64 protein-coding genes, 1 pseudogene and 2 riboswitches (1 of these 67 running past the window's edge) are annotated in these 56,875 nt (G+C 46.0%); of the genes and pseudogenes, 54 read left to right on the top strand and 11 right to left on the bottom strand.

Annotated features, from left to right (window positions below; translation table 11 throughout):
- On the top strand, window positions 1–1,199 hold a 1,199-nt coding region (locus AQR02_RS33620; RefSeq protein WP_245237158.1), incomplete at its 5' end, for an LTA synthase family protein.
- 92 nt (window positions 1,200–1,291) lie between these two features.
- On the opposite strand, the gene AQR02_RS05975 is transcribed toward AQR02_RS33620, so the two are convergent.
- Window positions 1,292–1,759: a MarR family winged helix-turn-helix transcriptional regulator gene (locus AQR02_RS05975; RefSeq protein WP_054939795.1), complete on the bottom strand. Its 468-nt coding sequence runs from the start codon at window positions 1,757–1,759 to the stop codon at window positions 1,292–1,294.
- Between the two features lie 188 nt (window positions 1,760–1,947).
- Here AQR02_RS05975 and AQR02_RS05980 point away from each other — a divergent pair, with 188 nt between their 5' ends.
- From AQR02_RS05980 to AQR02_RS06035, 13 genes are all read left to right on the top strand, one after another.
- On the top strand, window positions 1,948–2,811 hold the full coding sequence (locus AQR02_RS05980) for a hypothetical protein (RefSeq protein WP_054939796.1): 864 nt from the start codon (window positions 1,948–1,950) through the stop codon (window positions 2,809–2,811).
- Window positions 2,812–2,831: 20 nt separating this feature from the next.
- On the top strand, window positions 2,832–3,404 hold the full coding sequence (locus tag AQR02_RS05985) for a hypothetical protein (protein WP_054939797.1): 573 nt from the start codon (window positions 2,832–2,834) through the stop codon (window positions 3,402–3,404).
- A gap of 46 nt (window positions 3,405–3,450) precedes the next feature.
- Window positions 3,451–3,915: a cytochrome b/b6 domain-containing protein gene (locus tag AQR02_RS05990; RefSeq protein WP_054939798.1), complete on the top strand. Its 465-nt coding sequence runs from the start codon at window positions 3,451–3,453 to the stop codon at window positions 3,913–3,915.
- A 31-nt stretch (window positions 3,916–3,946) separates the two neighbouring features.
- Window positions 3,947–4,246 carry a hypothetical protein gene (locus tag AQR02_RS05995; protein ID WP_054939799.1) on the top strand — a complete coding sequence of 100 codons (300 nt, stop codon included), beginning with the start codon at window positions 3,947–3,949 and terminating at the stop codon, window positions 4,244–4,246.
- A 3-nt stretch (window positions 4,247–4,249) separates the two neighbouring features.
- Complete coding sequence (locus AQR02_RS06000) at window positions 4,250–4,630, top strand: hypothetical protein (RefSeq protein ID WP_054939800.1); 381 nt, start codon at window positions 4,250–4,252, stop codon at window positions 4,628–4,630.
- A gap of 23 nt (window positions 4,631–4,653) precedes the next feature.
- Window positions 4,654–5,271 carry a hypothetical protein gene (locus AQR02_RS06005; protein WP_159067699.1) on the top strand — a complete coding sequence of 206 codons (618 nt, stop codon included), beginning with the start codon at window positions 4,654–4,656 and terminating at the stop codon, window positions 5,269–5,271.
- A 74-nt stretch (window positions 5,272–5,345) separates the two neighbouring features.
- Window positions 5,346–5,534: a hypothetical protein gene (locus tag AQR02_RS32295; protein ID WP_148449068.1), complete on the top strand. Its 189-nt coding sequence runs from the start codon at window positions 5,346–5,348 to the stop codon at window positions 5,532–5,534.
- Window positions 5,535–5,694: 160 nt separating this feature from the next.
- Window positions 5,695–6,885 (top strand): cell wall-binding repeat-containing protein, encoded by a 1,191-nt coding sequence (locus AQR02_RS06010; protein ID WP_054939802.1) that lies wholly within the window; start codon window positions 5,695–5,697, stop codon window positions 6,883–6,885.
- 184 nt (window positions 6,886–7,069) lie between these two features.
- Window positions 7,070–7,783 carry a response regulator transcription factor gene (locus AQR02_RS06015; protein WP_054939803.1) on the top strand — a complete coding sequence of 238 codons (714 nt, stop codon included), beginning with the start codon at window positions 7,070–7,072 and terminating at the stop codon, window positions 7,781–7,783.
- Window positions 7,773–9,182, top strand: coding sequence for a sensor histidine kinase (locus AQR02_RS06020; protein WP_054939804.1), 1,410 nt, complete (start codon window positions 7,773–7,775; stop codon window positions 9,180–9,182). Before AQR02_RS06015 ends, AQR02_RS06020 begins: the two co-directional genes overlap by 11 nt.
- On the top strand, window positions 9,163–9,390 hold the full coding sequence (locus AQR02_RS06025; protein WP_159067700.1) for a hypothetical protein: 228 nt from the start codon (window positions 9,163–9,165) through the stop codon (window positions 9,388–9,390). The genes AQR02_RS06020 and AQR02_RS06025 overlap by 20 nt, the downstream gene beginning before the upstream one ends.
- A 164-nt stretch (window positions 9,391–9,554) precedes the next feature.
- On the top strand, window positions 9,555–9,755 hold the full coding sequence (locus AQR02_RS06030) for a DUF2933 domain-containing protein (RefSeq protein ID WP_054939806.1): 201 nt from the start codon (window positions 9,555–9,557) through the stop codon (window positions 9,753–9,755).
- A 267-nt stretch (window positions 9,756–10,022) separates the two neighbouring features.
- Complete coding sequence (locus AQR02_RS06035) at window positions 10,023–10,280, top strand: hypothetical protein (RefSeq protein WP_054939807.1); 258 nt, start codon at window positions 10,023–10,025, stop codon at window positions 10,278–10,280.
- 333 nt (window positions 10,281–10,613) lie between these two features.
- Here the strand turns inward: AQR02_RS06035 and AQR02_RS06040 are convergent, their stop codons facing one another.
- Window positions 10,614–11,108, bottom strand: a complete 495-nt coding sequence (locus AQR02_RS06040) for a DUF6803 family protein (protein WP_054939808.1) — start codon at window positions 11,106–11,108, stop codon at window positions 10,614–10,616.
- A gap of 103 nt (window positions 11,109–11,211) precedes the next feature.
- On the opposite strand from AQR02_RS06040, the gene AQR02_RS06045 reads away from it, so the two are divergent.
- The 7 genes and pseudogenes from AQR02_RS06045 to AQR02_RS35475 form a co-directional block, all read left to right on the top strand.
- On the top strand, window positions 11,212–11,793 hold the full coding sequence (locus tag AQR02_RS06045) for a TVP38/TMEM64 family protein (protein ID WP_054939809.1): 582 nt from the start codon (window positions 11,212–11,214) through the stop codon (window positions 11,791–11,793).
- Window positions 11,794–11,938: 145 nt separating this feature from the next.
- Window positions 11,939–12,071: riboswitch (cyclic di-AMP (ydaO/yuaA leader) on the top strand.
- Window positions 12,072–12,075: 4 nt separating this feature from the next.
- On the top strand, window positions 12,076–12,543 hold the full coding sequence (locus AQR02_RS31065) for a C40 family peptidase (protein ID WP_082451674.1): 468 nt from the start codon (window positions 12,076–12,078) through the stop codon (window positions 12,541–12,543).
- Between the two features lie 163 nt (window positions 12,544–12,706).
- A complete protein-coding gene (locus AQR02_RS06050; protein WP_054939810.1) occupies window positions 12,707–13,561 on the top strand; it encodes an ABC transporter ATP-binding protein in 855 nt (284 codons plus the stop codon).
- Between the two features lie 2 nt (window positions 13,562–13,563).
- A complete protein-coding gene (locus AQR02_RS06055) occupies window positions 13,564–14,268 on the top strand; it encodes a fluoroquinolone export ABC transporter permease subunit (protein WP_082451676.1) in 705 nt (234 codons plus the stop codon).
- Window positions 14,265–14,990 carry a hypothetical protein gene (locus AQR02_RS06060; protein ID WP_054939812.1) on the top strand — a complete coding sequence of 242 codons (726 nt, stop codon included), beginning with the start codon at window positions 14,265–14,267 and terminating at the stop codon, window positions 14,988–14,990. The genes AQR02_RS06055 and AQR02_RS06060 overlap by 4 nt, the downstream gene beginning before the upstream one ends.
- Window positions 14,991–15,039: 49 nt before the next feature.
- On the top strand, window positions 15,040–16,269 hold the full coding sequence (locus tag AQR02_RS06065) for a cation:proton antiporter (protein WP_054939813.1): 1,230 nt from the start codon (window positions 15,040–15,042) through the stop codon (window positions 16,267–16,269).
- A gap of 13 nt (window positions 16,270–16,282) precedes the next feature.
- Window positions 16,283–16,501: pseudogene (locus AQR02_RS35475) on the top strand (hypothetical protein); the annotation flags it as partial.
- Here AQR02_RS35475 and AQR02_RS06070 read toward each other — a convergent pair.
- Complete coding sequence (locus tag AQR02_RS06070) at window positions 16,462–17,610, bottom strand: KamA family radical SAM protein (protein WP_054939814.1); 1,149 nt, start codon at window positions 17,608–17,610, stop codon at window positions 16,462–16,464. The pseudogene AQR02_RS35475 and the gene AQR02_RS06070 overlap by 40 nt on opposite strands.
- A gap of 135 nt (window positions 17,611–17,745) precedes the next feature.
- A riboswitch (cyclic di-AMP (ydaO/yuaA leader) is annotated at window positions 17,746–17,888 on the bottom strand.
- Between the two features lie 442 nt (window positions 17,889–18,330).
- Between AQR02_RS06070 and AQR02_RS06075 the strand changes: the two genes are divergently transcribed.
- From AQR02_RS06075 to AQR02_RS06100, 6 genes are all read left to right on the top strand, one after another.
- Window positions 18,331–19,002, top strand: coding sequence for an HAD family hydrolase (locus tag AQR02_RS06075; RefSeq protein WP_054939815.1), 672 nt, complete (start codon window positions 18,331–18,333; stop codon window positions 19,000–19,002).
- A 42-nt stretch (window positions 19,003–19,044) separates the two neighbouring features.
- Window positions 19,045–20,250, top strand: a complete 1,206-nt coding sequence (locus AQR02_RS06080) for a mannitol-1-phosphate 5-dehydrogenase (protein WP_054939816.1) — start codon at window positions 19,045–19,047, stop codon at window positions 20,248–20,250.
- A gap of 92 nt (window positions 20,251–20,342) precedes the next feature.
- The gene (locus AQR02_RS35705) at window positions 20,343–20,702 is read left to right on the top strand and encodes a four-helix bundle copper-binding protein (protein ID WP_483414281.1); all 360 of its coding nucleotides are present in this window, start codon (window positions 20,343–20,345) and stop codon (window positions 20,700–20,702) included.
- Between the two features lie 234 nt (window positions 20,703–20,936).
- Entirely contained in the window at window positions 20,937–21,710 is a 774-nt protein-coding gene (locus tag AQR02_RS06090; RefSeq protein ID WP_159067702.1) for an alpha/beta fold hydrolase, read from the top strand.
- Between the two features lie 18 nt (window positions 21,711–21,728).
- Window positions 21,729–22,007, top strand: a complete 279-nt coding sequence (locus AQR02_RS06095; protein WP_054939819.1) for a hypothetical protein — start codon at window positions 21,729–21,731, stop codon at window positions 22,005–22,007.
- 147 nt (window positions 22,008–22,154) lie between these two features.
- The gene (locus AQR02_RS06100) at window positions 22,155–23,513 is read left to right on the top strand and encodes a TrkH family potassium uptake protein (protein WP_054939820.1); all 1,359 of its coding nucleotides are present in this window, start codon (window positions 22,155–22,157) and stop codon (window positions 23,511–23,513) included.
- A gap of 64 nt (window positions 23,514–23,577) precedes the next feature.
- Here AQR02_RS06100 and AQR02_RS06105 read toward each other — a convergent pair whose 3' ends face one another.
- Genes AQR02_RS06105 through AQR02_RS06115 form a run of 3 tightly spaced genes read right to left on the bottom strand, consistent with a single transcriptional unit; the run spans window position 23,578 to window position 27,530 of the window.
- Complete coding sequence (locus AQR02_RS06105; RefSeq protein ID WP_054939821.1) at window positions 23,578–24,654, bottom strand: GerAB/ArcD/ProY family transporter; 1,077 nt, start codon at window positions 24,652–24,654, stop codon at window positions 23,578–23,580.
- 35 nt (window positions 24,655–24,689) lie between these two features.
- Window positions 24,690–25,901, bottom strand: coding sequence for a Ger(x)C family spore germination protein (locus AQR02_RS06110; RefSeq protein ID WP_054939822.1), 1,212 nt, complete (start codon window positions 25,899–25,901; stop codon window positions 24,690–24,692).
- Between the two features lie 12 nt (window positions 25,902–25,913).
- A complete protein-coding gene (locus AQR02_RS06115; protein WP_054939823.1) occupies window positions 25,914–27,530 on the bottom strand; it encodes a spore germination protein in 1,617 nt (538 codons plus the stop codon).
- Window positions 27,531–27,854: 324 nt separating this feature from the next.
- On the opposite strand from AQR02_RS06115, the gene AQR02_RS06120 reads away from it, so the two are divergent.
- The 27 genes from AQR02_RS06120 (at window position 27,855) to AQR02_RS06250 (ending at window position 52,443) form a co-directional block, all read left to right on the top strand.
- Window positions 27,855–28,946, top strand: a complete 1,092-nt coding sequence (locus AQR02_RS06120) for a M20/M25/M40 family metallo-hydrolase (protein WP_245237585.1) — start codon at window positions 27,855–27,857, stop codon at window positions 28,944–28,946.
- A gap of 20 nt (window positions 28,947–28,966) precedes the next feature.
- Window positions 28,967–30,514: an FGGY-family carbohydrate kinase gene (locus AQR02_RS06125; RefSeq protein ID WP_054939825.1), complete on the top strand. Its 1,548-nt coding sequence runs from the start codon at window positions 28,967–28,969 to the stop codon at window positions 30,512–30,514.
- A 22-nt stretch (window positions 30,515–30,536) separates the two neighbouring features.
- Window positions 30,537–31,244, top strand: a complete 708-nt coding sequence (deoD, locus tag AQR02_RS06130) for a purine-nucleoside phosphorylase (protein ID WP_054939826.1) — start codon at window positions 30,537–30,539, stop codon at window positions 31,242–31,244.
- 44 nt (window positions 31,245–31,288) lie between these two features.
- Window positions 31,289–32,050 (top strand): DeoR/GlpR family DNA-binding transcription regulator, encoded by a 762-nt coding sequence (locus AQR02_RS06135; protein WP_054939827.1) that lies wholly within the window; start codon window positions 31,289–31,291, stop codon window positions 32,048–32,050.
- A gap of 314 nt (window positions 32,051–32,364) precedes the next feature.
- On the top strand, window positions 32,365–33,174 hold the full coding sequence (locus AQR02_RS06140) for a BtpA/SgcQ family protein (RefSeq protein ID WP_280818598.1): 810 nt from the start codon (window positions 32,365–32,367) through the stop codon (window positions 33,172–33,174).
- A gap of 67 nt (window positions 33,175–33,241) precedes the next feature.
- The gene (locus tag AQR02_RS06145) at window positions 33,242–34,375 is read left to right on the top strand and encodes a BMP family ABC transporter substrate-binding protein (RefSeq protein WP_054939829.1); all 1,134 of its coding nucleotides are present in this window, start codon (window positions 33,242–33,244) and stop codon (window positions 34,373–34,375) included.
- Window positions 34,376–34,482: 107 nt separating this feature from the next.
- Entirely contained in the window at window positions 34,483–36,036 is a 1,554-nt protein-coding gene (locus AQR02_RS06150) for an ABC transporter ATP-binding protein (protein ID WP_054939830.1), read from the top strand.
- 103 nt (window positions 36,037–36,139) lie between these two features.
- Window positions 36,140–37,075, top strand: a complete 936-nt coding sequence (locus tag AQR02_RS06155) for an ABC transporter permease (protein ID WP_245237159.1) — start codon at window positions 36,140–36,142, stop codon at window positions 37,073–37,075.
- Entirely contained in the window at window positions 37,068–37,979 is a 912-nt protein-coding gene (locus AQR02_RS06160) for an ABC transporter permease (RefSeq protein WP_054939832.1), read from the top strand. Before AQR02_RS06155 ends, AQR02_RS06160 begins: the two co-directional genes overlap by 8 nt.
- Before the next feature lie 110 nt (window positions 37,980–38,089).
- Window positions 38,090–38,443: a hypothetical protein gene (locus AQR02_RS06165; RefSeq protein ID WP_054939833.1), complete on the top strand. Its 354-nt coding sequence runs from the start codon at window positions 38,090–38,092 to the stop codon at window positions 38,441–38,443.
- Window positions 38,444–38,618: 175 nt separating this feature from the next.
- Window positions 38,619–39,188: a cysteine hydrolase family protein gene (locus AQR02_RS06170; protein ID WP_054939834.1), complete on the top strand. Its 570-nt coding sequence runs from the start codon at window positions 38,619–38,621 to the stop codon at window positions 39,186–39,188.
- Between the two features lie 22 nt (window positions 39,189–39,210).
- Window positions 39,211–40,890, top strand: a complete 1,680-nt coding sequence (locus AQR02_RS06175; protein ID WP_054939835.1) for an ABC transporter ATP-binding protein — start codon at window positions 39,211–39,213, stop codon at window positions 40,888–40,890.
- Window positions 40,887–41,678 carry an energy-coupling factor transporter transmembrane component T family protein gene (locus AQR02_RS06180; protein ID WP_054939836.1) on the top strand — a complete coding sequence of 264 codons (792 nt, stop codon included), beginning with the start codon at window positions 40,887–40,889 and terminating at the stop codon, window positions 41,676–41,678. The genes AQR02_RS06175 and AQR02_RS06180 overlap by 4 nt, the downstream gene beginning before the upstream one ends.
- Before the next feature lie 14 nt (window positions 41,679–41,692).
- Window positions 41,693–42,484 (top strand): creatininase family protein, encoded by a 792-nt coding sequence (locus tag AQR02_RS06185; RefSeq protein ID WP_054939837.1) that lies wholly within the window; start codon window positions 41,693–41,695, stop codon window positions 42,482–42,484.
- A 19-nt stretch (window positions 42,485–42,503) separates the two neighbouring features.
- Complete coding sequence (locus AQR02_RS06190; protein WP_108721976.1) at window positions 42,504–43,097, top strand: aminotriazole resistance protein; 594 nt, start codon at window positions 42,504–42,506, stop codon at window positions 43,095–43,097.
- A 33-nt stretch (window positions 43,098–43,130) separates the two neighbouring features.
- Window positions 43,131–43,694: a UbiX family flavin prenyltransferase gene (locus AQR02_RS06195; protein ID WP_054939838.1), complete on the top strand. Its 564-nt coding sequence runs from the start codon at window positions 43,131–43,133 to the stop codon at window positions 43,692–43,694.
- Window positions 43,691–45,031 (top strand): UbiD family decarboxylase, encoded by a 1,341-nt coding sequence (locus tag AQR02_RS06200; RefSeq protein WP_245237161.1) that lies wholly within the window; start codon window positions 43,691–43,693, stop codon window positions 45,029–45,031. The genes AQR02_RS06195 and AQR02_RS06200 overlap by 4 nt, the downstream gene beginning before the upstream one ends.
- A gap of 21 nt (window positions 45,032–45,052) precedes the next feature.
- Window positions 45,053–45,319 (top strand): BMC domain-containing protein, encoded by a 267-nt coding sequence (locus AQR02_RS06205; protein ID WP_054939839.1) that lies wholly within the window; start codon window positions 45,053–45,055, stop codon window positions 45,317–45,319.
- A gap of 13 nt (window positions 45,320–45,332) precedes the next feature.
- On the top strand, window positions 45,333–46,247 hold the full coding sequence (locus AQR02_RS06210; protein WP_054939840.1) for a hypothetical protein: 915 nt from the start codon (window positions 45,333–45,335) through the stop codon (window positions 46,245–46,247).
- A 22-nt stretch (window positions 46,248–46,269) separates the two neighbouring features.
- On the top strand, window positions 46,270–46,719 hold the full coding sequence (locus AQR02_RS31070; RefSeq protein ID WP_082451678.1) for a BMC domain-containing protein: 450 nt from the start codon (window positions 46,270–46,272) through the stop codon (window positions 46,717–46,719).
- A gap of 57 nt (window positions 46,720–46,776) precedes the next feature.
- Complete coding sequence (locus AQR02_RS06220; protein WP_054939841.1) at window positions 46,777–47,058, top strand: BMC domain-containing protein; 282 nt, start codon at window positions 46,777–46,779, stop codon at window positions 47,056–47,058.
- An 8-nt stretch (window positions 47,059–47,066) separates the two neighbouring features.
- A complete protein-coding gene (locus tag AQR02_RS06225) occupies window positions 47,067–47,825 on the top strand; it encodes a hypothetical protein (RefSeq protein WP_054939842.1) in 759 nt (252 codons plus the stop codon).
- A gap of 16 nt (window positions 47,826–47,841) precedes the next feature.
- Window positions 47,842–48,111 carry a EutN/CcmL family microcompartment protein gene (locus AQR02_RS06230; RefSeq protein ID WP_054939843.1) on the top strand — a complete coding sequence of 90 codons (270 nt, stop codon included), beginning with the start codon at window positions 47,842–47,844 and terminating at the stop codon, window positions 48,109–48,111.
- Window positions 48,112–48,126: 15 nt separating this feature from the next.
- Window positions 48,127–49,938 carry an adenine deaminase gene (gene ade / locus AQR02_RS06235; RefSeq protein ID WP_054939844.1) on the top strand — a complete coding sequence of 604 codons (1,812 nt, stop codon included), beginning with the start codon at window positions 48,127–48,129 and terminating at the stop codon, window positions 49,936–49,938.
- 12 nt (window positions 49,939–49,950) lie between these two features.
- Window positions 49,951–50,634 (top strand): cyclase family protein, encoded by a 684-nt coding sequence (locus tag AQR02_RS06240; protein ID WP_054939845.1) that lies wholly within the window; start codon window positions 49,951–49,953, stop codon window positions 50,632–50,634.
- A 45-nt stretch (window positions 50,635–50,679) separates the two neighbouring features.
- The gene (locus tag AQR02_RS06245; protein ID WP_245237162.1) at window positions 50,680–51,276 is read left to right on the top strand and encodes a DUF1989 domain-containing protein; all 597 of its coding nucleotides are present in this window, start codon (window positions 50,680–50,682) and stop codon (window positions 51,274–51,276) included.
- 3 nt (window positions 51,277–51,279) lie between these two features.
- Window positions 51,280–52,443, top strand: a complete 1,164-nt coding sequence (locus tag AQR02_RS06250) for a M20 family metallopeptidase (RefSeq protein WP_054939847.1) — start codon at window positions 51,280–51,282, stop codon at window positions 52,441–52,443.
- Between the two features lie 208 nt (window positions 52,444–52,651).
- On the opposite strand, the gene AQR02_RS06255 is transcribed toward AQR02_RS06250, so the two are convergent.
- The 5 genes in view from AQR02_RS06255 to AQR02_RS06275 are tightly spaced (at most 29 nt apart) and all read right to left on the bottom strand, a layout consistent with a single transcriptional unit that may run on beyond the window.
- Window positions 52,652–53,782 (bottom strand): YheC/YheD family endospore coat-associated protein, encoded by a 1,131-nt coding sequence (locus AQR02_RS06255; protein WP_054939848.1) that lies wholly within the window; start codon window positions 53,780–53,782, stop codon window positions 52,652–52,654.
- On the bottom strand, window positions 53,764–54,282 hold the full coding sequence (locus AQR02_RS06260; RefSeq protein ID WP_054939849.1) for a GNAT family N-acetyltransferase: 519 nt from the start codon (window positions 54,280–54,282) through the stop codon (window positions 53,764–53,766). Before AQR02_RS06260 ends, AQR02_RS06255 begins: the two co-directional genes overlap by 19 nt.
- A 25-nt stretch (window positions 54,283–54,307) precedes the next feature.
- Window positions 54,308–55,420, bottom strand: coding sequence for a YheC/YheD family endospore coat-associated protein (locus AQR02_RS06265; RefSeq protein ID WP_054939850.1), 1,113 nt, complete (start codon window positions 55,418–55,420; stop codon window positions 54,308–54,310).
- A complete protein-coding gene (locus AQR02_RS06270; protein ID WP_054939851.1) occupies window positions 55,417–56,790 on the bottom strand; it encodes a YheC/YheD family endospore coat-associated protein in 1,374 nt (457 codons plus the stop codon). The genes AQR02_RS06265 and AQR02_RS06270 overlap by 4 nt, the downstream gene beginning before the upstream one ends.
- Before the next feature lie 29 nt (window positions 56,791–56,819).
- Window positions 56,820–56,875, bottom strand: the 3' portion of a protein-coding gene (locus AQR02_RS06275; RefSeq protein ID WP_054939852.1) for a YheC/YheD family endospore coat-associated protein. The gene runs 1,096 nt beyond the window's last position; only the last 56 of its 1,152 coding nucleotides appear in the window; its start codon lies beyond the right edge, outside the window — the gene reads right to left on this strand; its stop codon occupies window positions 56,820–56,822.

Consider the following 56,875-nt stretch of genomic DNA (forward strand, 5'->3'; position numbering starts at 1 on the left):
AACCGGCTGCGCCGCTTTATTTCGGTGCCGACAAGGGCAAGAATCTGATTGTGGTGCAGATGGAATCCTTCCAGAACTTCCTGATCGGGCTGACCATTGACGGTCAGGAAATTACTCCGAACCTGAACAAGCTGGTCAAGGAAAATACGTACTTCAACAACTTTTATGCCAATGCGGGGCAAGGTACCACCTCGGATGCCGAGTTCGTTGTGAATACATCGTTTTATGTGCCTAAGAATGAACCGGCGACCTCTTCGGCTTATATGAAAAAAGCGGTCCCTAGTCTGCCGAAGCTTTTGAGCGCGAACGGTTATGATACGGCTACGTTCCATACCAACAGTGTGGAGTTCTGGAACCGAAAAAATTTATATAAAGCGATCGGCTTTGATAAGTATTATGACCAGGCATTCTATGGGGATGATGACCATATTGCTTTTGGAGCTTCGGACGAAGTATTGTTCGCGAAGACAGTTCCTCAGCTTGCCAAAATGGATGCCGGGGAGAAGCCGTTTTATGCGATGGTCATTTCGATGAGCGCCCATCATCCTTACCGGATTCCAGCGGAAAAACACAAAATTATGCTTCCTGAAAGTTACGAAGGCACACTGCTTGGTGATTATATCCTTGCCCAGAATTATGCGGATTATGCCATGGGGCAATTTCTGGAGGACCTGAAGACAAGCGGATTATGGGATGACAGTCTTATCGTATTCTACGGTGACCACCAGGGCGTGCCCATGTATACGCTGGGCAGCGGTGAAAAGGATCTGATCAATGAACTGGTCGGCCATGAGTATGGCTACACGGATATGTTCAACATTCCGTTTATCGTCCATTCGCCGGCTGGCGCACTGCCTGCCGTAATGGACCAGACGGGCGGACAGGTAGACATCCTGCCGACCGTTGCCAACCTGCTTGGGGTGCCGGTACAGAATCAGCTGCATTTTGGGGAAGATCTGTTCAACCAGCAGAGTAACCTGCTGCCGGTCAGACATTTCCTGCCAACCGGCTCCTTCATTAACGATAAGAGCATCTACGTAACTGGTGATGCTTATGCAGACGGGACTAACTACAATCTGCTGGATAACTCTAGTCTTCCAGGCGGCTCTACTGAAGCACAGTTTACGGCCGTTCAGCGTCTGCTGAATCTGTCCAACAGCTATCTGCTCCAGCTGCCGGACCGGCCGGATCAGCAATAGAATAGATCAAGAAGCTATGAATTCTTATCTTTGAACAAAAGCACCAAAACCTAGGCTGAAAACCTGGACTTTGGTGCTTTTTTTTATACAGATTATAAGGAATCAGGCTGATCGTTAAGCTGCTCGAAGTAGGCATGAACGCCGTTCAGCAGTTCAATCAGCAGTTCACTTTTATCCTCACCTAAATAATCAATCATCCCTTTGAACGTGTCACGGATCCTTGCGACCGCTTTATCGGCGAACAGTTCGCCCTTCTCCGTCAGCTGGATGACACTGATTCTCCGGTCTTGAGTGTCGCTGGTACGCACTACAAAGCCTTGGCTGAGCAGGCTGTTGACCATTTGCGTAATGGTCGGGGAGGTCACCCGAAGCAGCCTGCTGACCTCCGAGACGGTCAGAGTATCTTTTCCGGTTCTTTTTTTGCTCATACGGATCGTAATCAGTACCCGGATCTCACTAGGCTTCAGACCGAACATTGTCGTTTTTTGCCAATTTAGCCGGGAGAATTGCTGGAAAGCACCCATCAATCCATCCACGTTGTCATACCTGTCTTCGTTCATCTGTACACCCCATAAGCTTATTTAACTATAATTATAGCCCAATGGGGGCATAAAAAGAACTCGGTGCATTACTCATTATCTACTCTATTAGCTCATGGATTCTTCATACTTTCCCCAAATTCCATTGGTATTCTTAATTACATCAAGAACATGTAGTGTAGAGTGCTAATGGAGGGAGGTGTAGAGTTTTGAAAACTTTGCGCAGTATTCTTGGATTCACTTTTATTCTGATTATTCTTTCGGGAGCGGGATACATCGGATGGTTTGTTTCAGAAGAGGGGAATATCTCATGGCCAAGCATTATGAAACCTGAGACTGTGGAGAATGCACATAGTCAGCATGCATCAACAGGAGCTTCTTCAACAAAAAGAGAAGACGTGAATCCTGTCGAAAGCTTGCAGGTAAGAGTCTCCAGTTCTTACAAGTCCATTCAGCAGGTAGCCGAATTAATGACCTCGAGTTCAGTGAATCCTTTACTGACCGAACGTTATCAAAGAGGTTTGTACTCCTTATCGGAGGGCGTGTATCTCATGAATCAACTGGATCAGAATATGAATGAAATGGTCCGGTTAACGGATTCGGGCGATCCAACTTACCAAGTGTATGCTAATCGTCACAATGTGCTGGTCAAAAATCAGATGCTGTTGAACACCGTAGCTCAAAAGCTGAGCGATGCCAAAGAATTGTTCTTATCAAATGTAACGATGAATACAACGGGAGATTCTAGCGCAGCTGAAGATGTACAAGGTGCTAATAAAGCCATCTATCAAATGGCACAAGCGGTAATGGAACTTGAAAGCACCAATCTTTGGCTAGAGGATCAAATCAATCAGACGATGGTGCAAGCTGAGCAAGCCCAGCAAGCTGCTGATGCGATGGCCATGGAGAAGACAGCTGCGGGTGGTTTCTCGATAGACAAGATTCAAATGCCTGCTCTGTTCACTATGATTCCCATACTATTTGCTGTATTGATGCTAATCGGGATTATCGGAGCTACTCGTAGCCTTATGGCTGCCAAACCACAAAAGGTTGATAATGAACAAACGGTTTAATTTTTAAGGAGGGGTAAACAATGATGGATATGAATAATTCAACTACAATGACAGGCGTAAGTAGCTCCGGCAGTATGCAAGGAACCATGGATATGGGAACTAGCTCAGGTGGTGTACTTAGCGGGCTTCTCTCAACAGTAACGGAACTGCTGTTTGTCGTTCTAATTCTCAGCCTGGTGGTTGGCCTCGCAGTTTGGCTTAAAAATACTTATTTTAAAGAATCGTATAACAAGGGCAAGCAAATCATTAGTAACGATCCCATGTTAAAAATGATATTTGTTCTGGCCTCCACTTTGGTAGGCGTAATCGTAATATTGTATCTCCTTGGGATTCTAATGAATGGCGGAGTGAATTCAAATCAGATTGGATTCGTATCGGCCTGGAGCGTTTCCGGGATTTTAACGTTCTTCGTCAAGATCTTAACCATTTTGTTTGTAGGTGCTTTAATCGGGTTCTTGTTCACATATGTGAAACAAAATATGAGCAGCGCAGCAGGCAACGGAGCTCTGTTAACGGCAGTAAATGAAACTAAATCGAGTGAAAATGTGGAACTTAAGAAGTCACCAGAAGGTACCCAAGATAAGCTGGAATAGGCAGATAATAAATTGAAGACAAAAATGGATTGAGGTTGATGCGGTAATGAAGTTTGATTTTATCCTACACTGGCTCTGGGCGCTTGTGTTCTCCATATTGGCGCTAAGCGGAATAGCTATGGCAGGAGCGAAATATGGCTGGGTGATGCAATATGATATAGCCATGGCCGATGTAGTACACCGCATTGCGGCAATTGTATATGTGCTGCTGACACTTATTGTTATTCTCTACGAGATTATTCGAATTCTCAGACGGGATAAGACGATAAAGCCTTGGCTCGTATTCGGCCCATCCGGTTATGGATTATTCACCTTCATTACTACATTGATCTTCATCATAACGGGTGCTTTTATCTGGCTGTTCATGGATAGTAATAAAGCCGGAACTGCTCTTTCCTTATGGATCCATGAAAAGCTGACATATCTGGCAGTCGCCAGTGTGATCTGGCACATCTATATGAAGACTCATGCCTTGAAGTGGCCCAAACAAAAAGCCCGGAAAGCCAAATAATGAATAATTCTGAATGGGGGTGACCTTTGTCATGTGGATGCAAAAAAAATGGTTCAAGTTATTCATTTGGTTAATCACAACCTCCTTTTTCTTTGCTTTTAGCGCAATAGTGATCTCCATGCTTCGGTTTGGTCCTACGGAGAAAGAAGCCATGGATTTTATGGGCGGCATGATGAAGGCCATGGAAACCTCACTGATGGGATTGTCCATGCAAGTCAAGGAAGATCAAAATGTACAGAGGCTGATGTCTGAGAGTGTTCAATTGGCCTTCCCTCTATTAGCTGTCAGTATAGCCGGCGGAGTATATGTACGGTGCAGAAGAAAGGTGTAACTCATGCTCAGCAAACAAAAACGTCCGTTTTGGCAACTGTGTTCAGTATTTGGAGTCATTGTAGGACTGGTGCTGGCACTTTCCTGGGGTAACCGGACAGAAGAAGTGGCACAAATGAACCATTCCATGGCAGACATGATGAAAGACGAACATTTGGAGAATGCAACCGTGAAGGATCTTTTCTCATTTGAGGCCAGTGACAGTGCAGTAGTGGCTGCAGACAACAGTGAGCATACCGGGCATCACATTCAAGAAGGCAAGCTGTACACCACGCATATTGTCACCACGGCACTGCTTGTCCTGACTTTGCCTATGATCCTGGCGGGTGCCGTTTTTCTGGCTATTGTATGGCCGAAGGCGAACTATAGGGGGAAATCAACATGAATGTTCTCGGGTCCTTCGGGAATTTGTATATGGCCGCATTATTGATATTACTTGTAGCCGGTATGTTTTATGCGATCTATTATTTAATCCAAAAAATCTATGCACTTCTAACAGGTAAAGATCAGCCGAAGGGCAGATCAGCAACAAAATCAAAAGCTGGAGGAGATTCAAACATGAAAAATAACGGTTGGCTGAAATTGGCACTTATTTCGTTCGTCGGATTAATTATCTCTGTTGTCCTGTTGAACATTACAAACCCCTCAAATACTGCTGGCAGTGACGAGCATAGTACTCACATAAACGGGACTGCGGCGGTTGGAGGGACGGTACAGGGCACAATAAGCAGTAACGTAACCATGGACCAAATGAACAATATGATGCAGCAAATGAGTCAATTGCAGCAGCAAATGATGCAAATGCAGCAGCAGTTCACCGGTCAGACGGGTACCGGCATGGGCACCTCAGGAAGCATGGGCAGCACTGGAAGTATGGGAAGTATGGGTTCCTCGGGAAGCATGGGTAGCTCAGGAAGCATGGGCAGCTCCGGCGGGATGATGGACATGATGAATATGGGCAACATGAATAATAGCAGTTCGAGCGGCTCTAATAGCAGCAGTGGCGGCGGTATGGGCATGATGTAAGGAAAGAAACCTGAGGCGGCGTTCGGAATTATATCGAGCGCTGCCTTTTTAAATCTTGCAGGGAGGAATGCGGTTTGAGTACTAAACGTCTTATATGGTTGTTTTTCTTTGCTATGATTATCGGGGGGACAGCAGCTGGAATATATATCAGTGATACATCGGCTTCCAGTGCGGGTTCCACAGTGATGGATGGAATGAATATGGAAGGAACTAGTGCGGCCAATGAGCATATGAATCACCGAGCCTCCGATTCAAGCAATTAACCTCAATTACTGAAATCTTGTTCTTATCTGTCTTTGACACATTGATATTGGACAAAATGAAAATATCACTGATAACCATAAATGTCTTCATCGTTTCCACACACTTTTAAGGTAAAGTATGGTTATTAAAAATGAGATATTGCAAATTGGAGGGAAAAGGATGAAAAAGGTATTAATGATTGGTACGATAGCGTTGATATTAAGTGCGGCTTTATCCGGTTGCCAGGCCGGCAATAAAAACTCTGATACTGCAGCCAATGAAACCAAGGGGACTGCGATTACAGAACTATGGGTCGGCACTAAAAATACAACACGGATTAATACGTCTGATCCCGTTCAGGCAGCGGTTTTGGTCTCCCGCACACTGTGGACAGCAAAGACAGATAATAACAGACCCTCCAGTGTGGTGCTGACCGATGTGAGCAACTGGCAGATTGCCGCAGCAAGCACGGATTTGATACATCATCCCAGCAACGGGCCCGTTCTCTTTTTTGACAAAGAGAATGTTCCTTCTGTGACTTTAGAGGAGCTTAAACGGCTTAAACCGCTGGGTGCCGAAGGGAATGATAACATTCAGATTGTTATTGTTGGGCCAGTAGCATCAAGCGTTGAAGAGCAATTGAACTCCTTGGATATGAAGATCGATAAGATAGAAGGGGACGATCCGGCAGCTATAGCGCAGGCCATTGATGCCTATTATGCCAAAGCTGCGGGTGAGCTTCCACAAGCCGTTATTATCGGATCCATGGACAGTCCTGAATATACATTACCTGCTGTAAATTGGATCGCCCACATGCCTGAACCCTTGCTCTATGTGAAGAAGGGCGAGATCCCCGCTGCTACCGCGGAAGCCTTGAATAAGCGCGAAGGAAAGGCGGCCATCTATGTCCTTGGTCCAGATTCGATGATCTCCAGTAAAATTGAAGAGGAATTAAAAGCTTATGGATCAGTAACCCGGATTGCAGGTGACAATCCGTATGAGAATGCGATCGCTTTTGCCCAGTATAAAGATAGGAACAATGATTTTGGCTGGGGAATCACTACGCCTGGACATAACTTTTCATTCCTGACGACAGATTCAACTATGCTTGCAATCGCTGCGGCTCCTTTTAGCCATCTGGGCAAACACGCTCCGTTAATTTTCACGGATAAGGATGGACTGCCGGATTCCGTGATGGAATATATGATGAATGTTCAACCGAAGTTTCAGAAGTCACCTGCAGAAGGTCCCTATAATCATGCCTGGATAACCGGCGGGAACGGTGCAGTTTCTGCTTCTGCCCAGAGTGTAATTGATGATATGCTTGAGATTTCCCCTGCTGCAGGCGGAAATCCGCATGCCGGCCATTAATGGTCATTCGTAGATAGATATCGGGTTCTTGATGTACAATAAACAGGCTGGCACCGGTCAAGCCCCGGTATCCGGCCTGTTTTTGGTATTCACATATTTTCTACACATTCTGTCCGTACAATGAAGATAGGTACCATACTGGGGTAGAAGCTGTTAGTTCATATAGAAATGGAGTAGGTGCATAATGTCTAAACTACAGGTATTAATCGTAGATGATGAGTGGAATATGAGAAATCTGCTTCGCATTTATCTGATGAAAGAAGGATTTCGAATTCAGGAAGCTGCAACAGGTCATGAAGCGCTGTCTATGATTAAGAAACACTCCTTTGATATCATATTGCTGGATGTAATGATGCCTGATATGGATGGCTGGCAAGTCTGTAAGGTTGTTAGAGAAACCGAAACCATACCTATTTTGATGCTGACGGCACGTACGGAAACGAAAGACAAAATCCATGGACTTGGAGTAGGAGCAGATGATTATTTAACAAAGCCCTTTGAACCTGAAGAGTTATTGGCCAGAATCTATTCGTTAATCCGCAGGTCTACGATCACACAGGTTATGCAGCCGCCCCAAAGGGTGCTGGATTTTCCAGAGATGAACATTTATCCGGATGCCCGTGAGGTCCGTATTCAAGAGGGTTCTGTAGATTTTACCCAAAAGGAATTTGATCTTCTTATGATGTTAGCCCAGAGTAAGCAGCGAGCATTCACCCGGGAGGAACTGGTAGAACGGGTATGGGGATATGATTATGAGGGTGAAATCCGGGTGGTGGATACGCATATTAAGAATATTCGTGAGAAACTGCAGCGGGCCGGAATGAGTTATAACCCGATTCAAACCGTATGGGGAGTAGGGTATAAATTTCAAGCGGCAGAGCATCAAGATGAGAAATAACCGGATTGGGATTAAGCTTGGACTTGTAATCATCACTGTACTCCTGATTGTGTTGTTATTCCTGGGTTTTGCCATCGATAAAATGTTCACGAATTTTTATACTGCCGAAATGCGAAAAGAAACTGAAGAGATTGCCTCCCACTTCACCGTTATGGCGAATGCGACAGATGTGACATCCGAGCAGACCATGATGACTTTTGCGGAGTTTTCGAATGTGAGTATCTTTAATATTCTGGACAATGGAACCGTCAATCTGCACTCCGGTGTTCATGATTCGGCCGACCGGTCGTTTATACGAGGTTCGGACCTCGACAAGATTTTTGCCGGTAAAATAGTAAGTTTGCTGTATGAAGACCCGCAAGGGAATCGTTATTTTGTTTCCGGCCAGCCGATCACAAGCGATGGTGTGATTACCTCAGCCCTTTATGTGATGGCCTCAACGGAACAAATGGAGCAGTCCCTGTCCGGCGTAAGGAATTTATTGATCCTTTCCGGAATGGGCGCTTTCCTGCTGGCCCTGGGAATTACGTGGATTATCGCGCAAGTCTTGTCCCGTCCGCTGCTGCAAATGCAAAAAGCAACACGGAAAATCGCTATAGGCGAGCTGGAAACCCGGCTTGAGATCAAAAGCAGGGATGAATTAGGAAGCTTGGCTGAGGCCATCAATGATTTGGCGGCCGATCTTCAGCGATACCGGGATAGCCGACAAGAGCTGTTCTCCAATATATCGCATGATCTGCGGACACCCATTACCTATCTGGAAGGGTACTCTAGAGTGGTTAAAGATCACCTCTATGAGACCGAAGAAGAGAAGGACCGATATCTGGATATCATTTACCAGGAGGCAGTCCGGCTGCAGCATTTGGTCGATGATGTGTTCGATTTGGCCAAAATGGAAGAAGGGAAGATATCCCTTCTAGTAGAAGAGCTCAACCTCTCTGACCTTACTGAACATGCTGTTCAAAAAGTTAAGCTGAAGGCAAATGAAAAAGGTCTAAACCTGTCGTTCGAATCTTCCGGCCCTGTTTCTCTGGTCCGCGGGGATCGTAAACGGATGGAGCAGATCGTCTTGAACTTGCTGGAGAATGCGATCCGCTATACAGAGAAGGGCAGTATCACAGCAGGTCTGCAGTATACCGGCACCACCGTACTCCTAAGCGTTGAAGATACAGGAATAGGGATTCCTGAGGAAGACCTGCCATACATTTTCGAACGGTTCTATAGAGTGGAGAAATCCCGTGCCCGTCAATTCGGGGGAACCGGATTAGGTCTATCCATCGTTAAAAAGCTGGCCGAGCTGCAGGGAGGAAAGATAAAGGTTAACAGTCAGCTAGGTGAAGGAACCCGGTTTGAAGTTCACTTTCCGCTGCAACCAGATCATGGGGGACATAGCATATGAAGAAAATAGAGTGGCTTATAGCCTTTCTCTTTATGGGAATAGGGATGATGTGTATGACCCTTTCAGCCGTTTCTTTTCAAAGCGATTCCCTGCTCCAATTCGGCAATTTCGTCAAAACATTTCTGATATGTGCATTATTCATCGCGATAAGTCTGTTCCTGCTGCTGAGAATATTGAAGTTGAACAAAAGGTCAAAAAAATAAGCTAAAAGAACAAGCTGACTTCGGAAAACCCGTGGCAGCTTGTTTTTTATTGAAAATTTTGAAGTTTATCTAACCAACCTCATACTTACCCCTTCGTTTCAACACAATTTCTACATAGTCATTCCCTACAATGAAAATATAACAAAACATATTTTATGGAGGTAACGATATGGATTGGTCTTGGCTGGTTGCTCTGGTTTGTCCGTTAATGATGATATTTATGATGTTTGGGATGCGCGGTGGACACAACCATGGTTCGAATAAGAAACAGCTGTCCGCCGGTGAGGTAGAGCAAGAATTATTACATTTGAAAGTACAAAATGAATTATTACAAAAGGAAGTACAAGGTCTTAAGGATAAAGTTGTCTAAGGGGGAGAGCGAATTGAGCTGTTGCGGAAATCATAATAATCATGGAAATGTAAAAAAACATAGCCGGTTAATGAAGCTTTGCTGCATCTTACCGATCGTTCTTATGGGTATTATGTTTGTTGTAAATTCATTCAACGGAATATCTGGAAATCTCCTGACCTACAGCCTGCTGCTTCTATGTCCGCTTTCGCACCTCGTATTGATTCCGTTAATGATGCGAAAGAAAAATTAATAATAATCTGTAAACGAATGAGGAGGAGATATGAAATGAGCAAGAAAAAATGGTTAGGTCTTAGTACGGTTATATTAGCGATGGGGATTGGAACAGCAGTATATGCGGCTGGGGATGAAACATCCCAACTGGAGAACATGCTTCCCTTCATGAAGGAGATGCATCCTAATCTATCCGAAGATCAATTATTGAACATGCATCAATCCGGAGATATGAGCAGGATGATGAAGGATGCTGATATGGACAAGATGATGCAGAATACAGATATGAGCAAGATGATGCAATCGATCTAAAAAAGCGCTCCATAAACAAGCCGACTTCCCGATTTGAATCGGTTGTCAGCTTGTTTATTTTTATATCATTCAAAATAGTTCCGCATAAACTCTGTATGGAAACGACCCCCTGGGGGGATGTGCTGGTGACACCAAAAGTCCAATGTAGAGTACAACAACAGGAAAGTGGCTGATTCGGGTCGTAGGTGTATACGTATTGTGGTGTACTCTGGAAAACTTATGCATGTGGCCAGGATCAAGCTTAACAAAACGGATCTGCCTAAGCAGCACATCCAGGTCTGGCCTCAAAAAAGACTTCGAAGAAAATCTCCGAAGTCTTTTTACATCTCTATATTAATGATTCATTCCATTCATTCCGCCCATACTGCTTACAATCTCGGGATTAACCATTCCGAAAATCATTGCGATGTGTGCAACAACCAGGAAGCCGCTGACGAGAACAAAGTGAAGTTTCAGCTTATCTTCTTCCGAACGCTTACGTCCAATAAGCCCTAGGTCCAGCAGAGCAAGAGGAAGCAGGAAGAGTACACCGCTCAAATAAAATCCTACGGCGACTACATCTACCCAGGTGTGCCACTCCCCGTTTACGGTCAGAGGGACAAAAGCGGTTGGGAACAGGTATAGGAAGACTCCTGTAAAGTACAGACCGGCCAAAATGCTGCAGATCCGGTTAAAAGCTCTTAGGCTGCCTTTGACATTTTTGTTGAAAAGAATAAAAAACTCGGTTACTGTAATGGTCTCAGCAAAAATGACCGGGATTGCCATAAAAATGATCAGATTCCATGGCTGGTTGTCCATCAAAAGGGACATGTAATGTGTCATGTTCATTTCTTCAATTCCTCCATCAAATATAATTACTGCAAGAGTTAGTATAAGAGGAAAGTGTGTGGAAAGTATGTAGAAAAGACAGGAGAAGGAGCACTGAAGGATCTTGGAAACTCTAGCTATACAAAGTGAAGTTATTACGCAATGGTTATTAGAATGGGGAGCCTGGTCCATTGCAGTTAGTTTAATTATTAATATTGTCCTTAGTGTGATAGGGTTCATTCCATCAGTAGCTTTGACCACCGTGAATATTGTGGTCTTTGGGCTGGTTCCCGGCTTTCTTATCTCGTTGGCCGGTGAGATTTCCGGAGCAGCCGTGTCTTATTTCCTTTACCGGAAAGGAATCTGGAAGCTGAAAGGGAAAATTCGATCGCAACCCAAAGTTGGATGGATATCCCGGATGAAAACCTTCTCCCCTAAACGTCAGTTTTTCACTGTACTTCTTGCCCGGTTAACTCCGTTTATGCCTTCGTCATTGGTAACCCTAATCTGTGTTATCTCCGAAGTACGGTTTGCAAGTTTCATAATCGCTTCTGCGATAGGTAAAATACCTTCACTGCTGCTTGAGGCCTTAGCCGGGTATGGATACGCAGGACTCGAGGATAATAGTACCAGGTTATTTATTACATTTTTGTTCCTTTTTTTGTTATGCGTTTACGTTTTATTTAACAGAAAGAAAAAGAATTAACGTTATATCGAAGACGAAAAGACAAAAAGGGGCATTATATAACAAAAAGTGTAGGAAATATGTAGATTAACAATAAAAACATTAAATTTTAGAAAGGATTGACAGGCAATTTCTAGTTATATTAAAGTATAATTAGTTACAAAATATTAACCAGTTGCCGAATTTCGTTTGTGAAAACGGGGGAACCATTCCGGGTGAATTATTCTTGCGAGCAAGAGAATATAGGGAACCTTTAACCGAACCCTCAGCTAACTCCGTAGGCATTGAAGGGAGAACAAGGTTCTGAAGAAAGTCATTTTATCCTTACTAGGAGCTGCAGTTATTTTCACTGCCATTACACCAAGTACATTCGCAAGTGATATAAAGCTTGAGAGTGAAGTGAATGAGGTCCTGGGAACACCGTATGTATGGGGTGGAACCACTGCCGCAGGGTTTGATTGTTCTGGATTTATCCTGTACGTCCTAAAAAAGTTTAATGTGGATAATCTTCCGCGCACCTCCCAATCGCAAGCCAAAGTAGGGACAGCGGTTGCTAAAGAAAACTTGCGGTCAGGAGATCTGGTGTTTTTTAATACTTTGGGTACAGGAATTTCTCATGCGGGAATTTACTTAGGCGACGATCAATTCGCCCACTCCTCCAGCAGTAAAGGAGTAAGAATAAGCAAGTTGTCGGAAACATACTACAAAGATCGTTATGTTACCGCTCGCCGTGTAGTCGATCAACAGAGTTATCTGAATATGGTGAATTAGGTGCCGGGAGAATTCTCTTTACAAATGCTTAGGTGAAATCTATAATGGGATTAATTGTATAATGATATATCCGGAGGAGCCTGCCAACAGCGGGCTCTTTTTGTGTTTTTTTAAGAGCTGTTAGAAAGGAATGTCGTCCAAAAATGAATGAGGGGATAAAGTCATGATTGAAGTGAAAGATCTTAATTTTACATACCCTAACGCCAAGGAAGCTGCCCTTCGCGGTCTTGATTTTACTATACCTAAAGGAGAAGTGTTTGGGTTTCTGGGTCCATCTGGGGCCGGCAAAAGCACAACGCAAAAGATACTGATCGGAGTCCTCAAAAATTATCTGGGCAGTGTGAAAGTAATGGGGACAGAAATAAAGCGTACGGGTCCTGAGTATTTCGAGCATATTGGAGTTGCTTTCGAATTTCCGAACTTCTATACCAAGTTTACGGCACTGGAGAACCTGAAGCTCTTTCGTTCACTATACGCAGGAACAACGGAAGATCCATTAAGTCTTCTGAAACTGGTGGATTTAGCCGATGCTGCGAATATGAAGGTTGCGCAGTTGTCTAAGGGAATGAAGATGAGGTTGAACTTCTGCAGGGCGCTTTTGAATCATCCGCAAATTCTTTTCCTCGACGAACCGACTTCGGGGCTGGACCCGGTAAATGCGAAGCGAATGAAAGAATTGATTCTTGAAAAAAAATCCAATGGCACGACCGTTATTATTACCACGCATAACATGCAGGCTGCCGAGGAACTTTGTGACCGGGTTGCTTTTATCATTGACGGTCAGATAAAACTGATCAATTCTCCCCGGGAACTGAAATTAATGAATGGGAATAAACGGGTTTTGCTGGAATACCGCCGTCATAATGAATTACAGCAGGCTGAGTTTTCCCTTGACGGGATTGGAGAGAATCAGCAATTTCTGCAGCTCATCAGGGAACATCCCATTGAAACCATTCATTCGCTTGAATCCTCTTTGGAGCAGATATTCATCAATGTTACCGGGAGGTCACTGGTGTGAGAATGGGGACGGCAGTGGCATTTGATATCCGGTTCCAATGGCGGCATGGATTTTATGGAGTTTACATTATTGTTTGTGCTTTTTATGTGGCACTGCTGCATTTTATTCCTGAGTTGTACCAGGAGAAAACAACGGTTCTGTTAACCTTTAGCGACCCCAGCGCCCTTGGGCTTATTCTGGCCGGAGGAATTGTGTTGCTGGAAAGAGATCAAGGGATTCTTGATCCTTTATTTGTAACTCCTATCCGTATAAGAGAATATTTACTTGCAAAGGTATGTTCATTATCCGTATTATCGTTGCTGGCTGCGTGGGCAGTGCATGGTACAACAAACGGCATGCCGGTATCCCCGGTGGCGTTCTCCCTTGGAGTACTTATGACATCCAGCTTTATGACGCTGCTATCGATTGGTGTCGTAGCCCGCTGTCAGACCATCAATAGCTTTATTCTGCTGTCTCAAGCCTATGCTTTACCGTTTGTGCTGCCGCTGCTTGGTTATTTAAATGTATGGGATTCCCGGATTTATCTGCTGCTACCGAGCGAAGGGACGTTAAGACTGCTGCAAGGAGCCTTTAATTCCGTATCTGCGGGTAATTATGCATATTCCCTATTTATACTGATAATTTGGAACATTGCGGTTTATGTCTGGGCCAAACGCTCTTACGAATATCATGTCTTGATGAATGTTGGCAGGGGGAGAGGGAAATGAATAAGTATCACTATCTTCTGGCCCATGATCTTCGTCATGCGGTACGGGATCCGGTGCTGATGGTTGCTTTATTTGCTCCATTAGCCTTGCTTATCGTTTCCCGCTTTGGTTTTCCGGCTGCAGCAGAGTGGCTTGACAGCAGTTATTCATTTGATTTAACAGCCTATAGCAGCTTTACGGGAATAACCTTAGCTACGACCATCCCCATGCTGATTGGAACGATGACAGGACTGTTAATGCTTGACGAACGGGATGAAGGACTGATCTCCTATTACACTGTTACGCCATTCATGCGCAGAGGCTATATGCTGTACCGATTGAGTCTGCCTATGATGCTTGCGGTATCGCTCTCAGGCATTTACTTGGTATTCTCCGGGCGGTTTGAATATCATTGGGGCAATTTGGCTGTACTCTTGCTGTTGGCTTTGGAAGCACCATGTTTTACTTTATTTCTTGCTGCGTTTGCGGCCAATAAAGTTGAAGGCTTGGCTTTATCTAAGATAAGCGGCTTGTTTATAGCGGGTACGATTGTCGTTTATTTTGTGCCGGGGGTATGGCAGCTCTTAGGGACTTGGCTCCCTTCTTATTGGATTGCCAAGGTATACTTTGATATTGAAGCGGCCAGCCTGATTAAGGCTAGTATTTACTTCGGTATTGGCGTTACCTATCATTTGGCGCTTCTGTTTATGCTGGTTAAAGTCTTTGAGAAGCGGGCAGATTAAACGGCTTGATCCAAAAATGATTTTAAAAATACTGTACATGAGGTGTCGTATGCATCAGTTTAACGATATTTTTATTCAGATCTTAATTTTGCTTGCCATATCTATGGGAGTCATTGCCATTGCCAAAAAACTGAATCAGCCCTATTCCATCGCTCTTGTAGTGGTAGGACTCTTGCTAAGTTTTATTCATGTGCCCATATTGGTGGAAGCTGAAGCTTTTATCACCCAATCGCATGTGTTCCAGGCCATTATCATCTCTTTGTTCCTGCCGATCCTCCTGGGAGATGCCACCTTGAAGCTTCCTTTCTCACACCTGCGGGAACAACAGAAGCCTGTACTGGCTTTGGCATTTGGCGGAACGTTGTTGTCCTTTCTCCTCATTGGTTTGGTTGTTTATTGGGGATTGGGCCTGCCTCTGATTGTTTCCTTTACATTTGCGGCACTGATGAGCGCTACAGATCCCATCAGCGTGATTTCCATTTTTAAATCCCTGGGTGTTCCGAAGAATATCGTAACCATAATTGAAGGCGAGTCTCTTTTTAATGACGGAATTGCTGTTGTCCTGTTTCAGATCTCATCGGTGTACCTGTTATCCTATATGGAAATGGGATGGGCAGGAATCGGCAGCGGAATTCTGTTGTTTTTGAAATTTGCTTTGGGAGGTATCCTGATTGGAGCCATAATGGGCTACTTATTTTCTCAACTCATTCGGCTATACGATGATTTCCCGCTCGAGATAGGATTCTCTATGCTGCTGTTTTTTGGAAGCTATTTTATTGCGGAGCACTTTCATGTATCCGGGGTTATTGCTGTTGCGGTAAGCGGGCTGATCTTCGGGAATTACGGCGCGCGGATTGGAATGTCAGAGACAACCAAGGTTAACATTAATTCGTTTTGGGATGTAATCACCTTAGTGGCGAACTCGCTGATCTTCCTGATGATTGGGCTGGAAATTCGAAATATTGATTTTACGGATAAATGGTTTCTTATAGTGGCTTCGATCATTATCGTACTGGCGGGGCGAACCATTGCCCTTTATACTAGTCTAATGTTTCTGAAGAATTTCCCGGCATCATGGAAGATGGTATTGAATTGGGGAGGGCTGAAGGGAAGTCTCTCTATCGCGCTCGCCTTAAGTCTGCCTGCGTCTTTTGAGGGCAGAGAGGATATTCTGGTCTTAACCTTCAGTATTGTTTTGTTCTCACTGCTTGTTCAAGGTTTATCCATCAAACCGCTGGTTAAAAAACTGAAATTGACTCAGGAAAAGAAGATGTCCTAGAAGTAAGAACTTCAATGATGTCAAAACCGCAACACTTGAACCAAACGGCCAATTAGGATACGAACTGATGCGGCATGCCAAACCGGTTACCATTGGGGAATTGGAACGTATGCTTGGGTTGAAGTCAGAGGATAGCAAAACCACCACGAGAGTGGGATTGACCCCACCCTGCAGTAGTAGTATATTACCATCTCAGTTTCTAACAAGAGTTGTAGTGAAAATAGTTTCCTGATCCTTCCTCAATGGTTTGCTCCAATACAGTTCATTCCCGGGAAGGTCATCGAACCATTCAGCTTGCTCTGGACAAGCCAGGACCATAAACTTGCCATATTCCTGATCTCTCGACTGATGGTATTTGAGATAAGCCTTGCCTTGGTCAATCGCCAGAATTTCAATTTTGCCGGAGGAGTGGCTCATGGACAGACGGACTCGTTTGCCTAGCCCAGAAGTTCTTGCCTTAGCTTCTTCTACAATTTGATAGACACGAGCAAGTGGAAGTACAAATTCGCGGTTGCCTGCAATCGGGCGGTTTATAAAAAAGTAATAAGGTGTAACACCAGCCCAGGAGAGACGGTCTAAGAGTTCCCCCAAAACAACTGGATCATCGTTAATGCCTTTGAGGACCGGTGTCTGGTTAACGACAATCGCGCCAGCATTATGAAGGGCCCGGAAGGCTAGTTTCGCCTCATCTGTAATCTCACGGGGATGATTAATATGTGCCATCACATATATTCGTCTGTCTTCGGTAGAATAGGTCTGGATCAGTTCCAGCAGTTCATTGTCCCCGGAGATGCGCATCGGGTTAAAAACAGGGATCTTAGAGCCTAGCCGGATAATTTTAACATGATCTATGGCCCTTAATCTCTCAATGATTGACCGTAGTTTGGGGGTGGAGAGAATTAAACTATCTCCCCCGGTAAGAAGTACGTTGTTAATCTCCGGATGGCTTGCAATATACTCCAGACCGAGTGAGACATCAGACTGGGCCTCCTTGACATCATTACGGAACAATCTTTTACGGAAGCAATACCTGCAGTAAGCCCCGCAAACTTCGGATACGATAAGGAGTGCTGTGGTTTTGTATTTATGCTGGCATCCTGGCACAACATAGTTTGTATCCTCATCGGAAGCGTCCCACCGGCCATATTCCATAAGTTCACCTTCACCCGGAATTACAAGCTTGCGAATAGGATCTTCCGGATCTTCCCAATCAATCAGTGAAAGATAATAATCATTCACCCGGAATACAAATTTGTCCGTTACTTCTTTGATTTTTTTCTTTTCAGGCCCAGAGAGCATCTCAACCTTGTTAATATCTGTTATGTACCTTACCTTTTGCACATACATCTCTCCTTTGGTCTCATAGTGTGAGAAAAAAGGGAGCCTTGGTGTCAAAAGCCAAACTGCTGCCAGCAGGGTCAAAACAGCACAAAAAGAGACCCTTAGCAAGGGTCTCTGTTATGAAAATAACAAAAAAGCAGACCCATCCACTACTGACGAGGTTAGCTGACGGACTCGGGTAAGATGGTACCCTACACTCTAATTTGAATGATTCGCCCCAATTGACTGGTTCCCCCGCTTTCCAGCTGTAAATTCTGGAAATTAAGCGTAGGTAAAGTATACCCATGATGCTTTGGAAAGTCAAAAAAAATAATACTTGAAATTCTTAAAAGGTTGTCCATGAAGAGCTCTTTGAGAATAAAAAAAATATTTATTGTTGCTCTATCCGGCAGGGGATTGGGGAATTATTCAATACTGAATATTTGCTGTAAAGAGATGGCGGAAACCTTGTTGTCTCAAGGGATTAACGGTTTTTCAAGACAGGATTTGGAACGCTGTTTCAGCTTGCTAAATTTACTTACGACAATTGCCGATTAACCCTGAATGCAAGCGATATCATTTCATGGAATGTTATCTGCCGTGCTTGACGTACTCGGAAAGCCTTTGTTATGGTTTTTATAGACAAAAGCAAACGAAACAGAATTTTTGTAGAACTTCGTCCCTGTTTTGCGTAAGATATCCTAACCAAACCCAACTAAAAACTGAGGGAGATGATTGATTTTGATCAAAGGAATCATTTTTGATTTTGATGGAACGATTATCGACACCGAAACTGCTTGGTACACTGCATTTAGTGAGGCTTACGAAGAACATGGAGTAGAACTGACGCTTGAACAGTATTCCACCTGTATAGGAACCAGTTTGAACACCTTTAATCCTTACGAATATCTTATGACGGATTTGAAGCTTCCAATCGACAAGGAGGATTTCAGAAGAGCCGTTCAGCAGAGGCATAGTAAACTTATGGAGCTCGAGACGATACGTCCGGGAATCCAGCATTATCTGGATTCAGCCAGAGAAGTTGGGCTGCGGATGGGGCTGGCTTCAAGCTCATCCATGGAATGGGTGGAGAAATATCTAGACCAATTGGGAATCCGAGGTTATTTCGAGTGTATACGTACGTCGGACCACGTTGAAAATGTGAAACCGGACCCTGAGCTCTACAACCAGGCTTTAAGTTGTCTGGGAATTCTGCCTGATGAGGCTGTTGCCATTGAAGATTCACCGAACGGTTCAAAGGCAGCCGCGGCCGCGGGGATGAACTGTGTTGTTATCCCTAATGATATTACAAGCTTCCTGGAGTTTGAACCCTCGCATCACATTATAGAAAGCCTAAGTCACCTCGATTTTGATCATGTCATTACCCGGCGTTGTTTCCAGAAAACTAGCTAACGGATAGCTGACATCGAATCTTAATACAAGGGGGACGCCTTATTGAGAGCAGTTCATTTTGGTGCAGGAAATATTGGCAGAGGGTTTATTGGTCCAATGCTGTCGAATTCAGGCTACAAGGTTTGTTTTGTCGGAAGAAATAAGAAAAAAATTACTCAGCTGCAGGAACGGGGCCAATATCCAGTGACCCTGGCCAATGAAGACCGGGACAGATTTATGGTTAATAACATAACAGCAATCCATTTAGGAGATGCTGATGATGTCGCTAAAGCTATAGCGGAGGCTGAAATCGTAACAACGGCAGTGGGTATATCAGCGCTCAAGGATATCGCCAGTGCAATTGCAAAAGGAATAGAACTCAGACTTAGAAGCGATAATCCTAAACCGCTCCATGTGATTGCTTGTGAGAATGGAATTAAGAGCAGTAAGAAATTAAAGGAATCCGTATATCTCCATTTGAAGCAATCCATTAGGGAAATGGCAGATGAGTGTATAGCTTTTCCAAATGTGATGGTGGATCGTATAGTACCTGTCCAGAAAAATAAGGATCCCCTTGAGATCCTTGTGGAGCCTTTCAGAGAATGGATTATTCCCCGCAGTGATATGATAGGCGGTTATAACAAAATACAAGGAGCTCACTATGTTGATTCTTTAGACCCGTACCTTGAGCGAAAGCTATATACGGTAAATACAGGGCACTGCAGCGCAGCTTACTTCGGTTATCTTGAGGGTTATACCAGTATTCAGGAGGCGATGTCCGATCCTGGAATCAGATCGCGTGTGCACGGTGTTCTTAAAGAGACCGGGGCATTGCTTGTACACTTGTACGGATTTGATCCTTCAGTTCATCATAAATATATTGAAAAGATGATGACACGGTTCGAAAACCCCCATTTTAATGATTCCATCACCAGAGTCGCACGTTCCCCTATACGTAAACTTTCTCCAACAGATCGACTGATTCAGCCTGCTATGCTCGCCTCTCAATATGGGTTTGAAGTTACTTATCTTGTTTCTGCTATCGCTTCCGCGCTATTCTTTGATTACCGCAAAGATGAAGAGGCCGTGCAGCTGCAGGAAGCTATTCGGAAATTTGGGCTCAGTGAAGTTATTTCTACCATGTTGATGATTCCGGCAGATCATCCGCTTCATAGTAAAATCATAGGGGAATATCATAAAATTCGGTTAAAAAATCCTCATATGACTGGCAGCAGTTTCGAATCCATGATTCGTAGTCTTCGGCAGTGAGTTCTGATAACAACGATAATATCTCAATGTTCACAAAGAAAGGGGCTTGGTTTCGAATCGATTTGTCCACAGCTGAGGAAGGGTGATGGATGATGTTGAATGTTATTGACGCTTGCCGGAAATGTGCACAAGCCTGTGAAGAATGCTTAGTCTCATGTTTAGATGAACCTGATACAGATATCCAGTCTAGGATGAAAATGATCGAAATTTTGAGCGATTGCGCAGATTTTTGCAATATAGCGGTGCGTTATTTGATTAGAAATAGCAGGTTTTCCACAGTGATTTGCGAACTCTGCGCCGATATAAGTGCGGAATGTGCAACAGCCTGCGAGCAGTTCATGGACAATTCATATCAGGCATGCGCCAAATTCTGCAGAGAATGTGCTGAAATTTGTAATGAAATTAAGGAAATGGCAAACGTGACTTCTGTCTATACTCTGATATTACATTGAACTAAATAACTTTGACACCCTGCCTGTTCGCTTTACTTTCTCCTTCGATGAATTTATAATTGTTCTAACTTAATATGTTGATTAACCGGAGGAGCCTGCCAACAGCGGGCTCTTTTTGTGTGTTTAACTGGGAGAATTTTACTGATACTAAGGGATAGGATAAGAAATTCGCTGAACGAGGGGGCACATGTAATGCCACATATTGAAGTCAATGGAACTACACTGTATTACGAGATGTCCGGCAGCGGTCTCCCCATTGTTTTTATTCATGATCATTCAACCTCCCACCACATGTTTGAACCTCAAGCTGATTATTTCAGCAAGCGGGCTAAAGTGATTGTTTTTGACTTAAGAGGCAATGGGAGATCTGGGAAAATGAACGTAGAAATTAGGCGGATCTTAGACACGCAATGTGAGGATTTGAAGGGGCTATTAAGTGAACTACACGTAGACAGAGCTGTAATCGTAGCTAGTTCCAGTGGTGCTGTGCTTGCCCAGAAATTTGCATATCTGTACCCGGAACGGGTAATAAATATGGTATTGGTAGACAGTTATTTTCACGGTGATCGTACAGCCGGTGGCGGAAGATTGCAGGGGATTTTTGAAATCTGCGCTTTGGCGGCCCACTATCTTCCTGCGGAAATGTTCATCCGGTCTTTGCGTATCACCTATAATAAGTGGCTCTCAGCCTACCATATTCTGAGAAGAGAACTTTTGCAAGAACGGACGACGGAATTGATCAAGCAGCGATTGGCGCTAAGACATACAGACAGCTTTGTGTTTGCGCTGCGGCTGCAAATTCCCGTTCTTTGTGTTTCAGGGAATCATAATGAGTGGGTTCTCGAGCAGGTAAAAAAAACAGCGGCTAAATATCCGTTTGCCCGTTTGGCAATACTTGATGATGCCATGTACCCAAGCCACCTATGCCAGCCGCAGCATTTTAACCGGCTATTGCTTGATTATTTAAAGGACCAGCAGTGTTTTCAGCGTGTGGCATCCGGCAAGTAGGAGGGAGAGGTGTGATACGTGATCATTGCCATACAAGCTTATTATAAAGTTGAAAGAATCGTGTCTGCTGACAATCTGGAGACAATCATCCATCGGCGGGCGCTATGTTTATACCCGACTCGGATCGTTTCGGCTTACCGCGAATTTTTAATCGACGAGATCTTTGATATTTCATTCAGGGATCTTGGACAAGGACATGGTGTGCTTTATTTGCATACGAAACAGGGTGTCTTTCCTTATACGGTAGAAACGGCTGTAGAGTTGTTTATTTCGGAGGTAAAGAGACTGATTCTCTGAAAAGCAACAATTCACTTTACAATTACTTAGGCAAACTCTATAATGGGATTAAATGTATATTGATTTATCCGGAGGAGCCTGCCAACAGCGGGCTTTTTTTGTTTTTTATATTAATAGTAAAAAATGAATGCAACAGGAGCTAATGATATGTTGTTTAAAAAAACCAAGCTGTTCGTCCAAAAACTCAGACTGACTTCTTCGAGGATCATTCTGCTCGGTTTTATTATCCCTATATTTCTCGGGACCGTCTTGTTGTGCCTCCCCATATCATCCTCCAGCGGAATAAGTGTGGGGTGGCTGAACGCATTGTTTACTTCGACATCAGCAGTTTGCGTGACAGGGCTCGTTGTTCTTGATACAGGGACTGATTTTTCACATTTCGGCCAGATTGTGATCTTACTTCTGATTCAAATTGGCGGATTGGGATTTATGACATTTGGGGTGCTAATTGCAGTGGTCATGGGAAAAAAGATTGGACTAAAGGAGCGTCTACTTATCCAGCAATCCGCTAACTCTGTGACCACCCAGGGAGTTGTCCGTTTATCACTGAGCATCTTCCTTATTTCTTTTATCGTTGAGACTCTTGGAGCCATAATATTATCTCTTCGATGGGCAAATGAACTGGGGGTGGAGAGAGCCATATACTATGGGATATTCCATTCGGTCTCTGCCTTTAATAATGCAGGATTTTCGCTTTGGTCTGACAGTTTGAGCCGTTATGTTGGTGATCCGTTAATTAACATCGTCATCTCATGTTTATTTATCATTGGAGGGATCGGGTTCACTGTAATTTTGGATTTGTACCGGAAAAGAAGGTGGAGCGACCTGTCCTTTCACACGAAAATTGTTCTGATTACTTCCGGATTCCTCTGCATGGCCGGGTTTCTGGTTATCTTTGTGATAGAACTTTTTAATACCAAAACATTCGGTACACTCTCATGGGGCGACAGAATCTGGGCGGGATATTTCCAGGGTGTAGTTACACGGACTGCAGGCTTCAACTCTATTGATATTGGTGCGATGATGCCGGCTTCCCAGTTCTTCATGATCTTCCTGATGTTTATAGGAGCTTCTTCCGGATCGACTGGAGGGGGCATAAAAACGACTACTTTTGCGGTACTGATGTTAAGTATTATCGCAACGGTTAAGGGGAAAGCTGACGTACAGCTTCTGAAAAAGCGGATACCTCAAGATATTATTTTCAGGTCGCTGGCGGTGATGACCATTTCGCTATGTGTCGTTCTTGCAGCGGCCTTTCTTTTAACCATTACAGAATATTCTCACCATCAAGACTTTCTTACATTACTCTTTGAAGCAACCTCCGCATTTGGAACAGTAGGGATGTCAATGGGAATAACGCCAGAACTTTCATCAATGGGAAAATGTATTATCATAGTCACGATGTATATCGGAAGACTGGGTCCTTTAACTCTGGCTTTTGCTCTGGCACAAAGAAACGTAAAACAAAAGTACCGCTATCCGGAGGATAAGCTGCTCATTGGTTGATAGTCAGGAAACGCATGCTGTTCCAGCATGAAAAGATTGAGGGGATGAGGTCATGCGGTTGGTTTTATTTTTTGATCTTCATCATTATAAAGAGAATTATAGGCAGCACGACTTGAAAAAAAGGCGAGGACATATTCAAGGTTATATCACGTCCTATGATAATGTGCTGGGTGTAATTGGGAGATAAAAATGAAACTCCATAGATAACAACAGCCATAGGGAAAACCCACTTTTTAAAGGGGATTCCTGTGATTCTTTCGAGCCCGATGACTGCACCCGTAAAAAACGCTGCCATTTTAATGCCTAAACCCAGAAAAAACAGTAAGATAAAAAGCGCATCCGTACGTTCGAACACCTCTGTTAGTCTAATCAATTGCACGGATTCGAGCAACGGAAGTGTACTGAACGCTGCTAATTTATGACCCATGACCAACACGATTAATTGATTCAGGAAGGTCAGTCCTAATGCAGTTAGGATATAAACCGTTATTACGGCTTTACGGAGATTTTTTGCTCTCCGCGCATGCGGATAGAAGACAAGAAATAAAACAACTTGTCCAAAGGGAAAAGATACGATCTCCGGTATAGCGGCTTTAAAGGCGGGCATCCAGCCGTTTTCCAGAATCGGGTAGAAAAACTCCAAGTGAAGGAGACCCGTGGCCGGAAATAAAATACTGATTATAATATATCCAACCACCATGCCAGGGAACAGAATCACACACATCAAGAAGAATACCTTATACCCGTAGCGCACCGTATTCGCCACCACAAGGATAGTAATTAAGGAAACCACCCAGAGTGGCGTCCGGTTTAGCAGGGTCAGTAAAGTAATTTCTCCTAAATCACGCAGATTCCTTGAAGTCTCATAGGCAAAGTAACCCACAAACAGGAAATTCAGAATGGAACCTACATATTTCCCCGTATATCTCCGAAAAAGCTGGAACAAATCCAGATTCGGCTCTTGGCTGTAAATGGACAGTTGAAGAATTAGCAGGATCAGACCGGCAAAGGCGCCTATAAGCATTGCCAGCCAGGCGTCCTGTTTTGCTTCACTGCCCATAAAAAACAGAGTTGTGCTGCCTATCTCGAATAGGGACAAACATATCACCAATTCTGATACACGTATGGTATGCTTCCCCATAATTTCACTCAACCCCTTATAATGGATAACCTTGATTATTCAGACTTCAGTAAATCTACAAAGGAGTTTTGCAGAAGGCCTACCCGTTTTATATTGACATCCACATTAATTTCTAAATTCATATTGGCTAACTCCCCGGGCCAGGAGGTTTTTAATTTTCCCCATTCTTTTGGGTATTTCCTGTGTATTTTGTCAGCGACCCCTAAAAGGTCAATATTCATACGTTGAACAGTGTTCCAGCCCTCTCTCATTTGCGACTCAATAAGCTCTTCCGCTTGGATTTGTAATTTCTCCAGTCCGTATAGGGAGGTTACGTCCTCCTTAGAGATGGTTTCCAGCAGTTCGCCGCTGACTTTAGCATTTACCATTAAAGTGAAATTATTATTTTTATTTCGTACAGGGGTTACCTTGACTTTGGCTTTCTGGATAAAAATTGCAGATTGCCTGGACTGGCTGTCCAGGGTGCTTAATGTTGTAGATTTGATCTGACCGGTTAGCCAAGCAATCCCTAAGCTTTCCTGCTGATGGATTTCGCCTATTTTTTTGGATTTCCGGAACACGGATAAGCCGGATATTTTCAGTTTGCCTTTTGTTGAGATTTGATTGAAAATATCTGTAGAATTCATTTTCACATCATCCTCTCCCTTTATTGCCAATGTCGGAACCCCGGCAGCGGCGCTGTCTGATGTGATTTTTAGTGCCAGCTCATGAATCGTAATGGAAGGGTAAAGGGATGCGAATTGAGTGTTTTTTTGCAAAATTTCAGAAAGTGCCTGTCCGGGTATCTTTTCCGGCGGATTTAGCTTTTTCAAAAAATCTCGTGCTTCCCCGTCGACTATAACCACCCTTACCGTTTCCCGGGCATCCGGATTACGGTAGTACGCATCCAAAATTTCTTCAATCCCCTGTTCAGCAGTTTTTTTTCCAATCAGCACGATATTGTTGTGAGCGAAATAAAGTCTTCTCGGATTCTCCAGATTACTTACAGACACAGCTCCTCTTATGGTTTTACCGTGTGTGCTGAAGGTATGAACCGGAGATTGTGAACCGCCGGCGCCTGAGGCCCCGCTGCTATTAGAGAGTGCCGATGGGTTAATAATTTGGAAGGTAACGGTCCAATCTCCAGTTCCACCGTCAAAACCTGTTGCTGCCGTGATGCCTAATTCATTCAACTCTGCACGGTTTCCGCATCCAGTGCCCAGTAATACAAGAATAGATAGTAGAAGAATACACCTTAAACAACGCATTTGGGTCACCTCTTATTGTTCTGGCTCTTTCATATTGTCCAGTCTATTGCTGGTCCCCTTTGGATACTGGTGAGGGGCTTGTCTAATTCTGTTTTTGCCGGATTTTACATTAGGTCTGGTTTTCATTGCCCACCATGGAGCCCGTAATACCAAATCCTTCATATTGGACTTGTAAAAGGGGCTGTAGGGCATTAAATAATCGATGCCGAAGGACCTAAGTGAGAGCAGATGAGCTAGCATTGGAATCAATCCTGCCAAAATACCGAATAATCCAAGGAACCCCGCCAGAAACATGAGGACAAAGCGGAGAAGCCGAATGGCTGAGGACATACTGAAATAAGGAATTACAAAATTCGAGATAGCCGTAAATGAGACAACGATAACAACCGCGCCGGAGACAAGTCCAGCCTCGACCGCTGCTTGTCCGATAACCAGGGCACCTACAATCGAGATCGCCGGGCCAATAACCCGGGGCATTCTTATTCCGGCTTCACGGATCACTTCAAATGTGATTTCCATGATGAGTGTTTCTACCAGCGCGGGAAAAGGAGTTCCTTCCCTTTGTGCGGTAAGTGAGATCAGGAGCGTAGTGGGAATCATTTCCTGCTGGAATGTAGTCAGGGCAATGTATAAAGAGGGAAGGAGCAAAGAAACGAGGAAAGCCACTAACCGCAGACAACGCAGAAAGGTTGAAATATCGTACCGCTGATAGTAGTCCTCGGGCGTTTGGAAAAAATTAAAAAAGGTAACTGGCGCAATCAGAGCAAAGGGTGTACCATCCACGAGCACTGCAACCTGGCCATCCAAGAGAGACCCGGCGACTGTGTCGGGCCTTTCTGTGTCAATCATCATAGGGAAGGGGGACAAGGGGGAGTCTTGTATAAACTCTTGGATATACCCGCTTTCAAGTATGCTGTCGGTATCAATAGACTGTAATCTTAACGTGATATCCTTCACTACATCAGTGTTAGCAACATCTTCAATATAGGCTAAAACTACTGTGGTATGAGTTAGCTGGCCGATATTATGAGTTTCAAATTTAAGCTTAGGGGATCTGATTTTTCTCCGGACTAATGCAATGTTAGTTGTAATATCTTCGGTGAATCCTTCTTTTGGGCCCCTGACTACCGTTTGGGATGAGGGTTCTTCCACGCTGCGTCTGGCCCCTCCAGAGATCATAACGGCTAGCGAAAACGGACAGTTATTAATAATAATCACTGCGCTGCCGGAAAGGATTGCGGTAAAGAGCTGATCTTCATTATGGATTATTTCCATATGTCCGGAAGGCAGCTTTTCGAGTAAACGGGAAGCCATCTGACTAGGGTTAGTTTGGTTTTGATTGTTGTCAGAATCTTCATGGATCAAACCTTCGATTAAGCTTGTCAATAATTTCTGATCAATTAATCCTGCGAAATAACAGACCGCCATCCCCGAAGGCTCCGCCGGATGCCTGGATAAGGAACGGACGGTAAAGTCAGGACTTTGGCCGAATTGATCCTTAAGTAAGAGAAGGGTATGAGGTAAAGAGGGATTAATAGAATGAGCATCCTGCTGCTTTTTGGATTTTTCGCTGGCCTGACTCTGCTGTTTTTGCTGCGAAAAAATCTTTTTAAACCACCGGCCAAGCATCTTGTAATCCCTCCATTCAAAGATAAATGATATGGCTAATTTGTTCAAAATTATCAAATTTATACCTCAGCACCTCATGCTTCAGCATTGAAGGTTGATTTTAGGCGTCGATGATTTCGCGATCAAGAAAGGTCGATAGTGTCATTTAATATTACATATTCAAGTAGTTTGAAGATTTTACTTGCCAATATTCATAGAATGATGTCATAATATTTTACAAGTTATCACAAAGTGTATATAATAATAAGTAAATTTAATCTAAATGATCATAAAAGAACATTGCATCAGGGTAGAGTTGAAAGGAGTTGCATACGTTTGTTGCAGATGAAGGAGCTCAAATCTACATTAAGAGATTATATGGGAATCATTCGGTTATCGGGTTATGAAAGTCGAATGGCGTATCGGTTCAAGGAAGATCTATCTAAATATACCGAACAGGTTCAGATCGATAAGACGGGGAACGTAATTGCTACATTTCCGGGGAGTGATCCTGAAGCGCCTAATTTGATGGTGTTTGCGCATATGGATGTCATTGGTTTTGTGATCAGCCGAATCGAGCCAGACGGATTCTTAAGAATCGATCGGGTTGGTGGGATTTCTGAGAAAATAGTTCAGGGTATTGCGGTCATGGTCGGCAGTGAATCGGGTGAATATTATCCCGGCCTGATCGGCGCCAAAGCCTATCATATCCAATCGAATGAAGATAAGGCGAAGGTGGACTCCTTCTCCAGTTTGTTTATAGATATTGGTGCTACAAGTCAGCAACAGGTCAATGATCTGGGTATTCATGTAGGTTGTCCTGTGACTTTTGCGCCTCATTATGTGGAACTGCTCGATAACCGGGTGGCTGGTGCCTACATTGATGATGCTGCTGGGCTTACAAATTTGCTGCAAATAGCCTCTTTGCTTGCGGAGCAAACACCGAAATGTACCGTGCATTTAGTGGGGACTGTCATGGAGGAATTCAATGCAAGAGGGGCGATGATGGCCGCGCGTAGTGTGAAGACAGACATGGCGATCTGCCTGCTAGGCCCAGGAGCTGGAGATACGCCGGATCAAAGGGGCGTGAACAATGTAGTACTGGGTGGAGGCCCGGGTGTAACCTTATTTAATTTTCACGGTAAGGGTACATTGAACGGCAATATCGCGCATAAAGGGTTGTTTGAATTGATTAAAAAGTCAGCAGCAGTAAGTGGCATTACGTTACAGCGGAGCGCTGCGCGGGGAGCTCTTAGTGATACGGCTTATTTACAGCTGGAGAATGACGGAATTCCATGTCTGGATATGGGAATGCCGGACCGATACAGCCATTCTCCGATGGAGACTTGTGATCTGAAGGACTTAGAGCAGGTAGGAATTGTTGTAACGAATGCTATTTATGCTATAGATAAAGATTTTGATCTTCATCGCTATTAGAGTGCAGGGTGCTTTTTGACATGAAAAGGGGTGAAGGTATGAAGCGGGATGTGTTAGTCGGGGTCGATGGTGGCACTGGCAGTATACGGGTTGGATTTTACGATTTACAAGGGAATTCACTAGGGTTTGCGGCAACGGATTATGTCACCAAGCATATACATACCGGATGGGCGGAACAATCTCCCGAGGACTGGTGGCAAGCCCTTAAGCAAAGTTTGGCAAAAGGTATGGCGATGACGGGGATTTCCAAAGAGCGTATCCTTGGAATCAGTACGGCTACTACAAGCTGTAGTGTTGTGCTAAGCATGAAGGATGGAACACCGGTAAGAGATTGCTTGATCTGGATGGATGTTCGAGCTTCTCAAGAGGTCCATGAAATCGAGGAACTTACAGGATCGAAACTATCGGCGGAATGGATGCCCGGCAAGCTTTTATGGCTGAAACGGCATGAGAGAGACCACTATGATCGAGCAGAGGTTTTTTGCGAATATCAGGATTGGCTAACTTATCGTTTGACTGGGATTTGGTCGATTAATATAAATAACTCGTGCAACTGGGGTTACAATGCTCGTGATGGAGCTTTTGCTGAAAACTTTTATAAGCAGATTGGAATGCAGGAGGCAGTTTCTAAGTTTCCGCAGGACCATGTATATGCTGTGGGTGATGCTATTGGTCACCTTACACAGGAAGCGGCAGATGAGTTAGGGCTTGGCGTTCACACTCTTGTCGCGCAAGGTGGTATCGATTCCTCTATTGGAATTCTAGGGATGGGTGTCTGCGAGCCGGGAAAAGTCGCGCTAATTACGGGCTCTTCCAATCTAGCTATGGCTTTAACGGAAGAGGCATTGTTCAATGAGGGATTGATTAATTCCGGACCCGATCATTTGATTCCAGGCTATTATACTTCTTACCGGGGGCAAGTATCTTCGGGTTCTATTCTGAGTTGGTTTCGGCGTGAGTTCTGCCGTGATCTGGAACAGGGTGACGAAGGTGTATTTGATTATTTAAACCGGGAAGCAGAACAGATTGAAGTTGGCTCTGAAGGTTTGGTGGTGCTGGATTATTGGCAAGGGAATCGCCATCCACACTTGGATTCCAAGGTTAGAGGCATGTTCTACGGCCTATCTCTTAATCACACAAGAGCACATATGTATAGAGCGCTAATGGAAGGTATTGCTTTTGGCACGGAGAATTTGTTAATGCAATTCAGGGAAAATGGATTTCCAATCCGGGAGATAAACATTGCGGGAGGAACCTCGAATTCGGACTTGTTCATGCAAATCCACGCGGATATTAGCAATGTCGTAGTGAACGTACCACAGGAACGTCAAGCGCCTTGTTTGGGTGCAGCGATCACGGTTGCAGTGGCAGCGAACATCTATTCGAGTCTAGCGGAAGCGACCAAAGCGATGGTGAAGTTTGAAAAGGTGATTACTCCGAATCCGGAAGCGCATCTGAAATACCGGCGGATTTTTGAGCAATACTGCAAAATCTATCCGAACTTTAAAGATTGGATGCATGAAACAACAGATATTTACATTCAGACATTAACCGAAAAGACAGACTAAATTCAATTACGGAGGGATAATTATGAGTACACCAACACCACATATTACAGCTAAGCCAGGGGATATTGCGAAGACCGTCCTGATGCCTGGTGATCCACTGCGCGCCAAATTTATAGCTGAGAAATTTCTGGATAACCCTGTATGTTTTAACGAAGTGAGAAATATGTTAGGTTATACAGGCACCTATAAGGGAAAACCCGTTTCAGTAATGGGGCATGGAATGGGAATGCCTTCTATGGGAATCTATTCTTATGAACTGTTTAACTTCTATGACGTGGATAACATTATCCGGATCGGTTCTTCGGGAGCTATCCAGCCAGATGTGAAGATGAGAGATATCATTATAGGGATGGGTGCGTGCACAGACTCCAATTACGCAAATAGCTTCAACTTGCCGGGAACTTTTGCCCCGATTGCTAGTTATGAGTTACTTAGTAAAGCGGTTGCTGCTGCGGGTGAACTTGGTCTTTCGGTGAGAGTTGGGAACATTATGTCCGGGGATGTCTTTTACTGTGACAACGCCAAGGAGCATGATGAAGGATGGCTCAAGATGGGCGTACTTGCCTCTGAAATGGAGGCTGCTGCGCTCTACATGAATGCGGCGAGAGCGGGCAAACATGCCCTTTGTATGGTGACGATTTCGGATAAGCCGGGAGAAAAGCCAACTACCGCTCAAGAACGCGAACAGACTTTTACGGATATGATAGAAATTTCGCTTGCATTAGTGTAATAATATGGATAAATAAAGGATGCTAGAAAGAAGGTTATAGATCAGTGTTTCAAATTGAGCGTGTAGAGAAGATCCTAGAATATATTAATCTTAAAAGGAAAGCGAACGTCAAGGAGCTGAGCGATCAGTTCGGAGTTTCCAAAGTAACCATTCGTCGGGATCTGGATGAATTAGCTGAGAAAGGTCTCGTTGTCAAAACGCATGGCGGCGTCATGTCGATCATGAAGAAATTTGCGTACGAGATTCCGATTGCAAGCAAATTCGAGGCCAATACAGAAGCCAAAAGAAAGATTGGCAGGCTCGCAGCCGGTCTGATCGAAGATGGGGATATAGTGATTCTGGATGCGGGTTCTACCACCTTGGAGATTGCCAAGAACTTAAAGGGCCAAGACATCACTGTACTGACGAATGATATAAAGATATCGATGGAAGTAGCGCTAAAGCCTAATGTGAAGTTAATGGTCTCAGGAGGTGTGCTAAGTGAATCTGTGTATACTCTTGTAGGGGATCAAACCGTAGATTTCTTCAAAAAAGTACATGTGAACAAGACTTTTCTGGGCTGTGATGCGATAGATCTGGATTTTGGAGTATCTAATCGTACTAAATTGGAGGTGGCTTCCAAGTTATCTATGATTAATGCTGCTGAAGAGGTTATAATGGTTACTGATGCTAGTAAACTTAACACGAAAGTGTTCTGTCACCTCTGCGATGTATCCAGAATTGATAGATTGATCACGAATGAAATCGATGAAACCTTTAAATTAGAGTTGGAAAAACAAGGGGTAGAGGTTATAGTAGCCCAGTAAGAAGATTGGAAAGATATCATAAGTAAAAGCAAATTCACCTCCGTTAACGGTGATTGTTTCCTTTGTTATGGGATCAATTACTATTTTTCGGAGGTTTTTTTCGTTCTTTTAATTGCTTCCTCTTATCTTACATGCAATGAAAGGAAAGTAAAAGTAAATAAAAATAAATAAATTATCATAAAAGCTCTTGACGATGTCAGATGGGAGTCGCTATAATTGCGTTAAATTAGTTGATACATCAATGTGAACTAATATAACATTACGGATCCGGTAATGAGATGAACTCACAAATAACAGCATGATGGAGGAATCGAATGATGAGATGGATTGAAGAAACCTTTGGAACGCATAAGCCTATCATTGCCATGTGTCATTTCCGCGCATTGCCGGGAGATCCTTATTTTGAAAGTAATGGTGGTATGAAACGGGTGGTGGAGCTGGCCAGACAAGACCTAATGGGATTGCAGAACGGTGGCGTGGATGCAGTGATGTTCTCCAATGAATTCAGCTTACCTTATCTGACCAAGGTACGAACCGAAACCACGGCGTCCATGGCGAGAATCATTGGTGAACTGATGCATGAGATAGAAATTCCTTTTGGTGTAAATGTCTTGTGGGACCCTATCGCCTCCATTGATCTGGCAGTGGCTACCGGAGCGAAATTCATCAGAGAAATCATTACTGGGGTATACGCCAGTGATTTCGGATTATGGAATACAAACGTTGGAGAAACGATTCGCCACAAAACAGAGCTTGGTGCTACAGATCTTAAAATGCTGTTCAACATTGTTCCAGAGGCCTCCAAATATTTGGGAGACCGGGATATTATAGATATCGCTAAATCCACCGTATTCAACAACAGACCTGATGCGCTATGTGTTTCCGGTCTGACCGCCGGGGCGGAGACGAGCAGTGAGGTTCTAACCCGGGTGAAGGAGGCTGTTCCCGAAACGGTTGTATTCTGCAATACGGGATGTACGGTGGACAATATCGAACGACAGCTTTCCATCGCCGATGGTGCAGTTGTAGGAACAACCTTCAAGAAGGATGGAAAGTTCGACAATTTGGTTGATGAGCAAAGGGTCACAGTTTTTATGGACAAGGTGAAGAAGTTCAGGGCTTAAGCGAAACCTTGCCAATCACATAGTCGTCATCAAAAACAAAAAATCCAGGTGAAAAAGGGGATTACTTATGAAAAAAATGCTGGCACTGATCACTACGCTTTTACTTGTTGTTCTGACGGCTTGTTCGAACTCCGGAAATTCCGCAAATCAGGAAAATGCACCTGCCGCTAATCAAGAGAATGCCGCCACAAATGCATCAGATAAGCTTAAAGTGGTTCTGCTGATCCCTGGCAACCTCGGAGACAAGTCCTTCCTCGACTCGGCCAACAGAGGCGTGGAGATGGTTCGTGATCAGCTTGGCGCAACCACTAAAGTGATCGAGATGGGCACCGATCAGACAAAGTGGGAGCCAATCTACAGAGATATCGCTGAGCAGGATTGGGATTTGATTATCTCGGGCAACTCGACGGCATCGGAGATCTTCCACACAGTCGCTTCGGAGCACCCGGAGAAGAAATTTATTGATTTTGAGACGGATTTCGAAGATATTCCGGCAAATATGTACGCCATGTTCTACAAAGTTAACGATGCTTCCTTCCTGGCAGGTGCGGCTGCAGCCTTGACTACAACTTCGGGTCTTCCAAACGCCAATCCGGAGAAAATCATCGGCTTCCTTGGCGGTCTGGATGTTCCGGGAATCAACGCCTTTTTGGTAGGTTATATCGAAGGTGCGCAATATGTAGATCCGGACATCAAGGTCATTACATCGTACGCTGGTGATTTCGGGGATCCGGCCAAAGGAAAAGAGCTGGCGCTTGTACAATATAACTCCGGTGCGGATGTAATCTTCGGTGCTGCCGGCGGAACAGGACTTGGAATTTTTGATGCGGCTAAAGAGAAAAAGAAATACGCAATTGGCGTAGACTCCGACCAATCGGAAATGCTCAAGGATACCGATCCGGAGAAAGCGAACCTTATCATTACCTCCTCGATGAAAAATGTCGATCAGTCCATTCTTAGAGCGGTTAAGAAATATAAGGAAGGAACGCTTGAATTCGGCAAACGCGAAACACTCAGCTTCACGGAAGGTGCGGTTGGCATTGCCAAAAACGATGTATACAACAGTGCCTTTACCGATGAAATGAAAGCGAAAATCGATGAAATTGAGCAAAAGCTGATCAGCAAAGAAATCACCGTCAGCGATGCTGTGAGCATGGAAACATCGGAAGTAGAGAAAATTCGGAATGCTGTAAAACCATAAAGTTGTAAAGACATTCTCTAAGATGGAGGAGGGGGTTCCTTGAGGGAATTTCCTCCTTATCCATATCCGGTATCCATCATCATGTAGCAGGGTTAGGGGGAAGGACGATGAAGGACACTTTACTGGAGATGCGTAAGATCATCAAGGTTTATCCCAATGGGGTTGTAGCGAATCAGAATGTGAGTTTCAGCTTATGTGAAGGTGAGATTCATGCGCTTGCCGGGGAGAATGGAGCCGGTAAATCCACACTAATGAAGATTCTGTTTGGGATGGAAGAACCCAGTGAAGGCGAGATGTTCCTAAGAGGACAAAAAATTAAGCTCCGTTCGCCGCAGGATGCGATTGATATGGGCATTGGAATGGTTCATCAGCATTTTATGCTTGTTCCATCTTTTACAGTAGCGGAAAATATGGTGCTTGGTATGGAGCCGAAGAAGGGCATGGCCTTTAATTATAATGAAGCGATTAGGATTACAAAGGAATTCTCTGAGAAATACAATCTGCATGTCGATCCGGAGATGAAGGTTGAGAATCTCTCGGTAGGCATGAAGCAGAAGGTAGAGATCCTAAAGGCGCTGGTTCGTGGGGCCAAGATCCTTATACTCGATGAGCCAACAGCTGTACTCACTCCGCAAGAAACGGCCGAATTATTTGAGGAACTGAAGCTTTTGAAAGATGCGGGACATACCATCGTCTTTATCTCTCACAAGCTAAAAGAAGTGAAGGCCATCTGTGATCGAATTACTATTATGCGCGGTGGAAGAACGGAGGGTGTTTTTGAAGTCGCCGATGTTTCCGAGCAAGAGATATCCCGGCTGATGGTGGGGCGTGATGTAGTTCTGAAGTATGAGAAGGAAGCCCGTACCTACGGAGAAACGATTTTAAATGTTAAGGACTTGTCTTTACTCGGTGAACATGGAAACAAGGTCTTGAAATCTGTGAGTCTTTCTATCCGCCAAGGGGAAATTGTAGGAATTGCTGGCGTCGAGGGCAATGGGCAAGCCGAGTTAGTTCAAGCAATTACTGGTCAGCGCAGCATTTCTTCTGGGACTGTTTTCGTGAATAAGCAGGACATTAGCCTATTGGATATTGCTCAGATTCGAAACCTCGGATTGTCTTATGTTCCTGAGGATCGTATGAGACAGGGGACGGCTAAGGATGTCAGTATCGTTGATAATATGGTCTCGACCAGATTCCGAAAGAAGGAATGGAACACAGGGATCTTTATGAGACGGAAAAAGATGAACGTACTCGCACAAGGTTTGATTGATTCTTTTCAAATCAAAACGTCTGGACCCCAGCAAGAGATAGGCATGTTGTCTGGTGGGAATATGCAGAAGGTTGTAGTAGCAAGAGAAAGCTCGACAGAACCCTTGTTAATGGTAGCGGAACAGCCGACCCGTGGAGTTGATGTAGGAGCTGCTCAACTCATTCACCAGAAGCTGATAGAAATGCGCCAAGAGGATTGTGCGACACTACTCATCTCGGCTGATCTGAATGAAATTTTGGAGCTGAGTGATAGCTTGCTAGTGATGTATGAAGGAGAGGTTGTAGGATATTTCGACAATCCAGCAGCACTTACAGAAGAAGAACTCGGACTGTTTATGCTCGGCATCAAGAAGCAGGATGAGGATGAGATAAGGAGGGCTATTTATTTTTAAACTCAAATATTTCGAGACGATTCGAACTTTAGCTGTCATTGTTATTGCACTCATCCTGTCCCTTCTGATCATATCCTTTGTCAGTGAACAGCCGTGGCATACCATGCTTGTATTTCTGTATGAGCCAATCTCTTCGTTATCACATGCGGGGAACGTGGTGGAAATGGCGATTCCGCTTATGTTTGCAGGGGTTTCGGTAGCTCTATTATTCAAGATGAATATGTTTAATCTCGGAGCAGAAGGGATCTTCTACATCTCCGGATTAGTGGCCGCGGCTGTTGCTATTCCTGTGGGCATGGGATTTCTGCATCCTATTATCGCGATCCTTGCAGGAGGCGTTGTCGGGGCGTTAATTTCGGCCATTCCCGGAATTCTCAAGGCGAAGTGGAACGCCAACGAATTGGTTACCTCCTTAATGTTCAATAGTATTCTACTTGGTGTGGGGCTGTATTTCCTAAATTATAAAATGAGAGATGCGGCTGCTTTTCAGACGGCATCCTTTAAATTTGATCCATCAGCGGTGCTTAGTAAAATCGTTCCGGGAACTCGGATTCATTCAGGATTAATTATCGTATTAGTTTGCATCGTATGTACTCATTATTTCATGTATCGAACCAAATGGGGTTATGAGCTGCGGATGACTGGCTCTAACCGGGAGTTTGCGGAATACTCCGGCATTAAGACGGGCCGAGTGATCGTTTACGTTCATTTATTGGCTGGATTTCTGGCTGGAGTAGGGGGTTCGGTCGAGGTGCTTGGCATGCATACCCGGTTCGATTGGACGTCTCTGCCCGGATATGGAATGGATGGTGCGCTGGTGGCGATGCTTGCCAAGAATAATCCGCTGGCGGTTATCGGATCAGCTTTCTTCTTAGCCTACATACGGGTTGGAGCAGATATGATGTCCAGGTACTCAGATGTTCCTGCAGAAATGATCTCCATTGTTCAAGGTGTGATTCTGTTACTGGTTTCCGCAGAACAGTTCCTTAAATTTTGGAAGAACAGAATGCTGCTGAAGGAGGCGCAGAAGAATGCATAACTTTTTTGCGGTCATCTTCACCACTGAGTTTGCATTTTCTGTCCTGCGGGTTACGACACCGATCCTGTTTGCAGCTCTTGGAGCACTCATTTCTAACCGGGCTGGTATTGTAAATATTGGTCTGGAAGGGATCATGTTAACTTCAGCATTAGTGGGTGTGCTTTTCAGTGCATATACAGGTAGTGCTTGGCTCGGATTGCTTGGAGCGGCCTTTGGTGGGGTGCTGATGGCGGGAGTGCTGGCTTTTTTTACACTGAAATTTAAAACACATATTATACTGGGCGGGATTGCGATAAACGCTTTTGCCTCTGGCGGGACGATATTTGTACTGTACTTGCTGACTGGCGATAAAGGAACATCCTCTTCCGTTGCGAGTAAGGTGCTGCCTAATCTCGAGATTCCACTGATTAAGGACATCCCATGGATTGGGCCTATTGTTTCAGGACATCACGTATTGACTTATTTGTCTATTCTCGCAGTTATTATCGTATATTACATCCTGCAGAAAACACCGTTAGGCCTTCAAATCCGTGCGGTTGGTGAGAATCCCCAAGCGGCTGAATCCGTTGGTGTAAAGGTTGTCAGAACCCAATATATAGCACTATTGCTAAGTGGGTTGTTCGCGAGTCTCGGCGGCGCTTATATGTCTATGGGCTATTTATCTCTCTTCACGAGGGATATGACAGCTGGTAGAGGGTGGATTGCACTTGCAGCAGAATCTATGGGCAGAAGTACTACTGTAGGTACAGCTCTGACCTCTTTTTTATTCGGATTTGCTGAGGCTATGTCTAATGCCCTTCAACTGCTCAAGATTCCAGCGGAGCTCGTATCCACGGTTCCTTATGTAGTGACTGTGCTTGGTCTGATGGTATACTCCATTAACGAATCAAGAAAACGGAAGTGAAACCGAAGGGAAAAGAAAATCATTTGTTTATGTAATAAAAACTAACATAGGTATTTACATCAAAATTAAAATAAGTATAATAAAAATAACTTAAAAGGTGGTGTGCATCTATGGCTATTCCAAAATTGCATGAAAACAGTGAATACAAAAAACTTCTCTCTCGCTTTTATAACGAAGTCAACAAAGAAATCTACGGATTTGGCGTGAACCAGTTGAAAATCAGCATAGAGGATAATGTAATCCTGTTTTTGGTAAAACATCAGCGTGTAATGGCCCTAAAAGCGTTGGAATTACGTCACACACCTACAAAAATGGCCGTTGATCATGCCCTTCACTCGGAATTCAAATTTCGTTTTCTCAAAATAGTGGAAGCTGAAATGAATTTGAAGGTCATTTCCATTTTGCGGGATTATGACCCGTCCACAGAATGGGCATCAACGATAGTTATTGTTGAGTTTGACTAAGGAAAAGTGAACAACGATAGGAGATTCCCTTGATTTATCTTGGGCGATAACCTGTTGAACATATGAAAGACGGTATACTTGGATTCGTTCACGATGAAAGGCAGCCGTTGTTAGAAGAAATTTATTCTAACAATGGCTGCCTTTTTTCTATATACATCATAAGGAGTGGTAGAGAATGTCAAACCTGAAAGACGCCGCAATTGTTGTTATCGATATGCAGTATGATTTTGTCGGGAAAGAAGCGGTCATTCCTTGTAAAGCGGATGAGAGTTTAATAGCATCCAACCAAAAGCTGCTAGCCTATGCCAGGGAATCCGGCGTGCCTGTGATTTACACTCAGGAGATTCACCGTAAAAGTCATGTTGATTTCGGACGGGAGCTGGACCGCAGTGAACCTATCCATTGCGTAGAGGGAACGCCGGGTGTCGAAATCATCGAGGAATTGAAGCCTCATCCTACTGATTATGTCATTCAGAAACGTAGATACAGCGCGTTTTTTCAGACCGATCTGCAAGTTTTACTGAAGGGATTGGGCGTAAAGACGATTATTCTGACCGGGGCTGCGACGGATGTATGTGTACGCGCTACAGCTACAGACGCTCAGCAGCATGATTATTATGTGGTTGTACCTAGAGAATGTGTAGCTGGTACTAGTGCCAAACAACATGAAGCTGCGTTGGAGCATATTGATTATGTGCTCGGCAGGATTGTCAGTGTGGATGAGTTGAAATTTACAGCGCAATAAGATCTCGTTAGGAGTGAATAACATGCTGTTATCCGTAAGGAATCTCTCTTACCGGCATATGCACGGATCTATTCGGGCTGTTGACGATGCCAGTTTTGACATCAAAGCCGGGGAGACGGTTGCACTAGTCGGTAAAAGTGGAAGTGGAAAGTCTACGCTTGGCTATATTCTCAGCGGTGTGATCCCTCAATTAATTAAAGGCAGTGAGCTAAGCGGTGATGTCAGCTTTGAAGACAATGTTAGTTACGAAGTTGGTTATGTCTCTCAAATCCCCGAGAATCAGTTGTTTGGGTACCGAGTAGAAGATGCAATTGTCTTCGGGCTCGAGAATATGGGACTGGATGAGACGGAGATCAGGCGGCGACTGAATCGTGTGCTGGAATTATTCGGAATCGAAAGATTCCTGAACAGTCCGGTCAGTTCGTTATCCGGCGGGCAGAAACAGACCGTATGCATTGCTTCTGTGCTGGCGATGGAGCCGCAGCTGCTAATACTGGATGAGCCGGTCAGTTCCCTTGATCCGAGGGGAAAGGCACTTGTTCAAGAAGTACTGTTGCAGTTGAAAAAAGAAGGGCAAACCGTGCTCCTGATAGATCAGAATTTGGATTGGTCGGCAGAAGTAGTGGACCGCGTTATGGCTCTCGAAGTGGGGAAAGTACAGTTTGATGGCCCAAAAGATGATTTCTTCCAGGATGTAGACCTATATAACCGTTTTGGAGTCACGGTACCGGAAATGCTGGAGCTGTATCATATGTGTGACCCGAAGCGAGGTTCAACCTTGTTTAGTACGGTGAGAGGAGCAGTGGATTATTTTCAGGGAATAGTCAACATTTCCGAACGGAAACAGACAATCAGCCAGATTAATGAAGAAAAGACCAGAACGATTGAAATTCAGGACCTCACTAAAGAGTTCGACGGCTTTCGTGCACTAAATGAGGTGAACGCTCATTTTTACCGAGGTGCGGTCACCGCTGTGCTTGGACAGAATGGTTCAGGGAAAACAACACTCGTCAGGCATTTGATCGGCCTGCATGAGCCAACCTCCGGTTCCATCCTATATGAGGGACAATCTATAGCCGGTAAAAGTACGGCGGACCTTGCCCGCAGCATCGCTTATGTGTTTCAGCATCCTGACCAGATGATCTTTGAGGATTCGGTTTGGAAGGAAGTGACGTTCTCCACCCGGATTATGAAACGTGAGATGGACGAGGCGAGGATTGATGATTTGCTTAAGGAACACGCCTTGCTGGAATACAAGGATGCTTTCCCTATGAACCTGTCCATGGGTCATAAACATATGCTGACGATATTATCCGTTCTGCTCACCGATCCTGAAGTTATCATTCTGGATGAACCGACGCTGGGTATGGACCGCATGATGAAAGAAATGTTGTTTCGCTTGATGGACAAGCTTCGAAATCAAGGGAAAACCGTGATTATGATCAGCCATGAAATGTCCTTTGTAGCCGAAACAGCCGATGAAGCGATTTTGATGAAAGATGGCAATATCCTGCTGCAGGGGCCGACGGCAGAAGTATTTTGTCACAAGAACCTGCTCAGTGAAGTCAGTATCGAACCCCCTCAAGTGATGCAATTGGCGGATCTTCTGGGTTATCCGGATATCCTGACAGTCCCGCAATTTGTCGACAGCTGTTACCCATGTTATCAGCATCCGTTAGCTGAGGGGGAAGGCCAAATATGAAATTTACGGGATATGTACACAAATCATCTTTTCTGCACCGGATTGAACCCCGGGTGAAAATTATCTGGTTTGTAATCATGACGGTGATGGTCGTTTTGTACAAAAATTTGTTTGTGCTCACCTTGTTCCTCGCCGGTTGTGCGCTGCTCTGGCTGATTTCCGATCTCGGACGCGAGATGACAGGCATGCTGAAACGTCTGTTGCCCATGCTGATTATGGCTTTTCTGACCTGGCTGATCATCGGCTGCTTTCAGAACAATGACGGAACGGTAATCTGGCAGATGGGGCCTTTCGCGCTGGAAGATAAGGATTTACTGAAATCCGTAGTGGCATCCATACGCATTTTCCTCATGGTATCGGTGTTCTATACCTTGATCATGACGACTAATTTCAGCGAGATCATTTATGGGCTGCAGAAGCTGGGTGTTCCCTTTAAAGTAGCTTTTATGTGCGGGCTGGTGTTTCAGATCATTCCGTTAATGATATCCGAATTTCAGACGATTGCCGACGCCCAGCGCGCCCGGGGTCTTGAACTCGATAAAGGAGGTATGGTGTCACGGCTCCGGTGTTATTCGGTCATTTTATTCCCCCTATTTATCCGGGCTATTCAATCCGGTCAGAGTATATCGCTCTCCATGCATATTTATAATCTTAATTTCAAGCAAAAACGCAGTTCATATAAGACCTTCAGGGTAAGCGCCATGGACCTGCAATTTTTTGTCTGCTTCACCTTGATGTGGGCCGCGGCCGTTTATCTTGGAATCCAATTTCCGATATTAAAAGCGTAAAGGAGCCGGGTGTCATGATAAAGCAATGGAGCATGTGTACAACTGAAGAAATTGGTGCGATGGATAAAGAACATTCCCTTGTTATTATTCCTATCGGGGCCACTGAGCAGCATGGGGCTCATCTCCCGGTCGGAACGGATTCGATTATCTTGGAGAGTCTGCTAGATGTGTTTATGCGGGAGGTGGATTTTCCGGATCACCAGGTGCTTATCACCCCGCTGCTTCCTATAGGGAAAAGTATGGAACACATGGATTTTCCCGGGACGCTAAGTTTCAGCACTCATACGTTTTACTCCATGCTGGATGATTTATGCAAATCGGTTCGCAGTCATGGGTTCACCAAAGTTCTCTTCATGAACAGTCACGGAGGAAATACAGATTTGCTGAATGTGCTAAGCCGTGATATGCGGATTGCACATGAAATAGAACTATTTGTTTTTGACTGGTGGTTTACATCTTTTTGGAATGACATTCTGGAGCAGGTACAGCAGTCCGGTGATTATGGAGTGTTTCATGCCTGTGAACTCGAGACATCCTTGATGCTTGTGTTTTGTCCGGAGCGGGTGGATATGTCCAAGGCCGTGGATGAGTTTCCCGATCCTCAGTTTACCGCCAATCCTCATGTTACGCTGAAGGGCCCTGTCACTCCGGGATGGAAAACAAAGGATGTCTCCATACATGGGGTCATCGGAGCGCCTACATTGGCTACTGTGGAAAAAGGCCGCATCTTTGTGGACTACGCGGTTGAGAAACTACATGAGATGTTGACTCAAGTGATTCAAACGAATTACAAAACTAATTCCTAGGGAAGAGGAGTGTTTCGAAATGGCAAATCCAATGAAGGTGCAAAATGAAGCAAGAACAAGCTCGACAGGTGTGATGAGTGTAGTATACTGGGTTATTTTTGGAGTTCTGACCGGTGTGTTATGGGGATACGTTAATCCAATCGCGCTAGTACCCGGAGTCATTCATCTAAGAATTTTTGCATTCATGCCTGCGGTTGTGGGCATTATCTTTGGCCCAAAAACCGGATTTTTCTCCGGCTATATTGGAACGATTGTATGGGCGCTGCTCGCAGGCACCTTCCTTCCCACTCATACGCTGCTGGCAGACGGAATTATGGTCGGATTTACCGGCTGGCTGCCGGCAATGATGGTAGGCAGAGGTAGAACCTTGCAGCAGCTGGGTCATGATAAATCGGTCATTATCAAATCGGCGCTTTGGTCTTTGGTTGCGGGAGTTATTATGATCCTGGTAGCTTGTGCCAGTCTGGATTTCCTCGGTATCTTCGACTTTTGGTGGGCAGTTTTATGGATCGGTATCAGCGACGTACCTCCACTGGTGATCGGTACTCCGATTTTGCTCGTATTCCTGGCCCGGAGACTGGAAAAAGTGCAAACCATGATTCCATGGAGTTAAGTTTCATCGAGAGCAGTTAAAGGAGAAACGATTATGAGAATTGTTGTAGGCATTACCGGAGCTAGTGGCTCAATTTACGCGTATACCCTAATCCGTGCACTGCATCAACTTCACATCGAAACTTATGTCATCGCTACCGACATGGCGAACAAGGTGATGAAATTCGAGTGTGGAGTCACCATGGAGGAAATCAAGTCTTACGCGAAAGTACTGGAAAATAACAATTTATTCGCATCGGTGGCGAGCGGCTCATTTAAGACGGATGGGATGGTTATCCTTCCTTGTTCGATGAATTCCCTCGGGGCGATTGCGAATGGAGTAGGAGACACGTTACTGAGCCGGACGGCAAGCGTGATGTTGAAGGAAAAAAGAAAATTGATCGTTGTCCCGCGAGAAACGCCGCTTCACCTGATCCATTTGGAGAATATGACCCGGCTGGCGCGTGCAGGTGCAGATATTCTGCCAGCTTCTCCGGGGTTCTATCACCATCCTACTGAGATCTGGGAATTAGTCAATTTCGTCATCGCCAGAATTTTGGATTCCCTGAATATTGAACACGAGCTTATGGCGAGATGGGGGGAGAAACCAGTGGGATGATGAACAATATTCGCACGCTAATAGATCATTTAGAACGAAGCGGGAGAATCACACATATCCGCAAGGAAGTTGATCCGAAGTTTGAAGTGGGGGCGGTCATCCGGACCGGGGAAGGCAAACAGCCCTTTTATTTCGAAAAAATTAAAGGCTATGACATGCCCATGGTATCCGGACTGGGCGGCGATCGTGATCTGCTGGCAGAGACGATGGGTATCGGTAAGAAGGATTTGCTGAAAAAGCTGATTGATTCCATCGTTCATCCGCTTCCGACACGGAAGGTAGCTTCGGGTCCTGTCCATGACAATGTGGTACTGAAGCCATTTCGACTGACCGATCATTTCCCAGTCTGCACGTATCATAAGGATGATTCGGGAGCTTACCTTGTCTCGGGCATCGTGGTTGTCAAAGAACGAAATGGAAATAAGCGTTACACGTCGATTCGCCGTATGCAGCTTCTTGAGGGCAACCGGGCTAGTGTGCTTATCTCTTCACCGGAGCTGTATCAGCAGTATTTGGAGTATGAGAAGCAGGGTGAGCCGATGGAGATTGCGGTCATGTTCGGCATTGTTCCGGCGGTCATTCTGAGTTCGCAAATCAGTACACATCTATATCATTGCGACAAGCTCGACGTAGCTGGTGCTCTTCTAGGGCATCCACTGGATGTTGTGCAGGCAAAAACGGTGGATCTGGAGGTGCTTGCCGAAGCAGAAGTAGTGCTGGAAGGGAGGATCTTGCCGTATGTCCGGGAACCGGAGGGGCCATTCGGGGAATTAGCAGGTTATTACGGAGAATGTACGCCGCAGCCAGTGATTGAATTCTCAGCCATTACTTACCGCAATCAGCCTATTTGGCAGACGATCTACCCTTCTGGATATGAAGAGCATTTGCCCATGGCGCTCGCTCGCGAGGCTACCTTGCTTAGTACGGTGCGGCAGGTTGTCCCGGAAGTACTAAATGTTCATTTAACGGTTGGGGGGATTGGTCGTTACCATGCGGTCATTTCGATCCGCAAACGCACCGAAGGTGATGCCAAACAAGCGTTATTGGCAGCTTTTGCTAGTGACAAGGATCTGAAGCATGTCGTAGTCGTCGATGAAGATGTGGATCTGTTCAACCCACAGGATGTGGAATGGGCAATAGCTACACGTGTGCAGGCTGACCTGGATGTGTTCATTGTTTCGGGGGCCAAGGGCTCACCGCTGGAACCTTCCCATCAATTGCGGGGAGTATCAGCCAAAATGGGTATAGATGCAACTTATCCGCTGAACGCGAAAGAAGCGTATCGGCGTACAAGTATTCCTACGGACTCCCATTTTAATATTAAGGACTATTTATGATGAAGGAGGAGGATCACATCTATGGAAGCCATTGGCTTGATTGAAACCCGTGGGCTTGTTGCTGCACTGGAAGCGCTGGATACCATGTGCAAAGCGGCGACGGTGAGGTTGATTGACATGAAACTGGTTGGTGCAGGCCTTGTGGCTCTAGTGGTGGAAGGCGATGTAGCCGCCGTCACTGCGGCGATTGATGCCGGAAGAACTGCCCATTTACGGACGGGTGGAGAACTTATATCCTGCAATGTTATTCCACGTCCTCACCCCGAACTTGCCAAAATCTTATTCTAGGAGGTTATGAGCGATGTCGGATTTCATGAGAACGATTGTGCAAGAAGCGCTGCGCCCGAGTTCGGCTAAACGTCAAGACCCTCTTCAAAGTGGTTCATTTATGCCGAAGACTGGGTCTTCGCAGGTAGAGGTAGTGCCGGACATTCATCGACCTAATTACCAGAAGGATAAAAGAGATCAGCGATTAAATGCTGCTGCCGCTACTATCTCTTCGAATTCAACAGCGTTGCCCTTAACCCGTGAATTCATTGAACAATCTATGTCTCCTTTACTACGGATGTCTTTGGTGCAGGGGAGAACCCGTGAAGAATGTGATACAGAATTCACTGTTCCTAGTGGTCAAGGTGCCGGAGCGGGGATGATAGGCGAGCACTGTGAGGGGCTTAGTTTCTGGCATTATCCGGAACTACAGTCAGAGTTGTTCTCTGAGCTTGGCATTCGCCGCACATCGGCGAAGTCAGCGGGGATCGTCGCTGCTGAACGATATAAGCCAGGTTACTTGTTCCTGCTGGATGAAGCACTAGGCGCGTCGAAGCTGGAATACGAGATTAACTGGAACAAAGAACGCGGCAGTGCTTTTCAAGCCATAGTGTTGGGAGAATCCTCGGCTGAACTTGCGGAAGTGCTACAGCAGATATCCGACCAATGTGAGAAAAATGGAAAAGAGAATATCCGTAATTACATCTCGCTCGAACCTTCCCCCTTTCTATTGAAACATTTGGGGATCCCCCAAGGTAATTCAATAGCCTTATGGGAGGGGGTATCTCGGTACCGCAGTGTGGCTCTTCTGGATCGTGCACTTAAACAAGGGATGAGTACAAGTGTGAAATACAACATTGAAGCGGAATATTTGCTGCTGACAGGGGGGCGGGAAGAGTTGTCCGCTGCGATTGCTGTCCTGCAGAAGGTGTTGCAGCCCTATGTATAACCACGGAGAGAAGGGGAGTTAAATGAAGCAACAAGCGCTAGGGTTGATTGAGGCGATAGGGTTTACTACTGCGGTATCCGCAGCGGATGTCGCATTAAAGACAGCAGATGTAACCATTGAAGCTATCGAGAAAGTAATAGGGGTTGGCGGAATGCTTGGCGTAACCATTCATTTCAGCGGTGATGTGGCTGCTGTATCCTCGGCAGTGGAAGCCGGCAGGCTGGAGGGAGAGCGAATCGGGAAGATAGTCTCTGCTCACGTGATTCCGCGAGCACATAATGATGTAATTGATAAGATTTTGTCCCGCTTCTCGGCTACACCATTAGAGGAACCCGTGGAAGCAGAAGAACCCTCTGAGGACAAGCAAGCTATAGAAGAGATCAGTTCTGGGCCAGATAAATCAGCTCCTGCTAAAGAAGTCAAGAAACGTCCGACAACGCCAAATCACACAGATCCTTTAAAGCCGGAATAAGGCATGAATGAAGCCATTGAAATTAAAAATCAATATGAAACTTAGGAGGAAATAGAAATGGGAGAAGCATTGGGACTGATCGAAACTAAAGGGCTCGTGGGAGCTATTGAAGCAGCAGATGCGATGGTCAAAGCGGCAAACGTGGAAATTTGCGGATATGAAAAGGTGGGTTTTGGACTTGTGACGATTATGGTGCGTGGCGATGTAGGAGCTGTAAAAGCGGCTACTGATGCTGGTGCAAATGCTGCCAAGCGCGTCGGGGAGCTCATCTCCGTACATGTCATTCCAAGACCACATAGTGAAGTGGAAAAAGCGATCTTGTCCAGCATTAAAGCGTAGGCTAAATCATGTTAACTGCATCTAGCACCCTCGCCGTTCGAACCGCAACCGAGTTGCTCTATCGCGGAAGGGAAGCAGAGCTGGATAAGCAGTATCCGCGAATGCTGGTACTGCTAACTCATCACTGGATGGGTATGGAGCAAGGTTTCTCTGCTGTGCGGAAGCTTGGTGAAAGGAAATTGAGACTACAGTTATGGGCGGATCACGAGGCTAGAGCAACCTACGGAGCAGGAGAGCTTGTTCAGAGGACGGGTATTGATGATTTCGTGAATTCCGGACCCGCTGGAAGAGCATGGAGATCAGGCTCTGTTCCAACTTTGGACACCAATATTCAGTATCTGTTTGTTCCAGTCTTGTCCTTATCCCTATTATCCCAACTATCCAGACTGGATGATGAGCATCATATGACGCGTTTGATCCTTCAAGGGCTGTGTTCAGGCAGAAAGGTTGCCGCCTTAAACATTGAAACAGGTGATAATACTCCGTCGCAGGATTTCACTACGTACTCGATGCCTTCTGCTATGAGGCATGAAGTTAGGCAAATGTTAGGGTCACTTCGTAGTTATGGAATGACCCTTCTGGATGCTAACGGGCTGGATCATTGGATCACAGATATAGGCAGCAGCAAACAGATTATTACCGGAGATGATGTTAAGGCTGTATTTGCCAGTGGCGTTACGGTAATCAAGCTGCATAAGGGTTCAATTCTTACCCCACTGGCCCGTGATATGGCAGGGGATTACGGAATAAAGGTTCTGGAGATGTGAATGGGAGACGGTAGTTATGCAAATTGGAAAAGTAATCGGAAGAGTGACCGCGACGAGGAAAGATGAGCGACTGGTCGGCACCAAGCTGCTGATTGCTCAGCCCATCATGCTCGACGGGACGTTAACCGGACACCCCATTATTGCCGTAGACACCGTGGGGGCTGGGATTGGAGAACAAGTGATTTATGTGGTTGGAAGCATGGCAGCAAGAGCGATGGCGTACGATGGAGCACCTGTCGATGCAGCCATTGTCGGTACCGTAGACAGTCTGGAGAGTGAACATTAGGGGGCTGACGTAAAGATGGATACGATTAGGATCAAAGAAGCGCTGGATTATCGCCGACTCATTGATACACTGCTGGATGAGAGTAGTTATGCTGATCTGGTGCTCAGTGGCGGATTTATTATTAATGTTATTACTAGAGAAATCTATCCCGGAGATGTAGCTGTAAAAGGTGAACGAATTCTGATGGTTGGGGATGCCTCCAGCCTGATTGGTCCAAATACAGTTGTAGAAAATGTGGCGGGAAAATATATTAGTCCCGGTTTTATTGATTCTCATATGCATTTTGAAAGTGCAATGCTTACGGTTACGGAGTTCTCCAAGCTATCCATTCCAACAGGGACGACAACCTTGATTGCGGACCCGCATGAGATAGGGAATGTACTTGGCGTTCATGGAATTAAAGCGATGATCGATGAAGCTCGTTCTCTTCCGAATCGAGTGCTTTACACGGTACCTTGTCTTACCCCGGATGCGCCGGGTCTCGAAACAGCGGGTGCGGAGATTAATTCTAAAGATATGAAGGAACTGTTGAATGACCCTTATGTACAAGGGATTGGTGAGATCCAAGGGTTTAGTAATGTCATGCCGGTATATCGGCATGCCTCACCCCTCATTGATGATTTGATAGCTTCTGTAGTGTATGCCAAGAGTATCGGAAAAACCGTCGAAGGGAATGCCCCCGGATTGTTCGGTAAGGAATTGGCTGCACATATTATCGGAGGCGGAACACATGTATCTTGTCATGAGACCACTACCAAGGAAGAGATGATGGAGAAGCTTCGTTACGGCGTAAGCGTCTTTATAAGGGAAGGTTCTTCTCAGCGCAACATGGCTGAATGTATTCGTGCCATCACCGAGGAAGGAGTCGACTCTCGTAGAGCGATTCTTGTATCGGATGATATGGTTCCTGAAGATCTTTTGAAACAAGGTCATATGAATGAGATCGTCCGCCGAACCATAGCAGAGGGGATTGATCCGGTAGAAGCCATTCAGATGGTTACGATTAATCCGGCAACCCATTTCGGGTTTGGGGATATCGGTGTATTGGCGCCAGGTAAACGTGCAGATCTGGTTGTAATTACGAATCTACAGCAAATGACAATAGATGTTGTATATCTGGCTGGCACAAAGGCAGCAGCGCAAGGTGAACTGCTCCTTAATATTCCTTCCTATATCTATCCGCAATCGGTGAAGTCATCGGTAAAGCGTGCGCCGGTTAAGTTGCAGGATCTGTATATTGAAGCGAAAGGAAATCAGGTCAAAGCCCGGGCAATCGAAGTAATTCCCGATCAGAACTTAACCGGTGCGCTAGAGGTTAGCTTGAAGGTACAGGAGGGGATTGTTCAGCCCGACCTTGCGGCCGATATTTTACCGCTGCTTGTGATTGAGCGGCATGGACAAAACGGCTTGATTGGCAAAACCTTCGTGCGTGGGATGAAGCTGCGTGAAGGAGCTATTGCTCAAAGTGTAGCCCATGATACCCATAACATCATTGTTACTGGGACGAATTATGAAGATATGAAGGTTGCTGCAAACCGTGTAATCGCCATGAACGGAGGCATATGTATGATTCGGGACGGCAAAGTGATTGGAGATTTACCGCTGCGGATTGGCGGGTTGATGTCGGATGAGCTAACTGGCAAAGAAATGAGTGCGGCGGTATCCGAGCTTCATCGTTTAGCTGAAGAGGAGCTTGGCTGTACCTTACATGTTCCCTTTATGCACTTATCCTTCCTGTCTCTGGTAACAAGTCCAAAGTGGAAAATCACCGATTTAGGCTTAATTGATGCGGAGAACTTTAAAAAGCTGCCAACTATACTACAGTAAAGGAAGATCCCTATGGGGCTAAGATTAATTGATCTGCCACAGGAAATTTATCAGGGGATGCCGGTATTTCCTCCCCATCAGAAAACGATGATTTTCCCAAATATGTCGCATGACGAAAGTAAAAAGAAGCTTGGTTTTGAGTTCGCCACCAACAATTTGCTCATTAATGAGCATGGACCCACACATAGTGACGCAACGTATGAGTATGATCGTAACGGCCAAACCATTGATGAAATGCCGTTAGAATATTTTTATGGACCTGCGATATGTCTGGATGTCTCCCGTGTTGCACCAGATGCTTATATAACGGCGGCTATATTAAAGGAAGAATTGGAACGTTCCGGACTCCATATTGAATGCGGTGATATTGTTCTGCTCCATACCGGTCATTACAACCGTTCTTATGGGCGTGAGGAATGGCTGACCCGTCATGCTGGACTTGACTATAGCGCCGGAGAGTGGCTGGCAAAGCATGGCGTAGTGAATATTGGAGTGGATGCTCCTTCTATAGATAACCCAGCGGATCTAAAGTTTTCCGGTCACCTGATTTGCCGTGAATATGGCATAACCAACACGGAAAATATGTGTCAACTGGATCAAGTAGTGAACCAACGTTTTCTCTATTTTGGACTCCCCCTAAAAATCCGTAAAGGAACAGGCTCGCCGGTTCGCGCAGTGGCTGTATTAATCGATTAGCTGGGGAAAGCACAGAAAGAAGGAGTAGCATTGATTGGGAACAGAGTGAAGGAAGAAGTGCTTATACCGGCTTACGAGGGACGAGCAGTTGTTGTACCGAAAGGGCATTACCTTTGTATTATCGATGTGGAAGGTCAGCAGGTAGGTGATTTTGTTTGTTTTAATCGCGACAATCATGGAGAACATGTGTCTCCTGTTCATATGAGATCATCACTAAGCAGCATAAGATTGAAGGAAGGCGACGGACTGTATAGTAATCTTCGGAGACCCTTGATGACTATGGTTAAAGATACCGTGGGCAAACACGATTTTTTCTTCCCGGCCTGTGATTATTACCGTTATAAGATGGATTTTGGCTTAGAAGAACATCCGAACTGTCATGATAATTTAGAGAAGGCTTTGAAGCCATTTGATCTTAAATATGATGTCCTTCCCGATCCAATTAACTGGTTCATGAATAACGTTTTGGATGATGAAGGTGATTATGTGATTGAGCCACCTTTATCCAAGCCGGGCGACTTTGTGATGCTGCAAGCTTTGGTCGATGTTGTCGTGGCCGTATCCGCTTGTTCACAGGATCTTGCACCTGTTAATGGATGGAAAGTAACGCCGCTGAAGCTGCAAGTATTGGGGGGAGTATAACGAATGGAGAATGTTCTCAGTCGGGAATACGCCGTTCCTTTCTTGCAGAAATTGATCGCCATAGATACCTGTAATCCCCCGGGGAATGAGCACCGTCTCTCATTCGTCTTAATGTCATTATTGAATGACATCGGAATTCCCGCAGTGATTTCACCTCTAAGTACGGATCGCAGCAACGTAGAAGTTACGCTGAAAGGGAGCGGGCGTAAAAAATTGATGTTCTGTGGACATCTTGATACCGTGAGTCCATGGTCAGCATCCGCTGGAAAATATAGTCCCCATGGTGCGGCGATTGAGGGCGACCGCATCTACGGCAGAGGGGCATCGGATATGAAAAGCGGGCTAGCAGCGATGCTGCTGGCTCTGGTCTCTATTCAACTGGACGGGATCAACTTGGACGGAGATTTGATATTTCTGGCGACTGCGGGGGAAGAAGTAGACAGCTGCGGAGCCAGAATATACTTAGATCAATACGGTGTTCGTGATCTGGACGGAATGGTCATTGGAGAACCCACCAGAGGAAAAGTAGCGGTTGGGCATAAAGGGGCTTTGTGGCTGCGGATTTCTTTATTTGGCAAAAGCGCCCATGGTTCAATGCCGCATTTGGGGTTAAATGCAGTGGAGGGCATGATGGAGGTTATTAACCTTCTTAAGGGGAGTGCTCTTCAGTGGGTGGCACACGATCCAGTTCTCGGTTCCAGCAGCTTGTCTGTCAACCGGATAGAAGGTGGAGTCCAAACGAATGTAATTCCAGATCGCTGTGTTATTGATGTGGATATTCGTACAGTTCCTCCGCTAACCCATGCTCCGCTGCTGGAAGAGATTAAGTGCACATTATTAAGAATTCAAGATGTAAACCCGGGATTTTCATTTGAAGTAGAGCAGATTTTGGATCGCAGCTCCATTTATACGAATCCGGATCATCCTTTGATACGGACGGCTCTGGAGATTAACGGTCAATCAGAACAAGATGTACATGGAGTTCCTTACTATACAGATGGTTCTGTTCTTCAAGATGAGGGGGAATTACCGATCTTAATTTATGGACCTGGAGATGAGAGACTGGCTCATCAGCCGGATGAGTGGGTGGATATAGATGCTTATCTAGAGTCTATTACTTTTTATAGAGAGGCAGCTTTACGATTCTTAGGAACGGTTGATAATTAATAATCACGATATAGAAAGCCTATTCTCCTCGGATGACCCGCATGGTATCCGCCAGGAGGTCAGCTTCCGTATCCGTAGATTGAAACGGATTCAGCCTGTTATGATCTCATGACTGGCTTATGGTTTACAGGTATGCTGGGTTTGACGCATACCTAAAGAATGCATCCCTCAGATCAGAGCGGATGCATTCTTATCGTTTGGCTCACTCCTATTCCTCAACCGTCTTAACCGAGCTCGGCGTGTTCTTGTTCTTATACACCCACATCGCGTATTCCAGCGGGCGCAGCAGCGCTTTACGGTAGGTGCCGCTGTCGCCTGTGCGGGCGAACACCTCGCGGGCCGGCTTGGGGTTGACCTCCAGCACAAAGATCCGGCCCTGGCGGTCAATGGCGAGATCGAGCGCCAGCTCGCATAACGCCCCGAAGCTTTCCTCCAGGAACGCTGCAGCTTCGAGGCCTAGATTTTCGGCCGACTTCATCGCTTTGGCAGCTTTCTCTTCGCTGCCCAGCCATTCCTTCAGCAGGACCTCGGCACGAACCGCGTGGCCGCCGCCGTGCAGGTTCGAGGTGACGCTGCGGGCGGCGCCGACCCGGCCGGCCATGCCGGTCAGCTCCCATTCGCCCTGGCCGTTCTTTTGCACGAGCATGCGGTAGTCATGGAAACGTCCGCCCGGCAGACGCAGCGGAATGCCCTGCTGGACAAGGAAACGTCCTCCGAGGCACCACTGGCGGACGATGGATTCCAGCCGCGGGAGCGTAACCTTGCGCGGGGAAATAATCTGCCGGTTCTGGCGGCGGCCTTGAATGTCGTACAGGCTTTTCCCCTCTTTGAGCCGTTCGATCCGCAAAATGCCGCGTCCGCCCGTACCATTAATGGGCTTCACATAGACCACCGGGCTGATTTTGAGCATCCGCTGCAGATCAGCCGAGGACTGGTAGAGCAGCGTCTCGGGCATATGCTGGCGGAAGCGGCTCTTCTGGGAAAAGGTCTGGTGGATCGTCCATTTGTTGCGCAGCGGACGGTTCAGAAAGGTCAGATGATTATAGCGGGAACGGAAGCGCAGAAGCTGCTCGAAGCGGGAGCTGCGCTGAATCCGGCAGCGGTCATAGATCATATGGGGGAAAGGGCGCCATTTGCGCGACCATTTGCCGCTTGACGGATCGTAGACCATGGCATGGATCAGCTCTTTGCCGGCATTGACATCGGCTGGGGTAAAGACAAACACATCCAGGCCAATTTTTTTGCCTTCAATAATCATCCTCCGGTATACACTTCTCTCTTCAAGCTGTTTGGCTTCATTCAGATACAAAGTGAGGATGCCTAAGACGGGTTCTGGCACAGGAGTTCACCTTCTTGTGGGAGAGTTGCCGCGCTGCTGCTGTCTATCAGCGACCGCAGCAGCAGCGTGGGCTTGCCGGTAGGGCCGCTGGTCAGGCCTACCGCGGCAAGCCCGCTGTTGAAGCACATCTTCAGGCTTGCCGGATTGTCACAGGCCACCTGGCATTCCAGGCGGCCCAGGCGCTGCAGCTGCGCGGACAGCAGCGCCGTTCCGATACGACGGTTACGGTATAAGGGATGAACGGCAACCAGGCAGGCCTCCTTGCCGTAGCCGGACACAAAGCTGACGCCTGCCAGCTGGCGGCCGCTTTGGCCGCGGACGGTCGCAACCAGCAGCGAGACACCGGGTTCAGCCAGCTGGTCCGGCGTCAGCCTGCAGAGCTGGCGGCAGCCGCGCAGCGTGAGCCGCTGTTCCCCGTATTCCCGCAGGAAATCCAGCAGCCCGCCGAGCTTCGAATTCCATTGCCCCGGACTGGTATCATAGATAGAGGAGATCTGCATGGGTGTCACTTCCTTATGAAGGATTCTATTTGCTCTGCCGGGCCAGATGCTGGCTGTATTGGAAGATCCGTTCGAGCGACAGCTTGCGGATGGCCGGCTCATCGAATTTCATCGGCCGGGAGTTGGCCTCGAAGAACCAGAGGCCGCCTTCCTCGTCAACGCCGAGATCCATCGACATCTCGCCAAGCATAGCTCCTGAAGCCCGCTCAATCTGGCGGGCAATCAGGAGGGCAGTGGTAGGAACATTCTTCAGAATGGACGCTGCCCGCTCCGGGCCGAAGGTTCCCTCCAGCATGCTTGCAGGCTCCTCGATGCTGCCGCCTCGCGGCACATGCGTTGTAATGCTGCGTGCACCGGCCAGCCTTGCACCGATGCCGGTTACGGCCCAGGCGCCTCTGCCGTTCTTCTGCAGCAGCACCCGCAGATCAAAGGGGCGTCCGCCGTGGGTGGCCAGCCCGATTGCCTGCTGCACGATATATTGCGAAATGCCTTTCTCTCTGCTGATCCGCGCCCACAGGCGGTCCATGGAAGCAGCCTTGTAGGTTACGTTCTTTTTGCCGCTCTGGATCTGCAGCCTGTAAGGCAAGCTGATGTCTGCGAGGTATTTTAACCGCATAATTCCTTTGCCGGCCTTGCCGTTCTCCGGCTTGAGGTAGAGGCTGTCATGATTTTTCAGCATGGCGCTCAGCGTATTCGCACCCCGCAGCCGTCTTGTTTTGGGCACATGCCTTGCGGTCACCTTGGATTCCTTCAGCCATTCGAACAGACTCCATTTATTGAAGAAGCTCGGATTATACATCTGAATTTCTTCATGCTGCAGGCATTCGGCAATTTTACGGGCGACCGGAGCTTTTTCTTCCTCCTCACGGTTCGGAATTCGGTTGTATATTACCTGCGGCAGAGGCATCGGGACACTGTACCATATCTTCCCGCTGGAGGAAGGGACGAAGCCGTTCACCATCCGCTCCTCAAACTTCAGGTCGCGGACGGTGACGACATAGACGAGATAGCCCATTTCTTTGCCGGTACGGATGATATCGCGGAAGTTACTGCGGTTACCGCGAAACTGCTTCAGCCTGTCACTGGTTGTCAATATGGCAATTACCGGTTTGCCGGGGTCAGGAGAGCGGGTGTTCACAGTTCATCCCTCCTGCGGAATTTGCTGAGATACAGGCAGTGCTCCAGAATATGCTCGATGGAAGCTTTGCCCTCAGCGCGCAGGGAAGGATGGCGGAAGATGGAACGTCCCGGTTTGGCGTTAGCCTCGAACATCCAGATATCTTCGTCCTGGTCAATGCCAAGGTCAAAGCCGATTTCACCGAGCAGATGCCGGTGCTGAATTTCCAGTGATTCTGCCAGCTTGACGGCGGTTGTTTTGGCCCGCTGCAGCACTTCATCGGCTCTGGCTCCGAATACGCGGCCCAGCGCCTGCTGGGGAGTAAGCAGAGCTCCACCGTTCTTAAGATGGGTGGTGACACTGCCCCGGCCGGCTTTTTTGGCGCCGATGCCGACAACGACCCACTGGTTGCTGCCGTTCTTATGCATATGGAAGCGGAAGTCAATCGGGCAGGCGTCAATCTCGATCAGGCGGATCCCCTGCTGGACGATATAGTTTTGCAGGCTTTGGCCATGCCGGGCGCGGAGCATGCGCATCAGGCTGTCAAAACTGGTAAAGCGCAGCAGCACATTTTTACCGTTCTTACGGTAACGGGCGAAATACCCCTTCTTCGGCAGGTAAGTGAGCCGGTATATTCCGTGCCCGAGACTGCCGGCGGAAGGTTTGTAATAGACAAAATGATGGCGGTCAAGCATATCGCGCATTTTCTCTGAGCTGGGGTTACTCACGGTTTCAGGGACATAGCGGTTCGCTGCGCCGTCGTTCTCCAGCAGCCGGTAAATATCCGATTTATTGAAAAAGCTCCAGTTAAAATAAGGAATTCTCTTCCGTCCGAACCGTTCGCGGAGCTGGTTGATATAAGGTGAGGTTTCGGCCCGGCGGCTCGGCAGACGGTTATACACGACATCCGGCAGCGGGACCATTTTACGTTCGAATTTGCCGCTGGCCGTCAGAAAAAAACCGTTAACCTGTTCCTGTCCCCAGTCGATGTCGCGCGGTGTGAACGCAAATATATAGCATTTATTGCTGCCTTCCCGCAGCAGCTGCTTGATGAAGCCGGTACGCGAACCGAAGGGATTCGCCGATGTGGTTGGCCCGTCAGATAAAATGCCGACCAGGGGACCCAGCTGCACCTCATCATTCTGCAGGTTGCGTAAGTAGACGCCGCCCGTTTTAGGCACCTTGATCGCGCTCTTCACTCCGGAGGCCAGGAACAGATGCTTCCCAGCCCGTTTGATGGGCTTAATCATGGCCGGGATGGCATCCTTGCCGAGACGCAGGCGGATATTTTTCTTGCCGGATAATTTCAGGCTTTTCATCAATTCACCCGAGACATAGACAACTCGTTGGGGCTGCTTGGTGAAATGCACATTGCAAAAAGTGAGACCCATTGATGAATCCTCCTTAGGAACCATTGATATCATTCTCCTGTCTGTAACGGAGCTGTCCGAGTGGCAAGCATGCGGCCTGCCGCTG

This window comes from Paenibacillus ihuae, assembly GCF_001368795.1.
Taxonomy (GTDB): domain Bacteria; phylum Bacillota; class Bacilli; order Paenibacillales; family Paenibacillaceae; genus Paenibacillus_AQ; species Paenibacillus_AQ ihuae.

What these genes read in the sequence shown, in the direction of transcription:
- AQR02_RS05995 (WP_054939799.1), top strand. Translation starts at nt 3,947, where the DNA reads ATGTGGATGCAAAAAAAATGGTTCAAGTTATTCATTTGGTTAATCACA.
- AQR02_RS06185 (WP_054939837.1), top strand. Translation starts at nt 41,693, where the DNA reads ATGATAAAGCAATGGAGCATGTGTACAACTGAAGAAATTGGTGCGATG.
- AQR02_RS06180 (WP_054939836.1), top strand. Translation starts at nt 40,887, where the DNA reads ATGAAATTTACGGGATATGTACACAAATCATCTTTTCTGCACCGGATT.
- AQR02_RS06120 (WP_245237585.1), top strand. Translation starts at nt 27,855, where the DNA reads ATGAAGGAGCTCAAATCTACATTAAGAGATTATATGGGAATCATTCGG.
- AQR02_RS06225 (WP_054939842.1), top strand. Translation starts at nt 47,067, where the DNA reads ATGTTAACTGCATCTAGCACCCTCGCCGTTCGAACCGCAACCGAGTTG.
- AQR02_RS06270 (WP_054939851.1), bottom strand. Translation starts at nt 56,790, where the DNA reads ATGGGTCTCACTTTTTGCAATGTGCATTTCACCAAGCAGCCCCAACGA.
- AQR02_RS06170 (WP_054939834.1), top strand. Translation starts at nt 38,619, where the DNA reads ATGTCAAACCTGAAAGACGCCGCAATTGTTGTTATCGATATGCAGTAT.
- AQR02_RS06040 (WP_054939808.1), bottom strand. Translation starts at nt 11,108, where the DNA reads ATGAACATGACACATTACATGTCCCTTTTGATGGACAACCAGCCATGG.
- AQR02_RS06175 (WP_054939835.1), top strand. Translation starts at nt 39,211, where the DNA reads ATGCTGTTATCCGTAAGGAATCTCTCTTACCGGCATATGCACGGATCT.
- AQR02_RS06035 (WP_054939807.1), top strand. Translation starts at nt 10,023, where the DNA reads ATGAGCAAGAAAAAATGGTTAGGTCTTAGTACGGTTATATTAGCGATG.
- ade (WP_054939844.1), top strand. Translation starts at nt 48,127, where the DNA reads ATGGATACGATTAGGATCAAAGAAGCGCTGGATTATCGCCGACTCATT.
- AQR02_RS06210 (WP_054939840.1), top strand. Translation starts at nt 45,333, where the DNA reads ATGTCGGATTTCATGAGAACGATTGTGCAAGAAGCGCTGCGCCCGAGT.
- AQR02_RS06260 (WP_054939849.1), bottom strand. Translation starts at nt 54,282, where the DNA reads ATGCAGATCTCCTCTATCTATGATACCAGTCCGGGGCAATGGAATTCG.
- AQR02_RS06060 (WP_054939812.1), top strand. Translation starts at nt 14,265, where the DNA reads ATGAATAAGTATCACTATCTTCTGGCCCATGATCTTCGTCATGCGGTA.
- AQR02_RS06025 (WP_159067700.1), top strand. Translation starts at nt 9,163, where the DNA reads ATGGGGGACATAGCATATGAAGAAAATAGAGTGGCTTATAGCCTTTCT.
- AQR02_RS05975 (WP_054939795.1), bottom strand. Translation starts at nt 1,759, where the DNA reads ATGAACGAAGACAGGTATGACAACGTGGATGGATTGATGGGTGCTTTC.
- AQR02_RS35705 (WP_483414281.1), top strand. Translation starts at nt 20,343, where the DNA reads ATGTTGAATGTTATTGACGCTTGCCGGAAATGTGCACAAGCCTGTGAA.
- deoD (WP_054939826.1), top strand. Translation starts at nt 30,537, where the DNA reads ATGAGTACACCAACACCACATATTACAGCTAAGCCAGGGGATATTGCG.
- AQR02_RS06140 (WP_280818598.1), top strand. Translation starts at nt 32,365, where the DNA reads ATGATGAGATGGATTGAAGAAACCTTTGGAACGCATAAGCCTATCATT.
- AQR02_RS06020 (WP_054939804.1), top strand. Translation starts at nt 7,773, where the DNA reads ATGAGAAATAACCGGATTGGGATTAAGCTTGGACTTGTAATCATCACT.
- AQR02_RS06010 (WP_054939802.1), top strand. Translation starts at nt 5,695, where the DNA reads ATGAAAAAGGTATTAATGATTGGTACGATAGCGTTGATATTAAGTGCG.
- AQR02_RS05990 (WP_054939798.1), top strand. Translation starts at nt 3,451, where the DNA reads ATGAAGTTTGATTTTATCCTACACTGGCTCTGGGCGCTTGTGTTCTCC.
- AQR02_RS06090 (WP_159067702.1), top strand. Translation starts at nt 20,937, where the DNA reads ATGTCCGGCAGCGGTCTCCCCATTGTTTTTATTCATGATCATTCAACC.
- AQR02_RS06100 (WP_054939820.1), top strand. Translation starts at nt 22,155, where the DNA reads ATGTTGTTTAAAAAAACCAAGCTGTTCGTCCAAAAACTCAGACTGACT.
- AQR02_RS06000 (WP_054939800.1), top strand. Translation starts at nt 4,250, where the DNA reads ATGCTCAGCAAACAAAAACGTCCGTTTTGGCAACTGTGTTCAGTATTT.
- AQR02_RS06110 (WP_054939822.1), bottom strand. Translation starts at nt 25,901, where the DNA reads ATGCGTTGTTTAAGGTGTATTCTTCTACTATCTATTCTTGTATTACTG.
- AQR02_RS06065 (WP_054939813.1), top strand. Translation starts at nt 15,040, where the DNA reads ATGCATCAGTTTAACGATATTTTTATTCAGATCTTAATTTTGCTTGCC.
- AQR02_RS06250 (WP_054939847.1), top strand. Translation starts at nt 51,280, where the DNA reads ATGGAGAATGTTCTCAGTCGGGAATACGCCGTTCCTTTCTTGCAGAAA.
- AQR02_RS06150 (WP_054939830.1), top strand. Translation starts at nt 34,483, where the DNA reads ATGAAGGACACTTTACTGGAGATGCGTAAGATCATCAAGGTTTATCCC.
- AQR02_RS05985 (WP_054939797.1), top strand. Translation starts at nt 2,832, where the DNA reads ATGATGGATATGAATAATTCAACTACAATGACAGGCGTAAGTAGCTCC.
- AQR02_RS06220 (WP_054939841.1), top strand. Translation starts at nt 46,777, where the DNA reads ATGGGAGAAGCATTGGGACTGATCGAAACTAAAGGGCTCGTGGGAGCT.
- AQR02_RS06205 (WP_054939839.1), top strand. Translation starts at nt 45,053, where the DNA reads ATGGAAGCCATTGGCTTGATTGAAACCCGTGGGCTTGTTGCTGCACTG.
- AQR02_RS06030 (WP_054939806.1), top strand. Translation starts at nt 9,555, where the DNA reads ATGGATTGGTCTTGGCTGGTTGCTCTGGTTTGTCCGTTAATGATGATA.
- AQR02_RS06230 (WP_054939843.1), top strand. Translation starts at nt 47,842, where the DNA reads ATGCAAATTGGAAAAGTAATCGGAAGAGTGACCGCGACGAGGAAAGAT.
- AQR02_RS06200 (WP_245237161.1), top strand. Translation starts at nt 43,691, where the DNA reads ATGATGAACAATATTCGCACGCTAATAGATCATTTAGAACGAAGCGGG.
- AQR02_RS06055 (WP_082451676.1), top strand. Translation starts at nt 13,564, where the DNA reads ATGGGGACGGCAGTGGCATTTGATATCCGGTTCCAATGGCGGCATGGA.
- AQR02_RS06115 (WP_054939823.1), bottom strand. Translation starts at nt 27,530, where the DNA reads ATGCTTGGCCGGTGGTTTAAAAAGATTTTTTCGCAGCAAAAACAGCAG.
- AQR02_RS06050 (WP_054939810.1), top strand. Translation starts at nt 12,707, where the DNA reads ATGATTGAAGTGAAAGATCTTAATTTTACATACCCTAACGCCAAGGAA.
- AQR02_RS06195 (WP_054939838.1), top strand. Translation starts at nt 43,131, where the DNA reads ATGAGAATTGTTGTAGGCATTACCGGAGCTAGTGGCTCAATTTACGCG.
- AQR02_RS06105 (WP_054939821.1), bottom strand. Translation starts at nt 24,654, where the DNA reads ATGGGGAAGCATACCATACGTGTATCAGAATTGGTGATATGTTTGTCC.
- AQR02_RS31070 (WP_082451678.1), top strand. Translation starts at nt 46,270, where the DNA reads ATGAAGCAACAAGCGCTAGGGTTGATTGAGGCGATAGGGTTTACTACT.
- AQR02_RS06145 (WP_054939829.1), top strand. Translation starts at nt 33,242, where the DNA reads ATGAAAAAAATGCTGGCACTGATCACTACGCTTTTACTTGTTGTTCTG.
- AQR02_RS06155 (WP_245237159.1), top strand. Translation starts at nt 36,140, where the DNA reads ATGCTTGTATTTCTGTATGAGCCAATCTCTTCGTTATCACATGCGGGG.
- AQR02_RS06240 (WP_054939845.1), top strand. Translation starts at nt 49,951, where the DNA reads ATGGGGCTAAGATTAATTGATCTGCCACAGGAAATTTATCAGGGGATG.
- AQR02_RS06190 (WP_108721976.1), top strand. Translation starts at nt 42,504, where the DNA reads ATGGCAAATCCAATGAAGGTGCAAAATGAAGCAAGAACAAGCTCGACA.
- AQR02_RS06015 (WP_054939803.1), top strand. Translation starts at nt 7,070, where the DNA reads ATGTCTAAACTACAGGTATTAATCGTAGATGATGAGTGGAATATGAGA.
- AQR02_RS06160 (WP_054939832.1), top strand. Translation starts at nt 37,068, where the DNA reads ATGCATAACTTTTTTGCGGTCATCTTCACCACTGAGTTTGCATTTTCT.
- AQR02_RS06125 (WP_054939825.1), top strand. Translation starts at nt 28,967, where the DNA reads ATGAAAAGGGGTGAAGGTATGAAGCGGGATGTGTTAGTCGGGGTCGAT.
- AQR02_RS06165 (WP_054939833.1), top strand. Translation starts at nt 38,090, where the DNA reads ATGGCTATTCCAAAATTGCATGAAAACAGTGAATACAAAAAACTTCTC.